Here is a 56,606-nt window from a genome sequence, read left to right as displayed (position 1 = left end):
AAACTATCAACCCCGCCGATCTCAACGGCGACGGCACGGTGAATATCCTCGACCTTGTGATCGTCGCGAACGCGCTTGGTAAAGATACCCCCGATCTTAACGGCGACGGCACGGTGAATATATTGGATCTCATTATTATAGCAAAGGAGATTTCTCAATGAATTGGGTAAGGCATTTTCTTCTTAGAACTATTTTCTCTGTTGTTTTCATAACAACATTCGTTTTCTATAATAAACTCGTCGTCGCAGCTGCGCTCGAATGCGAAATTTCTACACCACCAATTAAGACACGGATCCAGAATCGGGACTATCCATCCGTTTTTATGGCGTGGTATCACATTCAGAACTTACCACTGACAATTACACCTGATGAACGCATCCCTTACCACGATCTCGTCTGGGATGCGTCCTACGGCACACAGTACTTTTCGCTGTCTAATGAACTCATTGACCCGGAGAACAATTTCCATTTTGAAAAACTGAAAACGCTTCAGATGCTCGCAGCGAATCCGAACTTAATTTTTGTTGTGACACTGCCGCTGCGTTACGTCTCTGAAGACAACTATTTGCTCCAGGAACATCTTCAAGCAGACGATTTCCCCTGGCAACGCGATACCGATGGCAATAGAGTCCTTGATACCGTGCCCGGGGGTGCCGGTGATTGGGTCGATTTCACGCTCCCGAAAGCACAAGAGATGTTTCCACACCTCGCGAAAGGCTTAAAAGATTGTGGGTATGACGGCATTTTTATTGACTTTTGGCAAGAAGATCGCGATCCGATCCTGCGGCAGGGGCAAGTCGATATATTGAAGAAAATCCGGGCAGCTGTTGGCGACGATTTTTTGATCATTGCTAATACCAACGATCAAATTAACCCGAGTTCTGCGCCTTATATCAATGGTCTGATGATGGAAACCTATCGTGCGTTATCCGATAACTATAGCCACGCGGGGATGATCGGACTTGAAGAGACGTTACTCTGGGCAGCGGAAAACCTTCAAGAGCCTGTCGTCAATTGCCTTGAAGGTGAGGGGATTGGGGAGGAATCACCGATGAGTCCAGCGAATTTACAGGGGATGCGACTCATCACGACGCTATCGCTGACACACTCGAACGGTTACGTGCTCTATACAATGGGTGTTCAACATGGTGAGCCCCATACGCATGATGCAGATTATTCGGGGCCGCATTATAACCCTGAAACGGGGGATCCGCGGGCAGAAGCGCACGCTGAAGACCACGATACCTTATTTCATCATCACCATCACGAGCACTATTGGTACGATTTCTGGAACGCTGATCTCGGTAAACCGATAGGTGAAATAGGGGAGTTGTATCAAACGCCAAACGGCGTTGCTATCGATGGGCTGTTTATCCGAGAGTTTACCAATGGATGGGCGGTCTACAACCGTTCCGGTAGAGAACAGATGATCCAACTCCCGGAGAAAGTATCGGGTTTCGCATCAGGCATAGAAAACAGACGCTCGCACACACTTCGAGATCTTGACGGCGAGATTTACCTGAAACCTGTCGAGGTTCAAAACCCCGCCGATCTCAACGGCGATGGGGTCGTGAATATCCTTGACTTAGTCATTGTTGCCAATGGCTTAGGTTCGGATGCCCCGGATCTCAACGGCGACGGCAGCGTGAATATCTTGGATCTCGTCATCGTTGCGAATGCTTTTGAATAATAATCAGGATTGCTATTTCGCCACCCGAATAATAAGAAGGTCATCGTGAAAAAAACTCAGTATTAGTCGTCTGCATTCTGTTCTATGCCAGTGTCGCCCCCATTGTAGCAGAGATGCCTGAAATCGCAGCGGCGCGGATCGTAGGGGAAAACGACGCTAACGGTTTTAAGTGGAAGTGGTTTGCGACGAGCTATTGTACTGTTGCCGCCACACCGGGATTAATTGTGTTGTCAGGCTGGTTCAGCGATACCTATTTAGATTAGCCACTTGATATTACCCATCCGGCGTGTTGCATTGCGATCTACGGGGCATACACATTTACACCCACAGCGGTTGCCCTGATCGACGCACCGACACCGCCAGTTGACCGCCTCTTAGGAAAATCGCCAGACTGGGTAAATGCTTATACAAAAGCCTATAAGAAGACCATGAGAGTATATAGAGCCGATTCGAGTATAAGGGGTTGTGTGTGGGTAGCGTGGTCTTGGCAGCTACGGTTTATTCGCTTGCTCCCTATATTTGGAATGCTACACTCGGCGGTGTTGATTAGCAGATACCCTTTATGTTGCTAACGAGGCTAAAGCGTAGGGCTGGATTTCGTTTTTATTGCCAATGCTTTTCAAGCCTTGTTCTTGGAAATAGCGATGCGAGGGTACGACCTCGCAGTGCTACGCAATCCACAACAACCGGCGAGGCTTCCTTACGTACTCTGCTTGACACAAACGCATCACAACGCGTTTAATCCCACAAGAGCATCCCCTCAAGTCCAACCGCAACTGCGTCCGCTGCGTGCCGTTCGTGGTTGCCCCTAAAAATCATTTATAAATACAGAGCCATTCAATTGTCACACAACTCCGATTTTTCGTCCACCTCTCTTCCCAGTAGGAGCGAGCTGTGCTCGCGATCCCTCCGCGAAAATGCCTGAAAAAACCGAAAACTGAATGGCTCTGTTTATAAATATAAGTTGACTAAAAATATATAAATAAACTACAATAAAACAAGAAAAAACCGCTTCATAGCGGAAGCGGTTTAAAGTCAAACATTCTACTCTCGGAAAATGACCTATATCCCCTTAATAGGGTTATTGTCCCAATTCACTCTGTAGCATCTACCAAAACGCTACAGACACCCTAAATGGTGTTTAGTCGATAATCACACGACAAAGGTGACAAGGGGTATAATTATATGATACGACATTCTCAAAAAAATGACAACAAAAAAAATGTTGCCACTCTCCGTGAGAAAATCATCTCGCTTATCGCTAAACATGCGCGATACCCCCGCGACCTTTATGATGCCTGTGCGTGCGATAGCACGCTCACGCCTACCAAATTCCGTGACCTGCTCAATGAAATGCACCGCGACGGCGACATTCATATCAACACTGACAACCGCGTGATATTGCCCAAACCATCCCCTGAAACAAAGTCACCGCCCGCAGAACCGCCTGCCTCCCCAGTCAAAATTGAAAACAGCCCCGATGACACCCGAATTCACTTCCTCGTCAACCGATCACGCGTCCTGAAGGACCCGAAACAGAAAAAATATCTTGATAATCGCTACTACGCACATAAGAACTACAAACCTGAACAGATACCGCTCAATAGCGTCTGCGAGGAAACACTCCTAAAAGGCTACCAATTCGTTCCGGGTGAATTTATTGATAAAGACAACACCGGCATCCGCACGGCTGCAAACTGGAAATCTCAACAACTCTTTCTCGTCGAATTCGACGACACCGCCGAGAAAAGTCTTGACGAATTCATAGAGGCACACCCGTTTGTGAAAGAAAATGCATGGCTTGTTACCGAAAGCCTCCGGTCCCGATACGATGACCCTAATGACCCAAAATGCAACGGACAACTCCGCGTCCGAGCCGTGTTCTGCCTACCCGTGGCCGTCACGACCACTGATGAACGCCAATGGATTTATGACGCTTTGGAAAAAGAGATGCCCGACTGCGATGACGGCTCCGCCAACTCTATCACCAACGGCGGACTCGGCAAAGCTAACACCGAACACATCAAAATCGGAAAAATCGTTGATATAGACTGGTTAAACACCGTCATCGCGACTGGACGGCAGAAAAAAGCGGAAGCCGATAAAACCAAAGCACGCGCCGCAGAAGAACGAGAACGCAAAAAAGCCGAACGCGCCGCAAAGGGACATACCGAGCGCGCGGGCGAAATCCCACTTGACGCGTTGGCGAAATCTGATCCAAGTCTTTTTTTAGAGTCCCTGGGCTTATCTCTGAAATCTAAAAGCGAAAAATATCAACACTGGGGCAGAACCGAAAAACAAGGGGATACGGCTTTATCGGTCTGGCTATCGGATCACGGCAACTATCAAATCCGTGTTTTTGCCAACTCAATACCCGTACCACTGGCTGTCAATGGGGCAATGCCGTTCACCCGGTTTTACTGCTACCACGAACTCCAGACCGACACAGAAGGAATGCAACCCGACAGTCAACAATGGAAAGATCTCAACGCAGAACTCGCACGCCTTGGATATGGTACATGGCTATCCGATGAAGATTTTAAAGCCAAACATACCACACCCACGCAGACATCTATAAAGTCAAGCAACCATAACGAGAAACCTCAACCCGTCAGAACGCTACCGCCTGACCATCCGCTCCTGATCTCTGCCCCCGCCGTTGAAGTCCGTGAATCCCCGTCATTTCCTTATTTCTCGAAAGAGGGAAGGGATGTTGTCAGCAATGTGCTATTACTGGATCCTAACGCGGGATGGCACGGGCAAACACCTGTGTTCACGAACAAATATGAGTATCTGTACCCGCTTACAAACAAATTCGCACGCAACGGGCAACCGAGTGAAGTCGAAAAGCGGCGCGTCTGGTCTACGCTCTTTGGAAGTTGTGGCATTTGTGGTGCAGCCACGGCGCAATGGATTGACAGGTATCTGCTCACCGCGGGGCTGTATTGTGATGGCTGTCATAAAGATTATCATCTCGGCTCATATCTCGAAATCGAACTGAATCGCAAACTTCCGAACTCAATTGTAAGTGATTATCAAGGCTTTCTTGGCGACGATCCTGAATTTGCGGATTTTCGGCTCTGGCAACCCCGGACCCTGACGCATCTCGGTGCTGCGATGTCCACAGGTAAAACAACAGAAATAGATACACTCATGACCACTTTAGCAATTCAAGGACTTGGAAAAGGCATCATCGCTGTCCCGCAGGTCGCACTCGCTCGCTTCCTTGCGCACTATCTGCGTCGGAAACATGGGTACCGATCTTGGGGCTTATGGCACGAAGGGTGCCACAAATCGGAGAAGTTTATAGGGAACATAGGGGCAATTGTCTGTCTGCCGTCGCTACCACAAGCGGTTAGATATGCAAACGACGCGGGTGTGCAACACCTCTATATCGCGATTGACGAAGTAGATTTTGGCTACAATCTGCTATCGCTTTCCATAGAGCAAGCAACTGCCGTGAAAAAGTGCCTACGTGATGCTCTAAACACAACAGGATTGGTCGTCAGCGGTCAAACTGAGTCAACGTTGTCACTTGAAGCCCTTGCCGAAGAATTGGAATGCGAAGAAAGGCAAGGCTTTTACAATACTGCCCCCCCTGCCGACGGGCATGTTCTGATGCATAAGTACCCGAACATAGAAGGCAAAGCCAACGCCATTTTATGCGGTGTGATAGATGAAATTTCCGATGTCCTCTTCGCAGGATGTAACGCTTACGTCTTTTGTAGTTCCCGCCGCGATGGGGACATTATTGCCGATGTGTTTCAGTGTGAGAATCCTGTCATCTATAACGCCTACACGAAAGGCGACCCGCGCGCCGATGCCTTCTTAAGAAATCAGCGACTGACGGATTCACGGCTTTTTATAGGCACGTCCGCAGCCGGTATCGGTATCTCAATATTAGATCCCAACGCACGTACCATTATTGCCACTGGACTGAATTACGGTTCACTGGATGCGAGTATGCTCGCACAGGAAGATGTTAGAGACCGCGGACGCTGCGGTGTGTCGTACCACTATACCGAGTATAACCTGCCCCTCCCAATTCGACCGACCGAGAATGAAGAAGTCAGCATCTATCATGAGGCACTCAAGGCGGCTGCGTCGCCCGATGCCCATCTCCCTGATAACAGTATCCGAAAAATCGCACGCTCGCAGGCGTTGGCATCGTTAGCAGACACACAAATTGAGACGTTCATTTCGCATCATCTCGGCAGCGTCGGCAATATGCCCGTCTACAACACCTCTGCGCTGGTATGCGAACCTGAACGCATCGCTGTTATCGCTTCACGCCGGAGCGAAACTAGACGCGTAGAACGTGAAAAACGGATAACAACCGCAGTGGAACTCTTGAATCAACGCGATATTCTGACGACTTCAGGCATACGGAAGTTGAGCAATAAAGGTGCACTCTCACCAGAGATGCGACTCGCACATGAGACAGTGAATGCAGTGGTACAGGCGGTCGGATGGGACGATAAAACGGACTCCGTCAAAGATGTTCTCAACACGGAGACCCTCAATGTTGCTATCCGTCTCGCTGAAGAAAATATCAATGTCGATCAATTGACAAAACAGCGGCGCGGATACTTGGCTGCGAGTTTCCCGAAATGGACGGCTAACCAATTTAAATCGGAATTGGAAAAATCCGACGCACAATCGGTGATTGACGGCTTGGGCATAGAAATCACGGCGATACACGACGACAGGGTACTCGGGGAAATTCTGTCGGTTTTACTCAAATGTTTCATCGGCAAAGCGTTTGATACCGAATCACTCGCTGAAGCCGTCCGTGAGGTGTTGAAAATGACTTGCTCAACAGGGGATACTTTCTTAAACGAGATCACATCAGGAGCGTTAGGAGCAAGTGCTTACCGCAAAGCGCGTTTCCTACATATTGCTGGCGACGACAGGATTATGGACTGGATACGTGCGTTTCTTTCTCAATGGTATCCGGCACGCATCGCCAAAAATAAGGATACCTACGTACTCACGCATGCCGAGAATGTGGATTTACGGCTCGCAGCATTCTCACGATGGTTGATGCACCAGCCGAGCGTCCCCGACGGCACACAGATAGATTTAGACATCTTTGAACCGACAGAGCTGCCTGATCCGGACGCTGAACTGAAAAATGTGGCGCGCTCACGCCGAGAGGCAGGTGAAACTATCAAAGCCATCTCGGAAAGTCTGAGTCGCAATCGCAAGACAATCGCAAAATGGTGTGAAGGTATCAACCCTCTCACCCCCGTACAAAGAGACGTGCTGGAGCTGCTTAGCGACGGAAAAGTATGGAAAACATCAGATATTGTGGTGCATTCGCAATTTGTCCGCAGAAATGTTATGACGGCTCTCAAAAAACTATCAGATGCCGATAAAATACGCAAGATTAAAAGAGGGCTTTATCAGACACAAAAATGAGATTTAAAAAATAGTTTGTGATGCAAATGGGTAGTCAATTTTTAATTAAGTAACTCTTTAATTAAAAATTGGGTGGACATTTGCATCACAAACTCAAAAATCAAAATGTCAATTAAAAAGGATTAAAAAAGGAAAATAAACCCATGGGCAACTTCAAAAAAGATGTATTTGGCAGAGGGGGCATGCTTCACAGAGCGTTTGGCAATGCCTATGAAATCAGAGACGCACAGGTGAACATGTCTGTTGATGCTGCCAAAGCTGTGTTGAACCGTGATGTTTTACTCGCTGAAGGTGCGACCGGTGTCGGCAAATCATTTGCCTATCTCATCACTTCTGTTTCGCCAGCGATCCGTCAAGCACTTACCGAGCAAGAATGGGATGCCCCTATCGTCATCTCAACCAGCACAAAGATTTTACAAGACCAGATTTGGGAGAAAGACGTACCGGCGATCCTTGAAGCCACAGGACAGGATTTGAAGGTTGTCCTGGCGAAAGGACGCAACAACTATATCTCTACCCGCCGACTTCATGAGTTTGCGAAAGACGTTGAAAACCTAACAATCCAGTTTGCCACAGCTGATAGTGCTGCCCTCGCCAGCCGTATCGCCCCTAAATTGGTAGAGTGGATAACTCCCGATGCCGGTGAGTTTGCTGATTTTTCTCAACCGATACCCCATGAAATCCGTCTTGAAATCGAGTCAACCGACACGGATTGTCATGGCGAAGCGTGCCGGTTTTATGCCCAATGCCCCTATCAGAACGCCAAAGCCAAGCGGAAAACGGCTGATATTATCATTGTCAATCACGCCTTACTCGCACTGCACATCGCGTACCAGACGGTCTTACCGAGTGAATGTAATACGTTTATTATTGACGAGGCACACAAGTTTTATGATGTTGTCAGTTCTGTGTATGAAACAGAAATCACGCTCCGGCAGTTAGAGTGGTTTTTTAAAAACTTTCGGACGCGACTGCGGAAACTGCGCGACCTCGTGATGAATGATACCGGGAAGTTATCACACCTGATTCGCTTGTTGAACACTTTTGAGAAGCGGCGCGCAAAAGACGAGGATACCGCAAAGATTTTCTTTCAAAACGCATTCGCCGCGGTCCAAACTGCCACTGGGAAAACGGCTACATCAAAAGCGTCATCGCGTTTTGGGGCTGCTGTTTTGACCCCGAAACTTGACGCGACCGAGGTATCCAGCGTGCTTTCAGAATACGTCGCGGCGTGTAAATCGCTTTCAAAAGCGTTGGGTATCAAGTACGCCGACCTTGCTGATACCCCTGAAATCATTCCGATCTATTTGGCATTGGAGAGCCTCACACAGGCAAGCAAAGATATCGCCACGCGCGTGGAAGCCGTTGTCTCCGAGGATGACCCGCATTTGTGGTGCTATTGGTCTGAAATAGCGATAGCAAGCGGGAACGATAAAGAAATCCCCTACCGCTTGACGCTGAAACGCACGCCTATTGACATCACTGAGCAGATCGCACCGCTTTTCGACGCAGAAAACGCTGTCATCTTCACGAGCGCGACACTACAGGCGGCAGGGAGTTTCGCGCGGCTCCGAAATCAACTCGGATTAGACGCGACCGGAAAAGCAATCGTTGAACGGATTTATCCGTCGCCATTTCCGTTCCAAGAAAACGTTGAAATCCATCTTTTTGATGATGTGCTTTTAGATCGTCCGTCTCTGTCTGCTGGTCCCGATGCAAAAGAACGGTATTGGCAGGAGCAGTCGCGACTTGTTGAGTATTATGTGAGACTTCGCGACGGTCGCGCGTTGGTACTCTGTGCGAGCCATCAGCAGTTATATGAAATCTCTGAACGCCTTGAACCAGTTTTTCAGGACATGGACATCACAGTACTTCGCCAAATCGGTACGGATCACCTCCGCCAGACTTTCAGCACTTTCAAAGCCGATGAGAAGTCTGTTTTGTTTGGGGTTGCCTCCTGTTGGGAAGGACTTGACGCGCCGGGCAGCACCCTTGAAACTGTGATTATTCCGCAACTGCCATTCGTGCCCCCGCACCCTGTGTTAGACGCGCGCCGGGCGTTGCTACCGAACCCGGAAAAAGACTGGTTTCGTGAGATCAGTCTGCCGGATATGCTGTTCCAGTTGAAACAGGGCACAGGACGGCTTGTCCGTTCAATGACCGATCGCGGTGTGATCGCGATATTATCGCCTCGACCGCTCACAAAAGCCTATGGGCGTGAGATTCGCAAAGCGTTGCCACCCGGACGGCTTAAGAAAAACCCGGCGGACGCTTTAGGATTTTTAGACACCAAAACTTGACAAAAAAAGGGATCCGTGTAAAATTGTTAAGTATAATACTGTTGTGTGTTTAGAACGTGCCTCTGTGTGTTTAAAACGTGCCTCACGATATTGCGCAACCCCTCAACTCGGCTAAGCATAAAAAAAACTGGATATTTTCCGCTTGTGATCGCGGTGTTGTCCCGTATGACGCGCTGTCGTATCGTCGCGTATTTTGCTGTCTCCTTGTGCTTTCGCTTAGCGATGTCTTATTTTATAATAGTTTTGACAAGTGGTAAATCAGAATCAATAACCAATAGGTAGGTGGAAAAAATAATGAGAGTTGAAACAAAAACTCTGTATTTTCCAGAGATGCTTTCAGAAAAACAGTTTGAGTTACTTGCTGAACTTGTTGACGACCTCAACCCGTTTAAAGGCATAGACGAAGAATTGCTTCTCTCTCGTTTTTCTCAAGAAGATATTGAGAAAAATAAACGAAACTCATATCTTTTGGCGTTCTATCTTTTTGTCGGTTCATCGCACTTCGTACATCATTCCCCTGTCGCTGTAGACATCGCTAAAGCTCTAAACACGACTGTCGAAAATGTCAGAATTTTAGCGGAAACACCGGAGTGGGAGAAGGCTGTCCGATATTGGGGCTGGAAAGGTAGTATTCAACTTCAAAACAAACGAGAAAAAGGTCGCGTCCCTTTTCCGTTACAAGAAGTCTACTTACTCACACAAGCGTTTCAAAAGGAATGTGATGTCCGTCTGGTCACCTATGCAGGTATCATAGACGCACGTGTTAAGGACGTTTTCAAATATGACATCGTGCTGGAAGATAACACGAAAATTAAGAAGCACGATCTGATTTTAGCATTTCCAAAAGACCGTATGCCTTACCTTAAAGAAGGTATTAAACGCCGAAAAAGCATTGCAGATTTGGATTTGAAAGCGATTACTCACCCAAGTGAGAAACCTAAGCTTGATGCTGTTGCTCAACTGGGTTCGCTCGTTGAGTGTATCATGCGAAACGGATTGGTCGTCGTTGGGGAAAACGTTTGGATTTCTAAATACAACATCGTTCTGCGCGTCGGAGGTCGCAAAGGACACAGAGGCAAGATCATTCTCATTTACAAGCACGCTTTACACGAATTCCGAGTTCTAAAACAGGGGCAAAAGCGTGATAGTGATTATAGCGACGACTGGGACGATGAAGATGAGAACTAAACTTCATGAATCGTGCTGCTAATATTAGTAGGTTATCAAGTGTCTTTCAACATTACCGCTCTGTTCGGCTTCCCATATCTCTCCACCCGTAAGAAATCACGATGATTAACGCAAGAAAGCGATAAAATTCATTTTTTAGAATTTTTTAGCGTGAGCGTGAGAATACTTACGAATTCAAGTAAATTCATACAAAATCTAAGAACCGCAGTACTCGAGAGAGTCATCCCCAAAGTGAGGATATACGACCCCCTCCAAATACATTTGTGTTATGTGAATACATAAAAAAATGATATACTTATTTGCTAAATTGACGTAATTTTTCTTTTTAAATCGGTAAGAATGGGTGTCATATTGGCATTTTGATGAAAAACAGGTCATTTTTATGTGAAACCGCCCGCCTTCCTCATCGTTTTTTCTTTCAAGACTTCAGAAATTCAAACTTCATGCTGTCAAGTTTCAGAAGTTCAAATTTTAAGTAAGAAGTTTCATTTATGCAGTGCTATAGACACCTGTCAGCGTCGTCGCGATCCATCATTCTGGGCTGAAACAAACCCTCGCGGCCGCCGAAGCAGACGGCTCTGAACTTATTGTCTTTAATACACCGCCAAACGTCGAGGCGGAGGTCGTCAAGGCTGTGGAACTCTCGGATATCGTCGTGATCCCGACGCTACCGGTGCTGATCGAGATTCAGGCGTTACTGGTGACAGTGAACATTATTCGCGCAACGCATACATCGGCGAAAATCCTATTTAACCGTGTTGATCCCCGGACATCGCTACTCATCGAGGGCAAAAAAGCCATCCGGCATTACGAGTTGGAAGCTGTCTCGCGCTATATTGATCACCGCGTCGCCTTCCAACACGCCTACAACGGTGGATATAGCATTCAAGAATACGAACCGAAAGGCGTTGCCGCGCGCCATACGCGCGCCGTCTATCGCCATATCACACATCAATTGGGGGGAAAAAGTGAAACAGAAACCGAGTTTTGCCGATACCGAGTTAGAACCGGCTCCTATGGAAAAACAGACATCCGACGATCCGAGAGAGAAACATATCGGTGGTTATTTCGGGCGGGACATCTATATGCAACTGAAGATGCTCTCGCTTGAATATGATGTAAATGTCCGGGATCTGCTCGCCGAGGCTTTGAATTTACTGTTCCGTAAATACAAGAAGCCACCGATTGCGGAATAACGATGAACGCATTCTATCGCAGCGGCGCGGGCATCAAAATGCGCGCCGCAGACACGCCACGAACATAGTCAAATCAACGACGGATGTCAAATCCACTCGCTCGGCAAAATGCCACATTTTCGGACAAAATCGCTCTGATGCCTGCGACGATGAGGATGAAAGCCTAATTTTATGAATCATTGTAGCACCGCGGGCCTCAAAATCACCTATATTTCGCGCCGCAGACACGCAGAGGTCAACCCCACTTACATGGCACATCTGATCGCCAAAGCCTTGAATAAGCGACTAAGGTCTCAAAAATGCCTATTTTTCTCGTCATAGACACGCCAGAAACATAGTCAAATTAACAATAGCGGTCAAATCCACTTCCCCAGCAAACCTGATCGCCAAGCAGCGATGAACGCATTCTATCGCAGTGGTGTGGGTCTTAAATTCGCCTATATTGCTCGCCATAGACACGCCACGAACCCCCTAAAATCAACGATAGAGGTCAAATCCACTCACTCGGCAAAGTTGAAACATTTTTTCATAATTTTTTAATTTTTTGTTTTATTTTTTTTAGCAGACAAGTGTTAGTCCCCCCGCGCACGCCCGTTTTCCGCCGTCCGATGCTGCACGCCCATACCCCTCGCGATTTTCAGGAGTCCCTTTTCGTGCGCGTCGCGTTTTGTGCTGGTCGGAGCGTCCATTTTGGCAATTTTTCTGCCAAATGCTACAGAACCATGCTTTTGTAGCATTCCATCGCAGCCAAAAACGTCCCAAAATCGCACAATTGGACGCGTCCAGACACGCCATAAACCCAGTAAAATCAACGATGCACGCCTTACACGCCTACGCACGCACAAACACAGAAAACCCTTGACAAAAACCTGAAAATGTGGTATGATGTGGTAGAACCATGACAGGCGCGCGCTGTTAACGTGATGTGCGCGCAGAAACAAAAAACTAAATAGTGAACGATGGCACGTAACGCCAACGCTGGACGCTCCCGCGCGGAGCGTCTTTTTTTATGCCAACACAAAGAGAAAGGAAAAAACGCAGATGACTTATAAACGCATGTTATTTGGCGTTATTCTCGCTTCTGCGTGTCTTGCTTCGGCATTGACGGGCTACGGCTATGAGGTGTTGCCAAATGTGCGATTTCTCAGCGGTGAGAGTGCTTTATTGCTCGGTGGTGCTTCACTGGGGTGCATCGTGCTGTTTATTGTGGCTTACCACGTGGACAAGCGGAAATAATCAACGAGTTCGGGCGCGTCCTTCGGGGCGCGTCCTTTTCTATCAGATGGGAGGTGACAACACGTGCCTTTTATTCTCGATGGTGACAAGGTGTTCCAGTATGAAATTTATCGCGTCAAGGAGACAGGCGAATTCATAGTGGAACAGAAAACGCAAGCAAGAGCGATTTTTGAGCGACCGAAGCAAATCGGGACATTCAAGACCAGCGAGGCAGCACTTCAAGCGATGCGTGAGGCTTCCAAATTAGAATAATCAACGAGTTCGGGCGCGTCCTTCGGGGCGCGTCTCTTACTTTACGGAGGCATTGACGATGCCAGATTACACAATCAAAGACGACAGGACGGACGCAGACAAAGCCGTTACAATCGGGTTCGTAGTCGCCACTGATACCGCGTTATCCAGATGGGGCGGTGCGAAAGGTGGACGCTCAATTGTTGCGCGTCCCGTTCGCGACCGCGAGGAATATGATCGCGTCGTGGCGTTGTTTGAAGATAGAGACGACTTTAAACGGGTTCGCTATGCTTCAGGTTCGGCGTATAAGCCGAGACTTCACAGCGGCGACCACTTGCACATCTATGGGTTTGACACATTCAACTATCAATAAGGAGCGACAGCGTGAAATACAAACGGAATTGGGCGTGGGAATGCACTGCCGATGTGTTTTTCACAGACGGAACGGAGTGCAGAGCCGACGCGCAGACGAACAACAAGGGACGCTTGAATTGGATAAAGATTGACGGCAAACACCACAGCGTCACGGAGTCAACCCTTGACGCGTTAGGAATTCAGTCAATCCATTTCACGACACCTGCACAGGTTATCCGATAAACAACGAGGACGGGGCGCGGCGACGCGTCCCGCGACACTATGAAGGTAGAACGGGGCTTTATCCTACATGGCGAGCGATACGCCTTTGATACGGGTAAATGCAGCTATCAGAACGGATACGCACAAATCGACACGTCCCAAGATGCACCCTATTACGGCATCTGGACGAATCCAACGGACTTAATAATTGTCTCCTACTGCGAAGGCGATGTGACCACCGAGACCGCCGAGAACGTGGAGGAATACGTTAACGCCATTCACAAACTCAAGGCGTGGCACGAGGAAAACGGGCATCGGTTCATCGGGATTGACGCACTCGCAGATAAGGACTTGAAAGCACGCTTTACGGACATCGGACTTGCAGACTTACTGCACTAACGGAGATTTTCAGATGTCAGGTTTCACCTTTGAAAACACAATCCCCAAGCACTCACCGAACAGACAGGAAGCCGAAAGGCTATGGCGTGAGATATGCGAGGGCAAGAAGGACGGAACGCCATCAGTTGCATACATTGTCGCCAGATTGTTAGGCAGACGCAACACCGAATCAACCTTTATGAAGGCGTTACGAGAATGGCACGATTACGCAGTGAACTAACCCAACGGGGCGCGTCCTTCGGGGCGCGTCTCTCACTTTCAGGAGGCTTTGATTATGGGCAGCAGGAATTATATCGGACGGCTCCGCGAAGACAATCAAGTTGAATTCGTGTATTGCCACAAAGGGGCATACATGGAGGAAAACGGGAAGGCTTTACTGGAGCATTACACGGACACGGAAGCAGTCAAATCGCTAATAGCAGGCGGTGCAATGGCGAGTCTTGGGGCTGATGGTGTGCCTTTCTATGACGGGGACAAGGGCGAAAACGCCTTGACAATGCCGTTAGCAGCGTTTCAGGCATACGAGGATATAAGCATTGAAAGTCTGTTTTTGTTCAGTGGCGGCGCATGGCAGGTTAAAAGCGGTTGGCACATAGAATTCTGCAGCGGTAGACGCTGGCACAAACTCTCAGAGGTTGTCAAGCATCATAACAGCATCGCAGCACTCAAAGCAAAAAAGGCGAAACTACAGGACAAAGGGCGTGAGGTGCTACGGCTGATTGCCGACATTAGATTGGAAGTGGAATTCTTACAGGGCAACCTATTAACCGAAGCCGAAGATTATGAGGTTCAGGAATTGTTAAGGCGGTCGGATAAGTTGTTAAACGAGATAGGATAAACAACGGGCGCGTCCTACAAGGGCGCGCAAATCCCACAATGGCAAGCGATGGATACTGGAGGCGTGGGTTAAGTGCCAGCGGTTCTGGTGCAGGTATCTGTCGCGCAACTCACGGAGATTTTAGCATGCAAGAGGCAACCAGGCACGACTTCGCCAACGGCGACGCGGTCATCGCGATTGAAGGCGATATGGAAGTCACGGGCGTTGTCAGCGAGGTTTATGATGATGTGGTAGCAGTCGATTTTTTCAACGAGGAAGAAGGCATGATGGACAGCATGGAATTTCATGTGGATTTTGTCAAGCCGTATCTCTAAACGGAAAGGCGCGGGGCTGCAACCCGCGCCAATCCTTAAATGTCTAAACGACAAGGATATTCTAACATGAAGATTGAATTGGACGCAACGCGATTTGATGAAGGCGTAGGCGATTTTGACATCGGGCATGTGCTACGCGACAGCGAAGGCACAGAGATTAAGATTGTCAACTTCACGGGCTACGCTGAAATTGATGAGGACACAGGCGCGGAACACGAGACAATCAACGTGCATTTTGATGACGGCTCACAGATGGATTATGAGGACTTACAGCGTGCCGTTTTCAGTAAAGGCGAGTATGAACCGATTTCGCCAGACTGGTTCGTTGAGGCAGTCAAGGGAAACCTTCGTGGCGAGTTGCCAGAACAGGCGGAACAGCAACGACAGGTTTCCAAGCAGAAACGCGAAGCAAGGGGTATGCTTGCCGAGATGAAGGAACGCATACTCCCAAGCCGACCTGTTGAGGCTTACACGGATTCAGAGTTGATGGCGAAAATCACAGGTGCGCCGTTGGCAATCGCTGAAGATGTGATGGACTGCTACGAGGGGAATTTGATGCGAATGGCGAATTCGACAGCCAAGCAGTTTCAGAAAGTAACGGGCATCGGTGCGGTTAGGTCAGAGAAGATTATCGCGGCGTTTGAGTTAGGGAAACGCTTGGCATGTTTCCACGCCAAGAAGGATAAAATCACGGGTCCAAGTGATGTTGCCGAACTGCTGATGTCTAAACTTCGCTATCTCACGAAGGAAGTCGTTGTTGTGCTTGCTCTGGATACCAAAGGCGGTGTTACCAGCACAGGCAAGACGGGCGAAATCGCAACTGAATTGAAGTGGGGTAAGATGCTAAACGAGTCCCAAGTCTTTGAAGGCACGCTGAATGCCAGCGTTTTTCACCCACGCGAAATCTTTAGATTTGCGATTGAGGAATCCGCGAATTCCATTGTGCTTGTCCACAACCACCCATCGGGCGACCCTGAACCGAGCCAAGAGGACATCAGGGCGACCAAGCAGTTGATTGAGGCAGGTAACCAGATAGGCATCAAGGTTTTAGACCACATCGTTATCGGGGACGGGGTATTTAAGAGTCTCAAGGAAGAAGGTTTTATCTAACGACAACGGGCGCGTCCTACGGGGCGCGTCCTTCACTTTACGGAGATTTTATCATGGAAAAACGGACTTTTGAATGGGACGGGGATTTTGAAGCCTGCCGCGCCGAAGCGGACGCAGGCAAGTTTGACACGGAACTCGCAGAATTCGTTGGCAAAAGAATGTATCAGGCTTACCGACTTGAAAGACTGGTAGATAAACCGTTTAAAGTCGGCTGGTCAATCTGCACATCAGAAACCTTTGATATGTTATGGACGCAGAACAACAAGGTTAAACACCTCTCGGAACACGAAGCAAAGGTTTTATTTCTCGCTGCGTCCGATGTGTTTCATAAGTTGGAATTCGGGGGACGCACGGCACTTGAGAAACGCGAAGATTTGAAGGCGCGCATGTCTCGCTTGTGTGAGATGGTGGTTGAGATAACAAACGTTTCAGAGAAAGTCGTTGATTACGACTCTGACAAATATGAGAGTCGATGGGACAAGGTTAAGGAATTAGAAGAAGTCTATCAAACGCTCTTTTCCGAGACCCTACGGATATACGGCAGTTAGCGGGGGATTTTCAGATGGATTATGACCAGTTGCTTCAACTCCACGAAACCCTGTATCAGACGCTGGATTTTCTGAAGTATCATAGCGATTCGCCAGAAGAATTAGATGACAGGGTGCGGAAACAGATTGAAGTTGTGGAAGCCGAATTGCAGTCCCACAATCCAGAATTTGAAAGTGTTTTGCTTTACGTATAAGCAAGGAGTTATTTCAATGAAAATAGAACTTGAAATCACAGGGCTAAATCCTCACATGGAATCGCTCTTGATAGACAAAATCCTCACGTGCATTCTTGACGACTTTGGCGTGGATAAGGAGAACGTGCGGATAGATGGCAACGAAGTCCGACCTGATGATGATAACGATGAATAACCGAACAAGGCGCGTCAAGGAGGGGCGCGTCGGGGCAGGAGTAAAGGCTTTGAGAACCGAGTCGGAAAAGCAAGTCGGTTCTCTAAACAAACCGAGTCGGCACTTGTCCAACGAAGCCACCGACTCACAACCGATAAAGGAGAAAGCATGCAGAAGGTATCCATCAAACCCCAAGCCATGTCGCTTGAGCAAGCCACAACGCTGTTTGAATCGCTTGACTACACAGGCAGGCAGGAATTCTATCAATCGCTGTCCGATGACGAGCGGGACGCACTTTATACAAAGGCAACAGACAACTTGATTGCCCGTGTCCACTTGACAACGAAAAATCGGGTTGATGCCAAGCAGAACAGAGAACGCAACAGACGGCGCGGGTATATCGTCCCTGATGAATGCCACAGAGCCGAAAACGATTGTCTCTGGCGGTCGGCAGCGTGGTATGTGATTTTGGGGGATGTCTCGGCATCACTGCTGAACAATCTCTCGCACATGCGCGGGCATTTTGACGCACTACAGGAGGCAGAGCAGCATGAAACAAAGCAGGAAAATGCAGCGGGATTTTAGTTATGGCGGATACGCTATTCTCGCTGATGGTCGCAGGATACATGCTTGTGTTCAGGTTCAAGACTCAAAGATTTTCAAGGTCTCTATCCCGAAAAAAGAGAACGATGAGGGGGTCTATTTACATTCTCAAAGTCTCCAGTATGACCTGCGGAAAAAGCGGGACATCACCCGACTCAAAAAGAAGGGCATCATCGGTTTCAGTTATGAGACACCAACGGAAACATCGCTGACTTATCAGGAGGATGCGGAGGCATGAACGAGCAACTGCATCTATTTCCGTTGAATCGCGCCGAACTGGAGAAGGAACTCAAGGACCGCGAGGGGCTTTTTTGGCTCTTTATGGTGTATTTCCCGAAAGATGGGTTTTATCCACCAGACGCGACGCAGGAACAGCGCGAGAAGGCGGAAGCGAAAGGCAAAACGCCTATCCCACAACACCACTGGGACAAGGCTCTGAAGAACGCCAAACGGATTAACGAAATCCGCGAGACACTCAACACCATTGGCAAATAAACGGAGGTTCTCATGGAATTGTATGAGTTTAAGCATCTCAAGACAGGCAAAAAATATACCGTTTTCATGGATAAGGAGAAGGCGGCGAAACAAATTGCCGAGTTGAACAAAGATGGTAAGGTTTGGGAAATGCGACTCTTTTTTGAAGCGATATTTGATGAAGATTGGTAGACACAAACAGGGCGCGCCTTTCAAGGCGCGTCCACAACCAAGGGGAAAGTTAACATGAGTAAGGAATTGGAAGGTTTTGATGACCTTATCGCGAATTTTGAAGCATTCAAGGCGGAACATGCAGATGTGAAGTGTCCCAAGACATTCCACGTCTACATGGTCAAAGATGAAAATGTGTGGGGCGACTGGAAACGGCAGTTCGTGTTAGACCTTCAAAAACTCGGTTTCGCGTATAGTCGGGAACATCAACGCTTTTACTGGCACAATCATTTGAACCTCAACGCCGTCCTCGATTTACGGGATAACAAACTCATTGACGCGGTTTTGTATCCAGCGAAGGGGCGCGTTGTGGATTTAGGATAAGGAGGCACAGCAAAGCAATGGCAAGGCGAACACCACCACTAAAGCGATTTCGCAGACGCGTGGAGCAGTATATACCGGAAATTGAGGAATCCGTTGGCTTTCCGACCGATCAGGAATGGCTGGCACACGTCCTCGCAAAAATTCAAGAACTCTCTGACCCTGTTGACACCGACCAACTTGCACGACTCAGTGCATTGATTGAAGTCTGGGGAATAGACAGAGAGACGGACGGAGAATAAAGGGGGAAGCGAAAATGTTATTAGCGAAAGCCACGAACTTGGAGACCGGTGTGCAGAGCAGTGAGTTTATCGTCTGCGCTGACTGCTACAGCAAACTTGATGATGCCTTCGGCTACGCCAACGCGGAAGTCAACACAGACATCGCGATCTGTGAGGTTGAAGCGGATGTTGAGGGTGTCTGTGAGCAGTGTGGCACAGAAAAAGACTAACGCAACGCTGGTGCGTATAGTGGGGTTCGATTCCCTGCTTGCGTATTGTATCCGCAACGGGCGGGTACGCGTTAGGGCAGGCTGACCGCCAAACCGACCTACCCTAACATCGCAGAAAGGGGTTACCCCTTTTCAGTTATTTTACAACCGGACGGCTTCATCCGTCAAGGAGTCAATTGTGATTTACATCTTTTTCGGTGCTTTCATGATTCTGTTAGGGATCGTGTTGGTGAAGTATGACATCCACAAACAGCGTCGTGACCGGTCAGAACGTTTACGCCAGCGGGCGCGCTACGTTGTCCGTCGCGACCGATAGAAATGCGGGGGCAGTCACCTGCCCCGCATCACTTGAAAATGTGAAAATGTGGTATAATAGGAGGCAACAAATGCCGAACTACGATTTCCAGAAAGACCAATTCCATCTCTTTTTTTCTAACGGCGATGCACTTGCCTATCTCGACCGAGAATCGCTGCGCGCGCTGTCCACTGTGTTGTCTGCTGCCTTGAACGCCGACCAAGTGGAAATGCCTGTTGCCGTGATTGAAGATATGCTGGAGCAAATCCACGAGATGGACATCAAATTCGCCAAAGCCGAGTTAGCGAAAGCGGAACTCTGATAGGTGGGGGGGCGGGTGACCGTCCCCTAACACGACACATGAAACACATCAGACTCAAGGTCGCACAGCGCTACCTTCAACGCTACGCTGACGTGTGTTACGCCCGTGAGGAAGTCCATATTGAGTGTATAGACACAACCGGTAAAACCCCGAAATGCACCAACGCCCTAATGTTATTAAAGGGACGGACGGCTCGGATCGCGCGGTACACGCCGACCACGAAAGTCTATCTGAAAAGGAGAGGCAGCCCCATCGCTGAGATTACAGTCGGGTTGCCAGAGGTCACAGGCTTCTTTGAGGCGACCACCGGTGAATTTACACAGGAGATCCCATACTGATGTTCCTTTAGAACAACACGCGAAAAAACCGACGAAATAGGAGATTGACGATGGTAACCAAATTCCAACTCATAAACAAGGAAGGGAAAGTCCTCGCGGACGGAGAGATTGAAAACGATGTGTATCGTGTGTTTTCTGCTCAATTCCCTAACGGCTACAAAGAATTCAAGCATCTTGAAGATATATATGCCGAATGTGGGGGCAACGCCATTCAGCCTGAAATGTTCTGTAGCCCCGCATCCACACGACAGTTAGGTTTGTTTGACGAGTAAAATCGTATGAGGCAGGGGCGTGGCGATGCGCACCTGTTTTAAAATGAAAAAAAGGAACACCCGAAAACGGAAAAGGAAAATCACGCCAAAGCAGCATCCTTTGCAAAAGGTCGTTGTCTCCATAAACCCGCGGTATTACAAGGGGTTACCGCATTCCCTTAATGAAGTCTTTATGGCAATAAACGCACACAATAAAGCCTCCTACGGTATTCAAGAGCAATCGGATTCTGGCGATTTTCTTGTGTTTTTTCAGACGCGCTGGAGACCGCATCGACAGGCTTTGATCGTTTTGAGTGAAACGTCTGATAACAATCCTATTATCGTCTACGGCGTGCTGCCTGAATGCGACTTTGGGAGTGGCGAAGGTGTGTTTATGCAAACGCTCGGCTACGACATTCGCTGGCAGGACATTGTAGAAATTGATTGGGGGATTTTCACGCGTTTCGTCAATACAACGTGTGATATTTCTGTCCACAATGCGACGCTGAATCCGACGGGGGATGAAGGAAACAATATCGCTTTCTCAGGTGATAAAAACTGGCTAAGTCCTGCGCTCAGAGCGGGTATGATCCGGACAGGGAGACCCTCGACGATGGAGGAAAGTTTTGCGTTCGCAAATCACCCAACATGGCAAAAACGTGCCAGAGAATTCAACAAAAAACGCTAAGAGGCAGGGGAGCGGCAACGCGTCCTTGAACACCACTACATGAAAGGAACAAGACCCCTCACCAACGCAGAGATCCGAAAAGTCCGCGACGCTTTCAGTGGCACTTATGCCCAACGCAATCGCGGCTTGTTTATGCTCGGCGTGTCCATCGGCGGACGTGTCAGTGAATTACTTGCACTCACTGTCGGCGATGTTTGGCAAAATGAGCAGCCGGTCACCGACTTCCAGTTTGACAAGAATATCGTCAAAGGTGGCGAGACCGCACGGACGATCCCTGTCAACTCTGATGGACGCACAGCGATTGAAGAAATCATCGCGTGGCACCGCGCCTACTTTGGTGTCGTGCATCCCGATGTACCGTTATTCCCTTCACAGAAAGGCAATACGGCGATTAAACGCCAAGCGGTTCATAAGATTCTCAATGACGTGTTTGCCAAAGCTGGACTGACCGGCAAATTGGCGACACATACCCTGCGGAAAACTTTCGCGCAACGGCTCTATCAGCAATGTAACGACATTTATGTTGTCCGTGAGTTACTCGGGCACAAAAATGTGATTACGACGCAGGCTTATATCGGCATCAACTATGTTTCCGCACAGGACGCGGTCGAAGCGATGTCATTGACTGCCGAAGAGAACCCGACCGATCCGTTGGACGACTTTGAACCGGAGACCCTTGTCGCCAAAGTTATTGAATTCGGCTACGAGGTGCGCTTACGCATGGAGAAATGATTTTATGGACACCAAACGACTTTTCAAAGCGATCGGTATCTCAATCGCGGGTGTCGGTGGCACTTACGGCTTAGTTTATGGCGCGATATGGCTCTTTACGCAGCTCCCCTTATGGGTGACGATCGCCAGTATGATAACCTTCGGCATCGTGGTCTGCACCTTCTGTGTCTACAAAGCATTGAAATAACGAACACAAGGCAGGGGCGCGGCGACGCGTCCCTGAAAATCAAAATGGCAAGCACCCGCTACGGTCGCATCTATCACGGCGACCATCACCACAATAACATCAAATTCGCGTCGTCCGCGGCACGCGAAAAGTTTATAGAGGCATTCAAGAAATATCACGACTCACACGACCATGACGGCGAAGTGCCACGCTTTGAAATCGTCAAAGCTGCGGATATAAAAAGTTATGAACGCGGACCGAAAGAAGCAGGGCGGACGACGATAGATGGCTATTCACAGGCGGAGATCAAGGAATACCACAACAGAGATTACCCAGATACCTATACGCATTACCGTCCCCCGACGTGTTGCGTCTCACCGATGATCGTCTTTGATAGGGAGTTTATCGACTCCGGTACGTTGGAACGCCACGAACTCTCCAGTGTCTTTGGCGATATACCGGATTCGGAATTTGAGAGCCTCATGGCATCTGTCAAGGAAGATGGTTTCATGGACCCGATTATCCGCATCCATGAAGGTCAGATCCTCGATGGCTGGCATCGGTATCGCGCTGCCCTACAATTGAACCTCGTCCGAAAACTGATGTTCTCCAACTGGAACACAGAAAAGGAAGGAGAAGCCATTGCCTTTGTCTACGCGCGTAACCTTGAACGACGGCACTACACGCCGTCGCAACGGGCGCAGATCGCTGTCTCGATCAACGAGCGTTTTGGGTGGGGTGGTGATCGGAGCAAGGGTTCAAATGAACCCTTGAAAACCCAAGAAGAATTGGCGAAAGGTGCGAAGGTCTCAAAATCGAGCATCAAGCGTGCCGTTCAGGTCGAGAAGGCAGGCGAAAGCAAAGCCGTTATCGACGGTGAGAAAACATCGTCTGAAGTCTTGGGGATCAGGGAAAAGGAAAAACTTCGCAAGCAAAAGAAGCAACTCTGCAAGTCGATGTGGGATACCCGTCAGGAAGCTGTAAAGATTTATATGGGCGACGGGGACAGTGATCTCAACGAATTATCGCTGCCGCAACTTGAAAAAGGGTTTGAGAAAAACAACCCCGCCTACGCAGAGGCGTTTGTCGTTGCCATGAAACGCACAGGCTTCTTTAGTCTCGAAAACTGTATCGAGAAGCTACTCCAAACGGATGTCGAGATAGAGGTGTTGCAAACCGAACACAGGGCATTGCAAACATACATCGGCGATCTGCGGAATTGGGAGCGTCCGGACTGGTCACCGGATACCAACTGGATACTGCCGTTGATCGAGCAGAAAAAGAAAGCCGCGTCTGTGGAGAAGGCGAAGCCTGAACCTGAAGATGACGTGAAAACGCTGTGGGAGAAGGTCACCGCCGCGATGCCGAAATGGAAACAGAAATACAAAGAGACGGGTTACAAGGAAAGCGAACTTGTCAGTCGTGCGAGTAAATCGCAGTTGATAAATGCATTGCGCGCCTATCGTGAATCTGATGAAAACGGCGCAGCAACGGTCGAAGAACTCAAAGACCTCTTGGATCTGATGAAAAGGACTTCCTACCCGTTCTACCGCCGCGTGCGGAAACAACTCGGCGGTTTACAACCCTCTGAACCTGAAGAAACCCCTGAACCGTCGGAATCCGGTGACCAAACGCCCGCAGAAACACCACAAACCTGTCCGGACGATGAGATGGATGCCGAAGATCCCGATGAAGATACATCGCTTGCGGAGCTGAACCTACCGAGCCTCAAAGGGCTACTCGATACGCTTTTGGACGCTGTGGGACCGGTTTCACATTCCATCGGGAAAGAAGATTTTTCGTGTGCGGTTTTTGACCTACTCGCGGAATACGAAAGCCGGGAATTCACCGAGCGTGAGCAGCTCTCTATGTTGATTGATTGCGCGCTCATGCTAATTGTTGAATCCGAATCTTACCCTCACGCTTAATCCTGATTGGCGGGGTTTTTGACCCCGCCTCACACAAACGGAGACACAAACGCATGTGCCGTCCAACCCCACCGGCAGGAGTTTGAGTCAAATTGAGAAGTATAAACCGAAAAAACCGGGCCACAAGGAGGACACATAGTGATGAAGTGCCAACAGTTATTTAGACCACAAATCAGTAGGCTAAGACAAGTATTGTTGCTCAAATTCGACCCGTGTCAAATATCCTCAACACCGATTTCTGTCTCTCGTCGCATATGAAAACACAGATACATAATAATGGTGCAATCAACAGTTCATAACAGATATTATAGGCACGTAATAATTACAAGTTATCGAAATCGTAGACCTGCTTTCTTTTTCATACTAACTCTCGGTAAAGATTGGTGTTTGGAGTCAATTAACTCTATTTCCAAAACTTCAATACGAACACAGGAGACGATATACGCAGGGGTATCCTCACTATGACTTTCTATCGTTTCACGTTCAAAACTGAAAATTTCCCCTTTAATTTTGAGTCTGTGTTCGTAACCGGGTAGATCGGACATTTTAAGTATTTTAGGCGGGTAGAGATCGTCTATCTTTCGCAACGCATTGTAGGCAGACGGGTTGTAAATCGTAGAGATGACGAGGCCAATAGGTCTATTCGGGTCCTTATAGAGTTTTATGGGTCCTGGCTTATCAAGTATCGCATTGATTTCCATTTCCCATTTTTTTGCCTTAGACTCAATTATACCGCCATCGGGATTGAAAACAAGATCGTAGTTTCTACCATAGCGTCTGTGAAGTCGATCTGTCGTAACACCTTCAACAAAGATTGTATCCCCGATTTTCAATCTTTGTTCGCTGGCGGTTTTTTCCCAATCCAACTGTTTTATAGTGTCAGTTTTTTCCGTCTCCGACTTTTTCACGCTGTCGAGATTGCAACCCGGTAATACAAACACTATTAGCAGTAAGATAAACGTAACACCCCGCATCGTCCGTCTCCTTTTGTGTTTTAATCAGTGGGGTCACTGTCTACAACGTATAGTCTATATGATCTATTTCTTACTTATCGCTTTCCGTCCTTAAATCTTGCAATTGCGCCACGCTCGACAAACTGGGCGCGGGTATAGTGTGCTGGCATCCCCGGATCTTTCCACCGCCCCGCAGTCTGAATGTCCACAAGAGACGCTCCCGACTCTGCCAGAGACACAGTTGTTCCAATCCGCAGTGAGTGTCCTGATACCTTCTCTGTCAGTCCCACCTTGGCTGCACTTTGCTTGATAATCTTTCGCACACCGTCTGCGGTGAGCGCGAATGGCTCACCGGTGTTCTTGTTGACGTAGAGGTTATCACCGCGCGCGGTCATACGCCGAAATAGATAGCCTTCCATCAGCCCCGACCGTTCCAACCATTTACCGACCATCTGGCGGGTGTCGGTACACAGATAGAGATACTCACCCTGTCCTTCCTGATCTGTCTTGGAATGGCGAACCCGGAGCGTGTTGTCCTCAAGGTCGTCTATACGAAGTTCCACCACTTCGGAAATACGGAGCAGCCCGTCGGACATGACCCGCAGGATAGCGGAGTTGCGAGTACCGCGGAGCGTGCCGTCTGCCTCTTGAACTGCACAGATTTTTTCGACTTCACGCCATGTTAAGCCGTTTCGCTGTCCCCGTCCTCGGTCGCGACCCTCTCGACGGATACCCGCCAGTGTCGCAGCGGTGATAGGAAGTTCGACCGGCTTTCCGTTATTCCGATACTTCAATAGCCACTTTACTGCGGAAACAGCGATTGAGATTGTCCCTGGTGCTTTGCCTTCGTCAAACAGGTCTGTGATATACTGGGCGAGCAGCCCGTCTGCGATCGGGCGACCGCGGAGCCACTCGTCAAATTGTTTCAGAGCCTGCCGGCGGTTGCGTAGCGTGTTTTCGGCAAAGGACTTCTCCACAAGCCCTGCTGTCGGCTCCGGTATGAGTTCCTGTGTTATTTCGGTTGAGGGGACAATCGAAGTTTCCGGCGGGTTTCCGCCCAGTCTTTTGTTTTCCATGCCAACCTCTGTGAAATAGAGTCCATTAATTTCTTGTAGTCACTACGTCGCGCTAAATACAATTGAACGTAGCATTTTAATGCTGATTCTAATAATACGTTAAAAAAACCTATAGATAATGTTAAATCTGCGCGCAGTTTAAAGAGGTTTTCTTCCGGGGTTCGTTTCAACATAGAAGTGGTATTGAAATTTCCATGTGCGTAAGAGCTTAAGAGTGAATGAAAGTCATGGCGATAGTCAGCAAATTCAGGGGGTTCTATTTCGTAAAATTCCAACCCCTGTTTAAATTTGGCTTTCGGGTCGGTATGCGACCATTGACTTGGAGATTTTGGCTTTAAATTTGAGTCGAACATTTTATTGTATATATCTTCAGGAAGATTTTTTTTATTCAATTCCATGTCCTCTTTATCAACCACAAACTTTAGGTAGCGGAGATATTCATGACCTTTTTTATTTTTTCTGTCCCGCATGATATAAGCAAGATCAATTAGAAATTCCTGTGCGGTTCGTTGTGCGTGTGCTAATGCCGTAGACATATAAGCGGTATTGTCTATTAACCCTTGAGATATGAATATACCGTCCTGATAGCTATTCCTGATATTCACAAACAAATGTTGCATAACCATATCAGCATAGTTATCATAGTAATTCAACTTAATATGAGCGTCTAATTGCCTGATTTGAATATAGTCGTCAATAATGCCAACTACTTCTTGTTGATCGTTTAGAATTTTTGCTATATTTTCAAGAGAGAGAGTTTTTGCCATGTTAGCCTCCTTGTGTTACTCTAATATAGATTCTCGTTGCAACACTCTGCGGATTTCCTCGAAAGCTGCCCCTATTTTCCCTTTTGGAAATGGGATATGTATAAGTCCATGAATGTTACTAAAATCCTGACAACCTTCTTCCAGTAAAATGATTGCCCTTTCAAAACCGAGCCTACCTTGAAACAAGCCTGCTTCGTGAATTACATTCTCACGAGCATGTAGTGAGCCGTCGGCTTGTTCGTCTTCGCCTGTCATGATCAAGAATGCCATACGGGATTCGTCTAACATTTCTTTAAGGCGGTTGCCGGTAAACTGACCAGCTGTTGAAACACGATTGAATTCTTCATAAGGAAGCCCTAATGTACCCTCTATAAAATCCTTAAGTTCTCGCCATACAAGTGAATGACCATGCCCGATAAAGATTTTCTTATTTTCGTTATTCACGGTGTCATTATTTGTAGTCTGTTGAGTGTTGTTTAGCAATTCCTCGTATAATTCCAACTGTCCACAAATGCTTTCCAAATCATTAATCCAACGAGATATACCATTCTCATGATCGGTTATTTGTTGATCCAAACTTGGACTACCTACTATGTAGAAAACTGGTTCCCCATGCGAATCTGGTAGCGGAGATTCGTCAAATAAAGTGCCAAACAGTGTTTTGTTGTAATCGGTCCATTTCCATGTTTCTCTTTTTAAGTTATCAAAATCTTCTTCTGAAGATATTTCAGTCTTAAGCAGTTTCTTGCCTTCCTCAATCCGTCTGCGTATCTTTCCAGAGGCTTCTGCTTTTCTTACACGTAACTTGGGATTTTTGCTATCTGTCATAATATCTCCTTAAGGACTTTTCAACCAGCCAAACGGTCGGCTTTGGTGTTAGTTCCGCAGTCGTTTCGGTCGAGGGGACTATAGCCATTTCGTTTTTCATGCGAACCTCTTTACCTAAAATCGGTTATTATATACCCCTTAAATAAAATTCCAGTATGGCATTGTAATAGGATTGATTAAAGGATAATTGCGATGTTTTACTTAGTAAAATACACAAAGTTCTACCCCTGTTTGTGAGAGGAAACCCGCTGAACTCAAAACGACGAGAAGAATCTTTATTATCCATAATGTACCGCTTCTGGTAACGAGCAATTTGCGTCTCGTATACTGGATCAACCATAGATAGATTTATTAATCTTTCTTCCTCAAGTAGCATTAATTCTCTCTGGCTAATTCCATATTTCTGTAATCCAGAAAACTTAGAACCACTTATCAAGACAGAACTCTTACCAATAAAATCACAAATTCGTATCTCTGGTGCCTCTTCTATAGTAAATTTGCCCCGACCAAGAATAAAAACCGCTAATGATGCCAATTTTTGAAAGGATTTTGCACTTTCTGCTGATATTTCTGTAATGATGCTATTCGCGTGATCAAGTGAAAAATTATGTGCTGGTATAGTTTTTGCACTACTAATTTTGTTCTTAAATCGCATTCCAGTATATTCTTCTACGCTGTCATGTTCTATAATTGAACTTATCAGCTTATCAAAACCGTCATTATAGTTTTCGGCAAAAGAAATATAAGTTAATTCACTTAATGGTATTTGGTTGCCCACCTTGTAATTCTCTATTTCGCAATCATTTATTTTCAAACATATCAACCAGTTATTATCTGGTTGTAGTGTCTTATGTTTTTCACATGCCAGAGTTAGTTCCCTTCTCATATCGCTCTGTTCTTTTTTTCTTGAGGCTTCCGAAAAACACGCTAAAAAATGATCACAGTTGTCTATTTCTTTTTCGGTATGATTTTTAAAACTTACTCCAGCAGGCGAATCTTCCGCATACCAGAAAGTCTCAAATCCATAGTTTTCTAAATCACGATGCAATACTTCAATAAACGGTCGGTCTTCCTCTACGCACGAAATAAAAACTTTTTTCTTCTCTTTCATTGATATAAACCTCACTTTTAAATTCAATCAAAAATAAGTCCAAAAATTCTGTATATTCTATCCTACCACATTCGTACCTGTAATTCCACACTTTTCGCAAAGTATAGAGTGAAAAAAAAAACCGCTCAGAATCCTCTACAACGCCTTTCAGAGAATGCCCCTGTGGTAGACCCACCCTATACCCAAAACATGCCACAGCCGTTGACACACACCCGAAGATTGACACATCTCACTACGCACACCCGCCAGAAAAGCAACTTTGTTGTTAAAATAGATTTGACCTTCACCTAAAAAGGTGTTTTTGTTATAATGCACTGTGGTGCATCTTCAAGTATATCTGGATGGATAGAAAGCCCATCAGTAGGAAGGCTCCGATGAATCAGAAGCAGAACTTACCCGTCGAAATATATGAGGCACTTGGCGAAACCTCGCTTTTATTACAAGGTTTTAAACCCACCGCGGTCCTCTTTACCTATATGAATACCCGTGGAGTGGTCGTGCTGGTGTACCGGCACGGACTCTTGGAGTATTCCGTCAGACCGGCACAAAATTGAGGGTGTGGATGGGTGACCGTCCGCGGATAGAGCATGGGATATATCCATCTTGGCATACGGATCGTTTTCTATTTCGTTTTTTCGTTTGTTTTGGCATTCCCCGCATTCGCAGAAGACACCTGGATGCCGGATCCGAATCTACGACGCGCTGTCAGGGCAGCACTCGGCTTAGGGGCCAATGATCCCTTTACCCGTGATGACCTGCTCAAACTCCATAGACTCGATCCCTATAGATATGGGGTGAAAAGTCTCATCGGTCTCGAACACGCGAAGAATCTTACCTGGTTCTCATTTGCTGAAAATGACGTGACAGATCTCTCACCACTCGCAGGACTGACGCAGCTTGAACTCTTATATGGCTGGTCAAATAAACGACTCTCCGACATTTCCGCGCTCGCGGAACTGACGCAACTCCACACTTTGAATCTCGGTGTCTGTCATATACAAGACATCACAGTGCTGGCGAATTTGACGCAATTAGAGGAACTCACGCTCTACTATAACGAAATTTCCGACATCCGTCCGCTCGAAAACCTCACCGAACTCACCCTTTTGCGTATCAACTCGAATTATATTACAGATACAACGCCGCTGGAAAATCTCGATAAGTTAGAAACGCTCTGGATACACCATAATTCCATCGCGGATGTCAGTTTTTTGCAGTCGGCGACCTTTGATGTCCGTTATGATGAAATTTGCGAGATTCCCAGAATCCCGATCCGAGAACGCATCGCGTCGCAAAGCAAGCCGAGTTTCTTCCTTTGGGGCAAAATGCTTAACCGTCAAGACCTCTCAGAAACCGAACAGTTTTCACTTGCAGATCTGTATATGCGACGCTATGGTTTAGGGCTACGTTGGCAGTTCGTCAATGGGCGTTGGCAGTTCGTCGGACTCCTCGACGAAGCGAGAGCACAACGCGACGCACTCCTTGCAGAAAACCCAAATCTGATTTTCATTCACGGTGTCCCGTTCAGGACATTTTTCCCGGGGGAACAGTCAGAGGATTGGGAACACTGGATCCGCGATGAAAACGGCGATCGGGTTCGCGTCAACTCAGACTATTACACAGCGTATCTGATAGATTTTACGCATCAAGACGTTCAAGATATGATCATTCAACAGGCGACCGCTGCCCGCAACTGCGGACTTTATGACGGCATTTTTTTCGATTGGTGGAATGAAAATGCGTCGATACTTAACGGTTACCGGACTTATGAATCGGTGTTACGCGCACGTGAAATTGTGCTCCAACGCGTACGCGAAGCCGTCGGTGAGGATTTTCTCATCCTCGTGAACCCGAACCGCAGCAAGCCGTTTGTCTCTGCGCCCTATATCAATGGGATTTACATGGAGAACGGTCGCGATACGGCGCACGGCTATACGCTCGAAGGACTCATGGAAATTGAGGATACACTCCTCTGGGCAGAGGAAAACTTGAGGCAACCGCAGATGAACATCGTTGAAGGGTGGGGCGTTATTGTACCATCGGATGAGACATTCACAACCCGGCCCGCGGACAATAAACCCGTTGAGTGGTCGCGTGTCACTTATACCCGACCCGATCACCCGGAAAATATCCGGTGGGCGCGTCTGTTTACAGCGATGAGCCTGACGCATTCTGACGGCTATGTGTCATTTTACAACGGCTACTTTGACAAAGAACGCGTTGACGGCGCGAATTACTGGTATGACATCTATAACGCTGAACTCGGTCGTCCCATCGGGGCGCGTGCCGAAATCTATCGCAATATTGACGGCTTGTTTATCCGGGAATTTGATCACGGTTGGGCGGTCTATAATCGCTCCGGTAATGAACAACGCATCGAGTTCGGAGAAGAGGTCTCAGGCTTCGCATCTAACGTTGAAAACAACCGCTCACACACCATAGAGAATTTCGATGGCGAGATTTACCTGAAACCTCTCAAGGTTGTCAACCCCGCGGATGTTAACGGCGATGGGATCGTGAATGTGCTTGACTTGGTGATTGTTGCCAATGGCTTTGGTCAAGACGCGCCGGATGTCAACGGCGATGGGATCGTGAATGTCTTGGATCTTGTTATCGTCGCCAACGCTTTTGAATAAAATGAGAACAAAATAACGTGTTTCAATATCAGGTGTTGCCGGAGTCGGAAACATAAACTCGATTTTTCGGTGGTAACGGATGCGAGTTATCAAACCGGTGCGCGTCTGGAGCAAGCGACGCAGGCTTTTATCAACTGACTCACCTCCTGTCATCCCAACGTCTAAGATGTGCATGGTTTTTCTCCTCGCTGGACATCACGGCTTTTGTAAATTATTTATCAGTTTTCGCTCGCCATCTAAAAAGTTATCAATGTTACCGATAAAGTACGTGCAGCCTTCCTCTAAACTCTCTCGAGGTCCTGTATACAAATTGTGGTATTCAAATGAATTAAAAGCACCTCTCACCACAACACAAGAAAGGGCTATCAACCCTGTTTTCTTACCACTATTGGCTGTGCTTTCCCATCCGATAATACGCATCGTGTAATCAAATGGATGCGAATGATCGCTTAGTGGAACGACGCTAACATCTGGCAACTGCCTTAATTCGCGCTTGATATAAGTCTCAACAAGCTTAGCAAAAATCGGATCAGGATGTGTCTCGCTTTCCGGGACATATACCCTAAATGTGAAAAGTTTTTCGGGAGCCGGTTGTACTTGTGAGTTGGCTTTGAAAAGTATGCCAGAGCCGAGTAAAATGAGCAGTATAACTGCCGAAGTGAAAAATCTACCTTTCATCGTTTCCCTCCTCTTTTTTTTTCATGATTTTACGCAAGAATTTCGACGGTGCTGATACCTGCCGCGGTCAGAATTTTCTCCTGCCACTTCGTAAAGGATTGCCCCCGCTTTTTTTCAAAATTATCTCGGTTCAAGAAATTTTTACGAAGTTCCTCAAGCGTCTGATAAGTCTCTACTTTGCCACCGTCTACCCCAATAGCAAAAGCGTATGTTGTGTCAAGAATGTATAGAATATAGTTACATGATGTTACACTATCGGCTGTCTTATAGAGCGTATAGTTGTAAGTCAACGGATATGGCTCCCAACCCGGATCGCCGGGTTCAAGCACGCTTTCATCATCAAAATCCGCATCCTCATCAAAATCCGGTACATCTACACTTACAATTTTCTCGCCCTCAAACTGGAGATCCATTTGATCAGGACGTTTCAATGTTATCATTTTCATGTTTTATGCACCATTTCGCTCTCGCATAGCGCGCAGCTGCTTTGTTAGAGCATTCTGCGCATCGCTTTCCGACACGGACGGTTTCAAAAAACGGGGGGAGCTGCTTGTAGCTCTTACCACAATCAACGCACATAGCTTCGGCTTTACTTGCTGCGTTTGTGTTTTCTCGATCGACGTTTCCTTTCATGTCTCCCCGTTTCAAGGACCCTGTAATCGCCTTCTCTGACGAACCCTCTCGCTTTCCACTCGGCAGCCGAGGTTCAAACTCTATGGTAACAAGATCGCTGTCTGCCTGGTGCGCAGCCCTGTAAGCCCGCAAAACTTTATCGCGCCCGAAAGCGAGGTTCGTTTTACCGAACCTTTTCAAATGGATCGGGATCAGGACGAAACTGCGATCTTTTTCGGGGGCCCCCGTAACAACAGGAAGCGTTTCGAGAGCCGCCTGAATCTGTTCCTTTGAGAACGTCAAGTCAACTTTTTCCATAGAGATACCTCGCTACATAAACATGCGCAGGCTATAAGATTCCATGACGAACGCATGCTGGATCACGAAATGCCCCATCGCCTCAATGTATTCACGAATCTCAGAAGCCGGGGCATCGAACTTCTTGTCCATGTATGCGACAACCGAGTGCTTTTTGTGCGTCCGTCAGCCGGTGCTATTAGTATCTTCCCCAAAATGACGTTTCGTGAAACCATTCTTGCAGCAATGCCACAAGCAAAGGGTCCCGCTCCGCAAATGCCGCGTACGTTTCAAACGCTTGATCTTTTCTGATAGGATGCGGTGAATCTGTCACCAGGTAATACCAAGCTTGAACACCTTCTGCCCAGTATTCCTGATAGTTCGTCTCTGTATACTCACCCGACCAGATCCCTAATGCCACAGCATTTTCATAAGCCTGCAGCAACCGATCGTCGAACCCTGGATCCAAAGGTTTTTTACCTAACCCTCTATGTACCCCTATTGCAACATGTATCGCATGTGCGAACTCATGCACAAAAACTTCGAGGATGCCTGTGAATCTTGTCTCCCGACTGTTCCCTGGCGAATAGGGGTGGTCCCAGTACATTGAATAGCAATACAAAGGCAACACACAGCGACCCGGTGTAGGCTCTTTTCCCTCTATATCCGCATACTCCGGTATATTCTGAAGCTCCTCGAAACGACCATTGATAAGAATCTGATAATGCCCCATTTGCGGCGACAACGCTTCCCGTAACTCCGGGCGTTTTGATGTCATCTCTAAAACAATATCGCGCGCCATTCGGAAGATCTCGTCGTCCACAAAACGGCTCCCGATAATCGCTATACCACCGGCATCAATATACCGCGTGTAATGTGCTTCCTGCGCCGCTCTCAATAATTCATCAGAGCCACTCCACAATATTTCTTGTATCTCAGGCGGAACAGCACCGACAACACCCCATTGTTCTGCTTCGGGTGCATATAATAGGTCGATAAAATGCGCCTCGCTACACCCAAATAGACACACGAGCATTAAAAGAAAAAGTAAATGTGATCTGAATATATTGGGCATAAGAGGCTCTTTTCGAGATGACCTCATCGGTGTTCTCGGCTTCTGTCATCAAAATCTTCAGTGGTGTGTGGCACCGCCTGTCGTTTGAAAGCATCGAAGAGGTCTGTCTACGGTGCATAAAAGAGTAGCCAAAACTGACGGCTGGCAGTTCCACTAACTTTGCAATCTTCATTAGTAAAGCCCTCGAAACGAGACACGATGAAACCACTCATCAAGCAGCCCTACAAGCAACGGATCGTGTTCGGCAAACGCTGCATACGTCTCAAAGAGGGGGCCCCAACTCTCAGAATGATGCGGGATTGGCAGATCTGTTACGTGGTAATACCACATCTTGACTCCTTCCGCTCAGTACTCACGATAATTTGTTTCGGCATACAGATCCTTCCATGTCCCGGATGCGACAGCTGTCTCATACGCCTGCTTTAAGCGCGCGTTGAACCCGGGGTCCAATTCGCTGATGGCAAAAAGATGGATCGCATGCGCAAACTCGTGCACAAACGTCTGCATCACCGGGCTCTGAATTCTATCGCGTTTCTGTTCGGGGAGATGCCAGATCTGCGAAACGCAATATGCGTTCCCAAAAGCAGCACCACAGTGTGGTATCGGAAATTCTCGAATGTGATGGTCTGTGAACTCTGGAATCCCGCGAATGTTTTCATAATAGCCATTGATGATAATCTGGTAATGTTTGTGTTCGAGGGTGAGGTATTCCCGGATTTCTGGGTGCTTCGCCGTCATTTGAAAAACGATGTTCCGCGCCATCTGTAAAGTTTCATCTGCAACGCTGATACTCGCAAGGATCGCGACACCCCCGGCATCAATATATTTCTGATAGAATGCCCGTTGGTGATCGAGTTGACAAATCCTTTCCAAGTAGTCTTCGGCGACAGGTCTGAAATCTTCGCCGTGTTGTAACGCCCATGTAAGTTTTTCAATATATGCTTCACGGTTGCCCCATAACTGTTCTTGGAGCTCTGATGGCACGCCTGTCACAGCAACCGGCGGCGCAGCTTGAACGGCGGGATCATACAGGCTTTCAAGACCTTCATCGCCACAGCCATAAAGACAGAGACACAGAACACAGAGTAAAACCCAACATCTATATGTCATGCGCGGTGCCTCCTTTTTTCCGCTGTTATAGACGAAATGGAATTCGCACAATAACTCCAATTTTCACAAATCTCTTTCATTGAGTTGTGCTGTAGAAACGACAAGCCAACGCCGCTTTATGAAATACCCTGTTTTCTGATCACCAGTCACCTTTTTCCGTTAGCGTTTTTTGTGTTCTCGGATGGGCGGCGTTCTGCGGATCTTTAGGCATCCTGAATCGACAAATTTTAGCGAACCCGGACCAACTCATACTCGATCGCACTGATTCGGAAACTGTTAGTGAAAAAAACGCACAGAATCGTCTATAACGCATTCTAAAACTTCTTTCGCTGTGGTAACCCTCTAAACATCAAGAAAAACAACCTCGCTTGACGCAACGGCTAAATCTGCCTTCTTCCGCACCATCTCCGAATGAAAATCGCGCGCAAATATAAATATGAACAAAATCCGCTTTGTGACGGAAGCAAATCCATATCCAAAAAGTTATTTTTCACAAGCAAGATAACATCTCTGATTTCAAAATGTTGCTGCCAGTCAGGATACCTTCCCACTCTTGATAATACCTTTCTCTTCCAAAACAGTGAGCGCGTTTTCTACAAAGCGAGGCGGAATACGCAGCTTCCGGCTGATATGCTTTGGTTTCTCCGAACCGCCGTAGGAGAGGTGCAGCCATACCAGAATCTCGCTTCGAGTTAAATCGTTCTCTTTAGCGATTGGAAAAAACTGCTTCATCTTATGCGTTGATTCGGGGGTTTCCGTGAGTAGGTACAGGTAGATTAAAATTTGATTCTTGTTCACTTTATGCCGGACAGCAGCGCGAACGAAAGCAGGGATGTCCAAAGAGATCATGCCTTCCAATACATCGCCTTCGTGGTGTAGGTTAGCTTGTGACATGATAAAACCTTTCATGGGCAGATGTTAAGTGCTTCGCGGACAAAACCAGCACACATAGTTCGAGTGCAAGGTGTGAAGCACGTCAATCAATGTATTGAATGTTAGTGGGGTTTGGACGTTTTGCCGCGTTGCGATTGAAATAGAACGCGGCTGGACGTATAACCCTATTGCCAGCGGGCGGAGACGGGAGATAGAAGGTCTATCTCAGAAATCCGTCTCCAACGTCCAATAGTAATGACACGAGATTTCAAAAAGAAAAATCGCGTAAAATCACTACGCTGTCTAAATTATCACACACATCAATTAAGATATATGATATATTTAAACCGCACTGGCAACCTACACTTGGCAGTGCCGCGGTTCGGGAGTCTCTCACACTCGCCGAACCATCCATCTTGGATTTTACGGATGCCAAGATACAGTATAACATATGTATAAAAAAAATACAATATTTTTTTTATTGACTTTTTGTGGTCTTCTCATTGACAGCGTGTCGATTGATGAATCTGAGAGCGAAGGTTCTACGATGATAGACTCGCCTGCTTCTGATAACGCCGACACACAGGCAAATCGCACGGCGAGGAGGGACAGTAATCTAATCCGTTTCCGCAGTCTACCCAACATAGCGACGGACACCTGCAATATCACACGAAAAGAAAACACCCTACACCATCTCACCGGTACTTAAAAACAAAAAAGGCGTGACCGTTATTACGGGACACGCCTGAATAGCACAAGAATTTTAACGTATATTTCTGGTGAGCTCAGTGAGTTCCTTCACTGCCGCTACCGAGTTTCGGAGTTCGCTGACAATTTCGTTGTGCCGTCTTAGCATCTCCTGATCCTGAGTTCGTTGGGCTTCTTCGATTTCCTCTTGTGTTTTTCTTATTGTTTCCATTACATTTATCGCAGCAATAGATAACAATCGGCGGGAAATGTTTGACGGAAAAGCAAATGTAAAACATTATTCTTTCCTGTTTATTTTCTCAAGCCTTAGCGAGCAATACCAAACGCGTCTTTCAGTTCTCCAGGATTCGCAACAAGCGTTGCGCCCTCAATTGTCGTATTGACATGTGGGGTAATAATAACCTCGCGTCCTTGCTTTAACGCTCGATTTGCGGTCGCTGATGACCCTGATCGTTCCTCAGCCGCGACGATGATAGTTTTTCGGAAAGTCCAGTGATAATTTCATTGCGCTGGAGATAGTGCCGTCTAAATACTGTTGAGAGATTATCCGCATATTCAGAAATGACAGCACCGCCGGTAGCGAAGATTTGATGAGCCAGTCTTTTTCGGGGCTGGGATCGGAGGGCTTTGAGTCCACACGGGACGACACCCACAACGTTTCCACCTGCGGAAAGCGCGCCTTTAACAGCAGCTTCGTCGCACCCTTCGGCGAGCCCCGGGACAATGGTGTATCCGTGTTCTGCAAGTACCTTGCCAATTCTGTCTGCGGTCGTAAGTGCTCGCTGTGCGGGTTCACGACTCCCGGAAATCGCAATAATTTTCCAATTGGGTGGTAGGTCTCAGCGGAAACGGAGGGCTTTCGGAGGGTTTCTTATTGCTCGCAAGAGTTTAGGGTAGTCTGGATCGCCGAGTCCAATTTCTCGCACTTCGGATTCGTCAAAATTTGTCACTGTGTTGTTTCCTATCCGATAATTTCACGATTGAGAACAATCTATTGCCTCAATCTGAAGTATTCGCAAAAACTCCGCTCTTTTCTTCGTTGACTGTTCGTCCGTTCTACTATCATAGTCGCGGCGGTGGATAGCAAGCAGATAGAGATTTATTTATCCGATGACTTCTCCTTGATTATGCAAAGCGGCGTGGCATTCGGGACAAAGTGCTATCAAATCGTTTTCTTCTGATGCCTCAGACTTCATTCCTATCCGCTCTTTTCCGACACGTTCATAGTTCCAGTGATGCACCTGTTCGGCAACATTTGAACACCTGCATTCACAATTCAAGTGGCTGAATTTTTCATCTCTGGCACACTTGCGTTCACAAATGGAGTGCCTATGTTCACAAATCGGTTTCCATTCGGTTTCAATATATTCAATCAAACGCCCATATTGATCGCGCGTCCTCTGGACGATGATAGGAGGCTTAGGTGGACCGGGTTTCATCGCACGATTCAGAACCGCTTGACGCTTTCGCTGCCATTCAGGAGATCGTAGATATTCCTGATAAACGCGCCTTTGTTGAGGTGTCCTATAGGCTTCTTGTATCGCATCATGCCAACTGATGCGGTGTTCGAGGTTGTATCTGGCGTGGTCAAAAAGAAAATCTCTTAACTCTTCGGGTGTTGCGAATAAGTAGGCTGTCGTTGCTTGGTTGTATTCTGTTGAATTGAAGTCTGAGCAGTTCGTGCCAGCGAATCCTGCGATTTCGTATAGCCGTTTTTGGACGTTTAACGGCAATTGTTTGAGTCGGTTTTGCATCTATGCATCCTTTCAGGAGAAGTCCTGTCCTTTCTAAACAGTCGGGAGTCCGCGTTTTTTATCTCGAGAGTCTTTTATATCCATCTGCAAACTACCTATTCTGTTCACCAGTTTCTCTATACCGCCTCTGTTTTTGAGTAAGTAGTCTTTGCACTCCTCAAATACTTGTTTTATCGCTTGCTGACTCGCATATTCTATATTTCTGTGGGCAATTATCTTATGCCGGTATTCAACCAGTTTACCATATATCCTGTTGCCTCGCATTTTGCAAAGTTCTTCTCTTAGGGGCTTTTTATCTTCATCATGGCATACGCTATCAATAAGTGATTCAAGGTTAAATGTTTGAATTTTTTCCTCGTGAATAGTTGGTTTTTCTATTGTTTTGGTAAGATTCAGAGTTATGGTATGGACGCAATTTCTCATTAACGTTTCCTGCTCTTTTTCGCTAAAAATGCAAGTTTGAGGATGCTTCTCCTGCTCTGCTAATTTTTCAATTAGGTTGAGGTTCATTTTAGCGTCCATTACGTCTTGGTCAATTGCGTTATGTATGCGTAGATTTGGCGGTATTCGTTGTTCACTCATTTACTAATCCTTCCTTTCATTAGTCCAGTAGGTGCGGTTAGGGAACCGAACTGAAAATTCACCAGAAATTTCTAAAACCACGTTTTACGACGAGATTCTTCTACTCGAATCCCAAGTGGCGATTTTCCCTCAAGTCTTCTCAGCGAATTCACGGATTTAATTAATTCTTGGACAATTTCGCGAATCCCAGGGCGTGCCGCCGGGGAAATGACTATTTCAGTTATAAGTTCATTCATATAACGTATATCAGCACGTTCAATAATTTCTTTCGGTATAACATCGGTATCCATCATTTCCTTAAACTGGTGTAGATTAAATCCGGTTAATCTACTTACCATTCCTGAAAAATTTACGAGAGCCCTACAGTTAAGGATTCTTACTTCTCTCTCATCCGAAAAGTCAGACATTTTATAAAAAAATAAGTCTCGTCTAACTTTCTCAAATTCTTCAAAATCTATTTCAGTAAGTTCAGATAAAATATCATCAGGATTTTCATTGATATACTTAACATATTTTATCTTATATCCACGTCGGGGAGTTAACCAATCCAAAAGACGTTTAGCATTCGTTTTAATGGCGACACCATCTCTTGGTGAAAATCTATCCCACATAGGGGCGAGTTCTTCCTGATTTCCGCACCAACACGAAGCAAAAGCAGTATTTTTGTATACATCAAATACATAGTCTTTTCCAATATTTGTTGCTTTAGGAAGTTTAGATAAAGCAGATTTCAGAATTGCCCCTTCTGTTATATCACTAAAAAGGGAGACCCTAACAAGAGGTATATATTCAAAAGTCAAAATTTCAACTAAAGATGGAATGTCCGTATATCGCCATAGTATACAATCTTCTGAGGGCTCCAAGTCCTCAAGTTTTGGTAAGACATCTCTCAAATTTGTCATGAATTTTTAAATCCTGTTATATCAGATATTGTTGACAACTTGAACTGGGTCTAAAATATTCACCACGCCATCACCGTTAACATCTGCCTCGCTATTTGTTTCACCAAACGCTGACGCAACCAGGTCCAGATCAAGGATGTTAGCCTCACCAACCGCGTTGAGGTCGAGCTTCGATTCATCGAGAATCTCAAAACGGACAATTTCTGTGTAGTCCATAACTCCGCCTTAAGTGAGTCTATTTTTCAACTCTGGAATAGTGATGACAGGCGTTTTCCTAATATTGTCGTATGGTATTGAATTAACTATGTGCGGTGTAGATTTTTCTCCTACGATGAACATATCACAAAAATTTAAGTAGTGTAGGTATCTGAAGTCCTTTAAATATGATTTATCCAAGTGTTCTGCATTGATTTGTCTGGCATAGATCATATAGTTGGATAAGTAATAGATGTAGATAGGATATGCCAGATGTGGATAATTTTCCATTGTAAGTCTTTTCCGGTCTGCAAGTTCGCGACGTAGCCGATTGGCATGTCCCCCAGTAAGATATAATACTGCTTCAAGCATCACGATACTTCTATCTATCGGTTCATTTTCCATTTCTTGTCTTGTCTTTTCAGCGGCGTAGTTGGGTGTTTGTTTCACATAAGTTTTTTTATCTCGCTTAAGTCCCGCTTTTATGTCTTGCGTGGATACAGTCATATCTAACGCTTCAAACATCGGTTGGAGAATTTGTTGGACGTATGAATTTATCTTATTGGGAGTAAGCATTCCTTTTGCTTTATCGCACCTTTCAGTGATGCTTTTTATAAGGCTTTTGAAGCCCTCAATTCGAGGCTCATAATACGATATAAGATTTTCCGGTGCCATACGTTCCATTGTTATAGGTGTAGATGTGATGCAGTTCGCCGCAATTTCTTCTGACGTGAGAATACTTGGACAGTGCGTCCCATTAAGTGCGTCAATCATAAAATATCTGTGCGTCTCTCCGGTGAGAACTATCGGATTTTCTATTAATTCCAATTTTTCACGCAGTGACTTTTTATCTTTCTCAAATGATTCTACATCTTTCTTATCCGTATTGTCTGGAGCAATGCATTCCATTACAAAAACTTGAGGGCAAAGGATGTTATATTTTTTGTTAATCTCGGCAAGCACATCCCTATGCACATTTTGAAAAGCACATCTATCAAATAGGATGAGTTCTCTGTCGTGTGGAAAACCGTTTTTCTTATTATATTCAACGTGTATCATTTTTCTCTCAATAGTTCCGGTGAAAGTTGCGGATACTTGTCTGTTCTCGTCCGTTGTTGAGGGAATTTATGTTTTTCATGGTTTACCGACTTCTTGTCTTTGCCTTGCGTTTTCGATAAAATCTGCGCTGGTTAGGTTTTCGGGTTCCGTACCTTTCACCAGACGTGCTTTTCTTTCGGGGTTTGGGTGTCCGAGTATGGGCTGCCTCATGGCATTTGCTACATAGGGCTGTTAAATCTGACATCCTTTCGTTGTAGATTCGCTTGTAGGTCTCGTGGTGTACTTCTGTTGCGGGTGCGCCACAGCGACGGCATCGGAATCCAGCGGCTTTTAAAACGGCTTTTCGCTTTGTTTTCCACGCATCGGATTGGAGATACCGACGGTAGCGTTCTCTGGCTTCTTTTCCCCAATACTTTTGCGCCCAACGCATTTGATACCATTTCATAAACAAATCCTTGCGATGATGCCTCTAAAATGAAAGAATATCTGAACGTCCAACAAAAAGACTTTCAGGTGGGTACGCCTCAACAGTGAAAATTTTGCGTCCGTCCGACCACGTGAGCGTCACCTCAACAGATTGCTTTTGATCTTCACGTGGAAGGATTAATATTCTATCAGGGGGTTCTGTAGGACCAACTCTCTGTTCAATTGACACGAGTTTAAACTCAAAGTGAAGGGTTACAATATTTCCTGTTTGTTCCCAATCCGCGTCCCAACTCTCTTTGAGTATCGTTTTTATCTCAAATTCCGCGCTCAGATCAACAGGCGATCCATTAAAGACCACATCAAACTCTGCGTCCCACCTATCCGAATTCGGTTCGGCACGGACGCGCGGCGGTTTCACCTCTACAAACATAGCGGGTCCTGTGTCTGCGGTGTCTGTGTCTCCGCCACACCCGTTAATAAACAACCCAACAATAACAAGTAGAAACCAAAGCCCGCGATTACGCACTTCAAATGTGCCGGTGAAACACTTGGACACTCGGTGGATTTCGGCGTTGTCAAAGGAGTGTGTGCTTTTCATTGCATTATCTCGCCTCCTATTTATGATGTCGTCCTCTTTCCTGTCTTACAACTCCTTTACACTGTCGCAATAGACTTTCTGAAGTTTTTAAGCTATACCTGCCTCGAAAGAGGGCGGATATCCATGACGTTGGCAGTGATTTAGGAATTTGGGCAAGTTGATCTTGGTGCTTTTCAGCAATTCCTTAGAGTGTGAATAAACAACTTTGTTGCATTGACTGAACGTTATAAGGTTCATAAATGCTAAAATATCGTTGTTGTCGCGTGGCGTGCGATTCATGTATCTCAGATGCCTTGTATTGTTTGAGAAACCGAGTAAACATACACTTGGAGTGACAGGGAAAATCATTATAACATCCCGTCCAAAATCAACACTTTTAAGTGTCATTTGTACTTCCATTTTCCTGGACATCCAGCCATCTGAAACCGGTATATCTTCATTACCAAAATTCACAACTTTTGGATCTCTCCATAGAACGTCAGCCATTATGGGAATCCTTACATCTTGGGGATTTATTATGCTCACTGGATTATCGCTAGTAATAAAAACTTTATAGCCGTTTGTCTCAAGGCGAACAAATCTCCAATTAAGAAATTCCTCAAAAACAGCATCAGCAAAGGCGAGACTCCAATCAAACTTGCCTTTATGTCCTCTAGGCATTGAGATATAGTGATCACCGGGAGCGTCCTTTATCTGCAGGTCCATATTACCGAACCCCTCATCAAGTTTACCTCTGATGTAAGGATTATTACCCACAAGGAAACAAACAAATTCTATAAAGTCACGAGAAAGTTCTAAGTCGTTTGGGTTGGGTGCTTTGATAAATTCTCTTAATATTTCTGCATATTCTCTTTCAAGTTGACTTTGCTCTTGCTCTTGCTCAGGTGTATTGTAGTCCTGCTCAAAACTGATTTTCCTTATTGATTTCGGTCTATTACTGATTTTGCTCTCATTGTCCATTGAATAGACTAACGATCGTTCTGGGTTAAAAGTGAATTCCTTATAGTAAAATTTTGAAACATAATGGTGCTTTGCCACTTATACCTCCATTACCACTTCATCCTTCCTAAATAAAGGTGGGATTTTATAGGGTGTTGGTTCATTATATGCTCCCTTGGGGCGGAAAGAGGATTAAGAATTGCGGACGAAGGTAAACAGAATAACCGCTTCGTCCGCAATATCCGTACAAATGTGAAGTCCAGTTAGACCTAACTTGACTTTTTGGCAGGTCTAACTGGCGTAGGAAGAATACCCTTTGTATATCTATCATCTTCCGAACATAACCAAGCATATACAAATAATGCCCATGATGGATAGGTTTCAGGTGTCCGATGATTACCGTTTGGACACGTTTCTGCAAGTTTATCAAGTTTTTTCCAAGTTTCAATTGGTAGTTTGACTTCCCTTGTTTCAAGTTGATCGTCTCCAGATACAGAATATCCAATAATCTGCGCTTCATTTGTTGCCAAAAAAATACCCTCCTAAAATAGGAAGGACAGTGGAAAATAATCACCCTGTCCTCTATAAATCGTGGCTATGGCAACCTTTCATTATACCCAAACGGATATAGTGTGCCATAGTGGTTAATGTAATTCCGTTCAACCGTGTTTAAATCAGAGACTGGAACCCCAGTTTTCAATACCTGTCTTGTGAACGCTTGCGCGCCGTATGTCCGAATCGCATTTGCAATCTGCGTCGTTTCACCCGCGTTAGCCTCTGCAACATGTCCGTTCCACCGAGTGGTAAGACCAAGAATCGTTTGACCGATATACCGCATATTGGTTCTTGTATTCGTGAGCAGATAAATTATCCCGTACATATCATACTCCTTTCTTTGAAATTAGAGGTTGACACATACCGGAGAGCCTTGTTAAAATAGAAATGCCAAACACCGATACGCATCACACACCTTGATTGGTTTTGGTAATTTGGGGCGGCGGCAACCGCCCCTTCTTTCTTCTAACAATTGTACAATTTTTTTACCTACTTCGTGAAATAAAAACGCATTTTTTATCTCTCCAAATTGGTTACATGTTAGCCTGATAGCATGTTAGCACGTTAGCATGTGAGACCTATAGAGGTGGTCAAGTGCTAACTGCCTGATGGAACACCTTCTGTCAAGGCATGCTGTGATTTGTCTTTACTTGGTAGGCTCCTACGCACAGGAGGATCAATTGGAACGGATTCAGTGGGCAATGCTTATTTTTTAAATGGTCGATCACTTCCGAAAATTAACGAATGAGTCGAAGATATATCTTACGGATCTGGGCGAGTTCAACTTCCATATCGTGAATTTTACCCTTGAGTTCAAGCGCGTTTTTCACGACATCCCAATGCGGGAATTCCCAAATAGGTTTGAGTTCAGTTTCACTGTACTTGTTTATCGCTTCGTCTGTCAAGGCACTGGCTATAAATCCGCTCTATGAATTACAAATCCGACAAGGAGTGTAATCCTTTATGGTCTGAAAGCTTCCAAAACCTTATCCCATTTGTCATAAGCAGTGACAGGCACTGCAAGCTCTGCAATGTCAGGGCCATTCAATCTTACCTATTCCCTTTATGTATGTGAATATTTTTCGCCTGTAGGCGCGAGTTGTGCTCGCGATTTTTCCTAAGAACGTTCACTTATGTAAAGCAAAACCAAGATCCAAATCGAGAATTGAATGACCCTGCTGCAATGTACCGTAGGTTCAACTGAACAGTATCATTATCAGTGGGTTACTCATACACCTATTTATCCGCGCCTCAATATTAAAATCTTATTTCTGGTAATAGCATTGCGGAAATGGGCAACACTCTCTCTTGAAACTGTAATCGGTATTTCTTCCACTGTCTGGAAACCAATACTTTCTGCGATAAGTCCCAAGAATCGTGCAGTAGGAATCGGTATTTGACATTTTGCATCCCCTGCTGTGGTCACATTGTCGCCGATGATAATCATACAGGCACCATCCTTTTTCAGTAACCGGTGCATTTGCAACATCGCCGTCCGCATATCCATGAAATAGCGATAAAGTAAACTCGGCTTGTTCTTTCTCCGAAAACCGACTTGAGCATTATGATTCAAGTCATAAATGTGTTTAATCGTTTCCTTAATATCTTGGGGTAACGGACAGCAATTGTAATTGTCAAAGAATTCCTGTTCCAGTTGGTTTTTAAGGCTTGTCTGAATTTCGCGTGAACCAATCAAAGCACGCTCAACCGCTGGCTTTTGGCGTTTATTGAGGAGGTTCAGAAAGGCAAGAGAAAGTCTATCAGTGTCAATATACGGGAGTGCAGTAGCATACGGCGGGGAAGTAATAATTATATCCACCCGATTGTCCTGTTTGAGATAAGGGCTTTGAATTTGTTCCACGTGGCGAATATCTCCTAAGAAACATGAAAAATCGTGAGTCAACCGTTCACTTGTAAGTCCATTTAAAAAAGCACGCAACCGGAAGGTGTTTCTATGTACTAATTCAGAAAACTTTTTGTACACGGGGGCATCCGTTATTGGTTCAGCTCTTCGCCCGATACGCAATTGCGTTGGTTTTTGCTGTGATACATCGTTCATCATGTCGCTTAAGGTGACAAAGAAGAAATCACGCATTGCGGGGATAGAGATACACTCTATCGCTTGTACAATCCGAAAAAGTTTATAAAGCACTGGCAAGGGGAACCAAGAAATAAGGTATTCAATATCCTCGATTTCATATTTGAGTGAAAGACGCATCCCTAAGTCTGTCACTGTGGCAACATCCAATGCTGAGGTGGTATCTCCATCAGGAAGGTGTTTCTCAAGGTTTGCCAATAAAGTATTAAATTCCCGTTCAACATCTTCAGCGGAGAGATTTAAGCAAGAAAGTCTTGTCTTTGAGATAAAGTGTGCAAGCGGATTCATGTCAATGCCAATCGCAACCATACCAGTTAAAAAACCTTCAATTACTGCTGTTCCACACCCCATAAACGGGTCCAAGAATACAGAACCGGACGCAACACCAGAATAGTTAATCAGGGATTTAACCAACTGTGGATAAAACTTCCCTTTGTATGTGTGTAAACCGTGGACACCGTATGTGGATACCTTTCTTCTGTTAGGAACCAGCGTTTCAATTTTCTGCTGGAGTTCTGCAAAGTTCATTGCTCTGTCTGCAATCTTAGCAGATGATTCTGAAATCGCTTGCTGCGTATTGATTACCTCACTTTGATTCTCACTGTCAACGACCACACAATGAAAGAAACAGAGATTTTTTAGTTTATTTATATTAATCGGATGCACTTGCTCAATTTGGAATCCATCTTGTGTCAATACTAATTGGCCATCAGGGGAGATAAGTGACCGTATTTCTCGTTTTGCCAGTTCAAACTCATATTCCCACAGTTTGTAAGATGGTAATCGGAACGTGTATTTATACATCTTCCACCTTTCGCAAAATGACGATATGTTCAGATTTAGCCCTTCGTGCAGCTGAAGTAAAAGAACGCCTATAGGCGTGTATATCTCGCTCCAAGTTGACTTCTAACTTAAAACCGCAGTCCCTCGCGATTTCAATAATGAGTTGGTCATTTTCCACAAGTTGTTGTTTGAAAACAGAATCGCCAATCACAAGACAACAGAAGCGGTATGTCTCTAAAACGCTGTTTATCCTTTGAAAACAGAGACGCATTGACTCCTTGAACGCTGCTATGTTTTGTTCTGTCGTTCCCTTTCGCTGATAGTTAAGGTGTGATCCAATTTCCTTCTTAGACATCGCTATTGGGTCATACCCAAGCCAAAACATACGGTGTCTATGGTAAAGGAAATAATCAAACGCATTTGGATAAGGGGGGGACGTAATAACAAGTTGTACCCTTAGGTCCGGTGGAAAGTCCTCAAGAGTTCTCAAATCATTGTTGATGACTTGAGATGTGACAGGCTGTCGATCCTCTCGATACCCTTCCATTCTCGTCCACATTTCACGAAGTTTTGAAACGAATCGCTTGTAAACAGTCCCTGGCGGTATCGTTTTCTCTTTTCTCCCGTAGTATGTTTCGCCCCCCTGATTACTGACACCCACCAGAATTGCAGAAAAAGCCACTCGGCAAAAGTCTGCTAAAAATTGTGAAACTACCATATTGATTCGAGCCAATAGGATGCCGAGTTCCTCCTGCACGGTCGGCGTAAACCAATGATCTCGATTCGGAATATCAGGCAGGTTATATTCTGGAATTACAGATAAATTCGGGATAAGAGAGAGTGTGTCAGTCGCCTGCTCAAAATAACCTTCAATATCCGCCATCAAATTCTCTAATTCAGGTTTATCCTCAACACTTACAAGATTCGATTTCACTTTGGATACCAACGCTCCAATTGGGTTAAGGTCATTGCCGATACAGTTTCTGCCTAAAAGTGTTGATTCGACGAGGGTTGTTCCTGCTCCACAAAATGGGTCAAAAACCCATTCACCGGCTTCTGATAAGCATTGAATAAGTTTAGATGGAATTTGCGGAATAAATCTTGCCGGATAAGGGTGATAGTTGTGGGTTAAGTATTGTGTATCACTCTCCGCAAACGCCCAATCGACTTTCTGTAAACGAAGTAATTCTTCTTTGAAATTCACATCGCCCTCTCTGTTAAAATTAACATCCGTGTGATTGATTCCATATTTCATCTAAATATTCTATCATTGTAGATGAGGCAAGTATCATCAATGTTTCAAGTGGCGTGCTAGCAGGCCCAAAGGGTTCGGAGTATTCAGCAATTTTCACGGCTATACCAAATCCGTCATCAGAAGCTGGCACCTGATTCGCGAAGAACTCGTAGATATTCGATCGATTTGTCTGCCAAAAATCGCGTAAGGTGGAGCTGTAAGGAAGAAGCAAACTCAGTATTTGAAGAGCATTATAACTTGAACAAACATGGGTGGTACATTGGTCGTATTGGTATCGGGCTGTATATGTCCCTCCAGCCCCCGCAAGCTGCTTCGCTCGCTCCCGCAAATACTCATAGAAGCCGCCCGTCTCTGCGTCGTAGTGATCGGATATAAATTCTTCAACTGTATTTATCATTCGTTCCGTTGGAGATTTACCGCTTGTAAGAATATCCCACGTCTGCAAACACTGTTGCATAGGACCCATATAGAGGAGTTTCTCCAAGCCTCCTTCAATTGCGGATAAAATAGGAGTCCAGTCTCTTTCTACATTCAGAAAATCGTATAGCGAAGCAGCACACAATGTTTGCAAGGTTACCTCATTTTGAAGTTTGCGATGCTCCTCTGTATCAGCCCAGTCCAAATTATAATACCAACCACTTGGTGCCTGAAATTCAGAAAGCCAATCAATTATTTTCTTTAATTGGTTCTCAGCTAACTCAACACTAAGCATGTTCAAGGTGCCAAGGGCATAAAAAGTTGCGTAAATATCGGTTGGGAGTGTTCGATTTTTGAGAATTTTAGCAATCTCAGTTTGCGGGTTCGTTGGATAAAAACCAAAACTTCCATTGCGGGCTTGTAAATTCAAAACGTACTCGGTAATATCGAAAACAGTGGATTCTTCAATATCTGAGCGAGGAACCACTAACAATGTTCCTAACACTTGATGAAATAAATCCGCAGCAAAAACCGGATCCCCTCTCTTAATGCATTGCGCTTGATTAGGACTGCTTCTTTTGAAATATGCAATGATGTTAGCACGCCAAGGGTGCGCAGATAAAGTTTTGGTAATTTTCGACGGTTGGACTCCTAAGCACCAGAACCCATTTCTTTCAACCGAATTACTTGATTTATGATCTTTACCGGTCACGAATGAACTCCTCAATACTCTCTGATTGGAACAGGGAATCACATATCACTGCTGCCAGAAATTCAGCAGGGAAACTCGCACATCTAATGTCAACCCTTGGAACTCCTGCCCCAGTAAACTCAATATGCAAGAATTTATCAGCCCACGCCTTCATCAGCGGAAATTGATCTAATGCCCAATCTCGGACTGCTTTTGTAAATTCAACACTTCCGGCTACTCCCTGTCCCTTTGGACCGCGTCGTGTCAAGGGAATAGCAAGTTTTTCTGCAACTGTGATGGACTCAGGAAAATATTTACCCCCGATTTTTACGAGCCATCCCGTTACGATATCCGCCCGACTGTTTGGAAACAAAACATCCAGTCCATCAAAAAAAACACGAAGTGTGTCTTCTTCAGAGGAGTTGAAGCCGAGTGAGATACTTTGCTCATATTGATTTCTAAAGGTAAAATACGCAGATTTACTGGACGATCCCTCAGCCAAATAATATCCTAACATTAAGCAGAGAATTGGTGATAAAGGTAACTCAACAGGTACTGCAAATCGCCTACCGTTTGGCTTTTGAATCCATAATAAATCACCACGGTCAATATCGGGTTTAAAGAGTTCTCCTTGTTCTGCACAAATGTCATATTGTCTTTTCTGTCCGCCTTTTGTCACATAACAGCACATTCCACTTTCGACATAAGGCTTCAGATTAAAGTATTGTTGATGATGCGTGAGCGGCGGTCCCAACCATTTAATTTCATCTGACTCGATAGAATCCTTCAGAATAGAGTCAACACACGCCTTTATAATCGCAAGCAGGAACGGGAGAAAGTGTTCAGATTTCAGTTGGGTACGGATAATTTCATAAGCACTCCCGCCAGGAGCAAGTGCTCCCTTCTTTTCACTGATTACGAACTTCATCGGTTCATCAGGCGGGCTTCCAGCATATTGAGAGTTGTATTTTAGCCCTAAGATTTCTTCTTGCAGCTCCCTTTCTTTAATTTCGTCTTCCGGCCTCCCTTGATCCATCCATTCCTGCTTGATAAGGTTCATCTCATCAATAATATTATCGCCCTGGAAATACTTTTCATCTTCCAATATAGTCACTTGGGAGTCGAAAGAGTCACCAAATAAGACTTGAAGCCCTCTACTTACAAAGTCCTGCAGCTGTGGATTATTTTGGGCAAAACCGATTTTATTGGTTTTGTTCCCGTCCCCATCGTATGCCCCCATAAAAGCGATAGTCTCAGGCGTTAAATCAATGAACAGTGGAATAAGCACATCTCCAACCTTTGCCCGACTCCGCTTGCTCAGAACAGGACGCAACAACACGTGTCCAGCTGATGTATCCGTTTCCCACTCATACTGCTGAGAAATAGGGCGTATTCTACCTGCATCAATGAGGTTCAAATCAATCGCTCCATTTCTGTTTCGTAGGAAAGCATCTACGTCAATGTGTCCCAACGTTTTATAATGCGAACTCACCCACCTTCTCCTTATAGAAGTAATAGAGGTTATCTCCAGTATACATTAAATTTACCAAGCCATTTCTTCGGTAATTACCTCCAGTTTCAGTTCTTGATCAATCACCTTCAGGAGAATCACATTTGTTCTTCAGTTTGCGAACGTCGTTGAACATATCCTCACTGAATAGGCACGTTGATAGTGAAGTATGCGAAACAAGCGTTTTTCAAGAAGGAAGACAAACTCCAAGAACTTCGGTTGAACATAAAATAATTTTAAATCTCTCCTTCCCTGTCGGTTAATTTCTATTACTGCCACGTTGACAAGCGAGAACTCTTAAATCCTCTACATTTTAATACCAATGGATTTCAAGCCCTTTTTGTATTCCTCTTCACTTTTGTTTTTGTGAGTAATGAATACGAAATTTTTACGGACATTTTTAAGGAGCGGGATCTCTTCTATACATTTCTTGTGCCATTTCTCGGCAGATACAAAAATAACATAATCATCCAGAGCATAAAACAAGTAATCGAAATCCCTGAGCACCTCTCGAGGCGAGGAATTTTCTCGATTTTCAGTAAGGTACAAGAACATTGTATGATACAACTTCATGGTAATTAGTGCGTATGGAGCAAAACTACTGATCGGTGGTTCACCTTCACTTCTAAATCTGTTGAAAATTTCAGATTGTTCATCTGCTGAAACTGGTATGATACCTCCATTGCATAAAAAGTCTAACACGGACTCAGAATCTTCATAGAATATTTGTGCAATCCATTTGTAAGCTTTGCCCAGAGTATCAACCTTGCAAATCGCCTTGCACTCATCTAGGAATTTCCTGATTTCAGGAATTTTTGTATTACCTATTCCGATTGGAACAGGAGAGCATGGACTTTGTGGGTGATTATGACTGTACTCTCTCAAGGCTTGATTAAACAGCCGTAAAAGATCTTTGTCAGAGATACTTTTGTGGTTTTCAGTCAATGCCGTGAGTTTTACGTCTCTGCCCGGTAATATGGGCACGTGTTTTTTGAGCCTGTCAGCTTCCGCTTCCATTTGGTTCACAATACCAACAGCACCTTTTTCTATCTTTTCGCGCGCTTCACCTGATGCGTTATAGATTGACTTGATCGGCACTTTTGCTCCGACTTTGTAGTAACGAGGCGGTGGCCCTATTAGCAACTCCATTTTTGCCCGTTCTACCCAATGAGGCACCCTTATAGTGTTCTTAAAGTTAAGTAAGGCACTCGGTTTGCCCAACCCATGTTGAGCGTTCTCGACTAATAAGATCGGTGGATAGACACTCTTATGTTTGGAATCTAACTGTTCCCGTTGTTCCGGACTCAACATGCGCAGAAATGATTTGTCCGAAAGCAAAAATTTTCGTTCGCTCTTTCTTTTTCTCTTTCTCATTTTTAAATCATTTCCCTATTAGTTTTGCCAGTCTGTATGGAGGAGGGTTATACGAAGATATATCTGTGATAAGGTTTAATTGCACCTATAGTATATACTTCATTGATTACACGAATCAACGATACGAAGGAGATGGCTCGCGAAGATTATCAGCTCAGCCGCTTCCTCTGCGGTAATCTCAACATCCCGATGACTTCCGGGGTTTTTGTAGGATCCAATTGCACCAGCAAATATATCCGATCTCGCTTGTTTTTCTGTATCCTGTGGATCGGTTAAAGCACCATCTTCAGGGTTGAATGCCATGCGCATCAATTTAGTTCCGTAATCGGTCTCCGCATAACCCCCTGCTTCTCGGACAGCCACTTCAACCTGTTTAAATGCTTCAAACACAGCAGGACCATAAGAGCCTTGCATAAAAATCGGTAATACCTTTTGGAAAACTACATGATGAAGTAGACGTTTAGGAAGAAGGTCATCCGTCAGTGTATCTTCCACATCCATCTGAGAAGACTGTGGCACTCGATCATATTCTTTTAGATCTAAGTATATTTTCTCACGGCTACGTGATAATTTACCGGGTTCAACCCTTAACACCTGCATTTCTAATCCATTGTCACGTCTGAGAATGTCTCCTTTACGGATGCCTTTATTTCCCACTTCACAGGCTGCCTGCCAGTGTTCATATTGACCCTCTACGGGACTTATTAGACACAAAACATCACTGGCAACAATTGTTTCTTCACCTTTGTCATCCGATAGACGGACAATTGTGACAGTTTCACCCCTATCACTTATAAGCCGAGATCTCATTTTAATTATGCTCCTCCATGGATTATCTTTGTGGAATTAAGTTAGCCAAAGTTTCTCAGAGTCTATCTGTAATTTAGATTCCCAAACTTTAGCATTCTCAAAACCAGAAGGGTCCTCCGCCCATGAGGATGTCAACAACCACCTAACAATCCAAGCGATATCCATGCGTTTTTTACCGTTCTGTAGATACCAAGTTTCCAAATTTTGATGGAGATCAGGGGCAAATTCCCTATTACTGCGGTATGCCCGCAGTTCGCGAATGAGCTTTCTACGTCCTTCTCGTTGCGTTCTCATAAAACGCCAGATAGCGGCGGCATTACCTAAAAGACGCCGCTGGATCCACCGACGTTCTAAATTATGACGATGATTCCAGGTAAATCGCAAATCCAGAACAAGCGTGTCTTCAAGGGTTTTCTTTTCAGGTATCCACTCGCCATTTTCAACACAGTTCGGTTCATAGAAGAATTCCTGTCTCATTATCCGCTCTCCTTTAAAAAAATGATAGCCTATGAATACTTCGGCTTGCACGAGCGAACCCTCCAAGAAGGCGTTAGCGTCGCTCCCACGCGAAAGTGTCCAGTCATCTGATAAAAATTAATGTTTAACAAGGTTTCCCTTGGCAACCGGCATTCAACCCATATCACCGGGTTGGATAGGACTCGACGCTGAGGTGCGCCGAGGTGATACTCCTATCCGCCAAGTTATTAAGAGTATATCACAAAAACAAACGAATTACAAATTTCGCTCCATCCCTTGTATACTCACTCAAAACGCCGTGCTATTGTTTCATAACTTTCTTCTCAGATGCCAGAATCCTTCGTTTTGTAGCCGGTAAAATGGAGTATAAATCGTGGGATTCCACCCCGGTGTTAGCGCAACATATTTTTTAAATATAGCAATCAAATCGTCAGAGAACTGAATTTTGTTCTCATTAATTCCTCCTTCTTGAATGAGCGCAATAACCGCCAAAAGAAGAAAAGGTTTGTGAGGCGCACATCCTATGTTAGCGCGAGGACTTCTGTTCAAACACCTAATCCTTTGGATGTAGTCCTGTAACGTGCTAATAGTCATTTCTCCATGAGACTCCATGAGGGCATTTTCGCATAAGTTTCAATTGTATGTAGCAAAACGCGACACATCCTGAAAATCCTAATTCAGACAACTTCAAACTCTCAACTTCTCAACTTCAAATTTCTAACAACTCCCCAGCATACGCCTAATGATCTGTCCCTCGCTTCATGATCACATTCAATCTTTGCCTCCGGCTTCCGCTCGTATTCCCAGATCTCGCTGATAAACCACCACGCCAGTCGAATCACCCAGTCGTGTCTCGCCTCAACCGGCGCCGCGGGGGGCGGAACGCAAGGGGAACTGGGAACTTCATTAATAAATTCGACTTTCAAGAGATCCACTGCTGGAGCCTCTCATTCCATTGCTGATAGATCAACTTGGTGAAGACCTGAAGTAATTGTTCTTGTCGCAGGACTATGATTGGATTTCACTGATGACCATGTGCCTCCTTTTCCTCTATTAGGATAAAACAACCGTTCAAAATAAGCCGATCGATGTCTAAGTCAAACCCAACTATCACTCCGTATACAACCACTTCATCTTCTATCCGTATTTCTATCAATTGTTCTTTTTCGTCTTCTGACATACAACACAATACACTACCTCCATCAACAAAAAGTATTACAATAAGGCTCGGATACACATCATATTTCGACAATCTACTCTTAGCAACCCTTAGTACTGTGCCTTTAACACGAATAATTGTCCCGATATATTTCGCTTCCGCTGCAATTTCGTTCTCCCTGTGTGCCTCTAAGAGGGGACCAATGCTGCCTTCATACGAGCATTGCTTTATCATCCGATGATGTTTCTTTCTTCTCTTATTGCTTTTACGCTTTTTTCTGGTACTGAAAGCATAGGCAAAAATTAGAAATGGCATTGAGATCAAAAAAAGTGGAATTAAGAGATCAAACATTATAATACGCCTTCTCCTCCTGATGAGCAAACTTCACAGATGACCATCCTGTTCCCTACTACGGTGGGCTACACCGGCTACACGGACCATAATTTCGCTGCTTCGCTGCTGAACGGGTTAAAGGCGCGGTTAAAACCTTGAAAAACAGTGATTTTGTCAGTCAGGCGTTTATCCAATTAAGGGAGTAAATTGGGGTGATCTAACAGACCCTTGCCAAAATTTGCTCCTTTTCATCTTCATACGCCGTATGAACCGGAGCAAGCAGATCCTGACAGAATTCCTCAGCAAGAATGCTGTCTATCTCCGCTTTGATCATTCCACCTTTTTGGTATGCTTCCATAGCGGATCCGTGCTCAAGGAGCCGATTACGGATGAAATTAGACTGGATACATTCCGCAGCGGATTCAATAAGTTCCGGTTGGGCGTGAACGACTTGACGGATCATGTTATCACGTTTGACCCTAAATTCTGCAGCTAAGTCCTCCAGTTCTTTTTCTCTTGCTTTCTTGGCGCGTTCTTCACGATCCTTTTGTACCTGTGAGTTCTGATAGTTCTCGCGGATGGCTTCAAGGATAAAACCGCCACGATTTTTGACCCCCACGGCGTGGATGGATATTTCAATCTTCTCGGCGATATATGCCAGAAAATCAGGATACGTGCCATCGGACGGCAATTTTTCGGGATTCACGAAACTCCATTCTTGTTCGGCGATTTTAAGGGCAGCTTTCCGATCAATCTCTGCCTGGACGAGTTCAATAGCAACTGGAGGAAGGTTCTCTATATCAGGAAAGAGTGACTCCTGAATCGGCGGGATCTGCTTGACCCTGGTGATATGGAACTTCAGTTCACCGATCCGTCGTCCGATGCGTTTCTGTTCAACCTCAACGTGGTAATTTGTTAGAGTGTTGATCTCCTTGACAGCAGGTTTAATGACCGATCGGTTAAATTCACTGAATATAGGGTAATCATCTTTTCCAAGACCCAGCAGCTCTTTGAAGGTTTCAATCGAGATAACAGGTGTTTCACCCTGGTCCCGATCAGCATCAAAGTAATCAAAGCAAACTTCCCATAAAACCAACGCGTATTGGCTCTTGAACCGATTTTGGAGGCGGAGGTTCAACTTAGCATAAATGCGCGGATTGTGAAGTTTCAAACGGAAATGTGGAGCAAACCCATAGGTACAGATACCGTCCTTTATTTCTGCTGATGCAAGTAGGACCGCAACGCCCCATTCTTCTTCCTTGTCCTTGTCGAGCAAGTTCCATCTTACCTTGCAATCAACAAGTGTCTCTAATATTTCCTTCAAATAATTCTCGTTCTTGCTGTTAAAACCAAGTTTCGCTGATAACTCAGCAATGCTGACGCGATAGATGTCTGTATCCGGTAAGTCATCATAGGCATTTGCGAGTAACACGTTCCATGCCCGACGTTGCAAAAGCGTCATCTTGCTCTGCACCTGAATCGCCGGACTCGCCTTGATGAGCTCGTTTCTGTTCGCCAAGTTCATAAGATACCCTCCTGACAGCAAATCAATGTCTCTATCTCTTTTTATGACGATAAAATAATAGAAATAGTATAATAAAATGTGTATGTTGTCAACATTATACACATTTTATTCCCCATAAACACACATTTTAAAATCTAATATGTTAATTTCCAAACCGGATAAACCCTTGTGATAAGCGAGTTTCTTATACTTCCCCATAAACACACATTTTATTCCCCATAAACACACATTTTATTCCCCATAAA

71 protein-coding genes and 1 pseudogene (1 of these 72 running past the window's edge) are annotated in these 56,606 nt (G+C 45.6%); 38 read left to right on the top strand and 34 right to left on the bottom strand.

Going from position 1 to position 56,606, the window contains the following annotated elements; genetic code table 11:
- The 9 genes from OXH00_21705 to OXH00_21665 form a co-directional block, all read left to right on the top strand.
- Positions 1-161 carry the end of a dockerin type I domain-containing protein gene (locus tag OXH00_21705; protein MCY3743638.1) on the top strand. The gene continues 1,294 nt to the left of window position 1, outside the view, so only the last 161 of its 1,455 coding nucleotides appear in the window; the start codon falls outside the window, past its left edge; its stop codon occupies positions 159-161.
- Positions 158-1,690, top strand: a complete 1,533-nt coding sequence (locus OXH00_21700; protein ID MCY3743637.1) for a dockerin type I domain-containing protein — start codon at positions 158-160, stop codon at positions 1,688-1,690. The genes OXH00_21705 and OXH00_21700 overlap by 4 nt, the downstream gene beginning before the upstream one ends.
- Positions 1,691-1,803: 113 nt before the next feature.
- Positions 1,804-1,953 (top strand): hypothetical protein, encoded by a 150-nt coding sequence (locus OXH00_21695; protein MCY3743636.1) that lies wholly within the window; start codon positions 1,804-1,806, stop codon positions 1,951-1,953.
- 381 nt (positions 1,954-2,334) lie between these two features.
- Positions 2,335-2,502, top strand: coding sequence for a hypothetical protein (locus tag OXH00_21690; protein MCY3743635.1), 168 nt, complete (start codon positions 2,335-2,337; stop codon positions 2,500-2,502).
- A 373-nt stretch (positions 2,503-2,875) separates the two neighbouring features.
- On the top strand, positions 2,876-7,111 hold the full coding sequence (locus tag OXH00_21685; GenBank protein ID MCY3743634.1) for a hypothetical protein: 4,236 nt from the start codon (positions 2,876-2,878) through the stop codon (positions 7,109-7,111).
- Between the two features lie 143 nt (positions 7,112-7,254).
- The gene (locus OXH00_21680; GenBank protein ID MCY3743633.1) at positions 7,255-9,411 is read left to right on the top strand and encodes an ATP-dependent DNA helicase; all 2,157 of its coding nucleotides are present in this window, start codon (positions 7,255-7,257) and stop codon (positions 9,409-9,411) included.
- A 294-nt stretch (positions 9,412-9,705) separates the two neighbouring features.
- A complete protein-coding gene (locus OXH00_21675; GenBank protein ID MCY3743632.1) occupies positions 9,706-10,599 on the top strand; it encodes a hypothetical protein in 894 nt (297 codons plus the stop codon).
- A gap of 634 nt (positions 10,600-11,233) precedes the next feature.
- Positions 11,234-11,710, top strand: a complete 477-nt coding sequence (locus OXH00_21670; GenBank protein MCY3743631.1) for a hypothetical protein — start codon at positions 11,234-11,236, stop codon at positions 11,708-11,710.
- Positions 11,711-11,784: 74 nt separating this feature from the next.
- Positions 11,785-11,970: a hypothetical protein gene (locus OXH00_21665; GenBank protein MCY3743630.1), complete on the top strand. Its 186-nt coding sequence runs from the start codon at positions 11,785-11,787 to the stop codon at positions 11,968-11,970.
- A 397-nt stretch (positions 11,971-12,367) separates the two neighbouring features.
- Here OXH00_21665 and OXH00_21660 read toward each other — a convergent pair whose 3' ends face one another.
- Positions 12,368-12,607 (bottom strand): hypothetical protein, encoded by a 240-nt coding sequence (locus OXH00_21660; protein ID MCY3743629.1) that lies wholly within the window; start codon positions 12,605-12,607, stop codon positions 12,368-12,370.
- 229 nt (positions 12,608-12,836) lie between these two features.
- On the opposite strand from OXH00_21660, the gene OXH00_21655 reads away from it, so the two are divergent.
- The 27 genes from OXH00_21655 (at position 12,837) to OXH00_21525 (ending at position 24,195) form a co-directional block, all read left to right on the top strand.
- Positions 12,837-13,031, top strand: a complete 195-nt coding sequence (locus tag OXH00_21655) for a hypothetical protein (GenBank protein MCY3743628.1) — start codon at positions 12,837-12,839, stop codon at positions 13,029-13,031.
- A gap of 63 nt (positions 13,032-13,094) precedes the next feature.
- Positions 13,095-13,283, top strand: a complete 189-nt coding sequence (locus OXH00_21650; protein ID MCY3743627.1) for a hypothetical protein — start codon at positions 13,095-13,097, stop codon at positions 13,281-13,283.
- A gap of 58 nt (positions 13,284-13,341) precedes the next feature.
- The gene (locus OXH00_21645) at positions 13,342-13,635 is read left to right on the top strand and encodes a hypothetical protein (protein ID MCY3743626.1); all 294 of its coding nucleotides are present in this window, start codon (positions 13,342-13,344) and stop codon (positions 13,633-13,635) included.
- Positions 13,636-13,646: 11 nt separating this feature from the next.
- A complete protein-coding gene (locus OXH00_21640; GenBank protein ID MCY3743625.1) occupies positions 13,647-13,859 on the top strand; it encodes a hypothetical protein in 213 nt (70 codons plus the stop codon).
- A 39-nt stretch (positions 13,860-13,898) separates the two neighbouring features.
- Positions 13,899-14,237 carry a hypothetical protein gene (locus OXH00_21635; GenBank protein ID MCY3743624.1) on the top strand — a complete coding sequence of 113 codons (339 nt, stop codon included), beginning with the start codon at positions 13,899-13,901 and terminating at the stop codon, positions 14,235-14,237.
- A 13-nt stretch (positions 14,238-14,250) separates the two neighbouring features.
- Positions 14,251-14,457 (top strand): hypothetical protein, encoded by a 207-nt coding sequence (locus OXH00_21630; protein ID MCY3743623.1) that lies wholly within the window; start codon positions 14,251-14,253, stop codon positions 14,455-14,457.
- Between the two features lie 54 nt (positions 14,458-14,511).
- Positions 14,512-15,075, top strand: coding sequence for a hypothetical protein (locus OXH00_21625; protein MCY3743622.1), 564 nt, complete (start codon positions 14,512-14,514; stop codon positions 15,073-15,075).
- 38 nt (positions 15,076-15,113) lie between these two features.
- On the top strand, positions 15,114-15,389 hold the full coding sequence (locus tag OXH00_21620) for a hypothetical protein (protein MCY3743621.1): 276 nt from the start codon (positions 15,114-15,116) through the stop codon (positions 15,387-15,389).
- Between the two features lie 66 nt (positions 15,390-15,455).
- On the top strand, positions 15,456-16,499 hold the full coding sequence (locus OXH00_21615; protein ID MCY3743620.1) for a hypothetical protein: 1,044 nt from the start codon (positions 15,456-15,458) through the stop codon (positions 16,497-16,499).
- 53 nt (positions 16,500-16,552) lie between these two features.
- Positions 16,553-17,047: a hypothetical protein gene (locus OXH00_21610; GenBank protein ID MCY3743619.1), complete on the top strand. Its 495-nt coding sequence runs from the start codon at positions 16,553-16,555 to the stop codon at positions 17,045-17,047.
- A gap of 14 nt (positions 17,048-17,061) precedes the next feature.
- The gene (locus tag OXH00_21605; protein MCY3743618.1) at positions 17,062-17,241 is read left to right on the top strand and encodes a hypothetical protein; all 180 of its coding nucleotides are present in this window, start codon (positions 17,062-17,064) and stop codon (positions 17,239-17,241) included.
- A gap of 16 nt (positions 17,242-17,257) precedes the next feature.
- Positions 17,258-17,416 (top strand): hypothetical protein, encoded by a 159-nt coding sequence (locus OXH00_21600; protein MCY3743617.1) that lies wholly within the window; start codon positions 17,258-17,260, stop codon positions 17,414-17,416.
- 147 nt (positions 17,417-17,563) lie between these two features.
- Positions 17,564-17,980, top strand: a complete 417-nt coding sequence (locus OXH00_21595) for a hypothetical protein (protein MCY3743616.1) — start codon at positions 17,564-17,566, stop codon at positions 17,978-17,980.
- Complete coding sequence (locus OXH00_21590) at positions 17,946-18,236, top strand: hypothetical protein (protein MCY3743615.1); 291 nt, start codon at positions 17,946-17,948, stop codon at positions 18,234-18,236. Before OXH00_21595 ends, OXH00_21590 begins: the two co-directional genes overlap by 35 nt.
- Entirely contained in the window at positions 18,233-18,493 is a 261-nt protein-coding gene (locus OXH00_21585; GenBank protein ID MCY3743614.1) for a hypothetical protein, read from the top strand. The genes OXH00_21590 and OXH00_21585 overlap by 4 nt, the downstream gene beginning before the upstream one ends.
- 12 nt (positions 18,494-18,505) lie before the next feature.
- Entirely contained in the window at positions 18,506-18,664 is a 159-nt protein-coding gene (locus tag OXH00_21580; protein ID MCY3743613.1) for a hypothetical protein, read from the top strand.
- Positions 18,665-18,718: 54 nt separating this feature from the next.
- On the top strand, positions 18,719-19,027 hold the full coding sequence (locus tag OXH00_21575; GenBank protein ID MCY3743612.1) for a hypothetical protein: 309 nt from the start codon (positions 18,719-18,721) through the stop codon (positions 19,025-19,027).
- Positions 19,028-19,044: 17 nt separating this feature from the next.
- Positions 19,045-19,266: a hypothetical protein gene (locus tag OXH00_21570; GenBank protein MCY3743611.1), complete on the top strand. Its 222-nt coding sequence runs from the start codon at positions 19,045-19,047 to the stop codon at positions 19,264-19,266.
- Positions 19,267-19,280: 14 nt separating this feature from the next.
- A complete protein-coding gene (locus tag OXH00_21565) occupies positions 19,281-19,475 on the top strand; it encodes a hypothetical protein (protein ID MCY3743610.1) in 195 nt (64 codons plus the stop codon).
- A 178-nt stretch (positions 19,476-19,653) separates the two neighbouring features.
- Positions 19,654-19,791, top strand: a complete 138-nt coding sequence (locus OXH00_21560; protein ID MCY3743609.1) for a hypothetical protein — start codon at positions 19,654-19,656, stop codon at positions 19,789-19,791.
- Between the two features lie 70 nt (positions 19,792-19,861).
- Entirely contained in the window at positions 19,862-20,092 is a 231-nt protein-coding gene (locus OXH00_21555; protein MCY3743608.1) for a hypothetical protein, read from the top strand.
- Between the two features lie 38 nt (positions 20,093-20,130).
- Positions 20,131-20,430: a hypothetical protein gene (locus tag OXH00_21550; protein MCY3743607.1), complete on the top strand. Its 300-nt coding sequence runs from the start codon at positions 20,131-20,133 to the stop codon at positions 20,428-20,430.
- A 50-nt stretch (positions 20,431-20,480) separates the two neighbouring features.
- Positions 20,481-20,702, top strand: coding sequence for a hypothetical protein (locus OXH00_21545; protein ID MCY3743606.1), 222 nt, complete (start codon positions 20,481-20,483; stop codon positions 20,700-20,702).
- A 172-nt stretch (positions 20,703-20,874) separates the two neighbouring features.
- The gene (locus tag OXH00_21540; GenBank protein MCY3743605.1) at positions 20,875-21,369 is read left to right on the top strand and encodes a hypothetical protein; all 495 of its coding nucleotides are present in this window, start codon (positions 20,875-20,877) and stop codon (positions 21,367-21,369) included.
- Positions 21,370-21,408: 39 nt separating this feature from the next.
- Positions 21,409-22,101, top strand: coding sequence for a tyrosine-type recombinase/integrase (locus OXH00_21535; GenBank protein MCY3743604.1), 693 nt, complete (start codon positions 21,409-21,411; stop codon positions 22,099-22,101).
- A 4-nt stretch (positions 22,102-22,105) separates the two neighbouring features.
- Positions 22,106-22,288 (top strand): hypothetical protein, encoded by a 183-nt coding sequence (locus OXH00_21530; protein ID MCY3743603.1) that lies wholly within the window; start codon positions 22,106-22,108, stop codon positions 22,286-22,288.
- Positions 22,289-22,332: 44 nt separating this feature from the next.
- Entirely contained in the window at positions 22,333-24,195 is a 1,863-nt protein-coding gene (locus OXH00_21525) for a ParB/RepB/Spo0J family partition protein (GenBank protein ID MCY3743602.1), read from the top strand.
- Positions 24,196-24,524: 329 nt separating this feature from the next.
- Here the strand turns inward: OXH00_21525 and OXH00_21520 are convergent, their stop codons facing one another.
- From OXH00_21520 to OXH00_21500, 5 genes and pseudogenes are all read right to left on the bottom strand, one after another.
- Positions 24,525-25,169 (bottom strand): hypothetical protein, encoded by a 645-nt coding sequence (locus OXH00_21520; protein MCY3743601.1) that lies wholly within the window; start codon positions 25,167-25,169, stop codon positions 24,525-24,527.
- A gap of 74 nt (positions 25,170-25,243) precedes the next feature.
- The gene (locus tag OXH00_21515; protein MCY3743600.1) at positions 25,244-26,224 is read right to left on the bottom strand and encodes a tyrosine-type recombinase/integrase; all 981 of its coding nucleotides are present in this window, start codon (positions 26,222-26,224) and stop codon (positions 25,244-25,246) included.
- Positions 26,161-26,991, bottom strand: a complete 831-nt coding sequence (locus tag OXH00_21510) for a hypothetical protein (protein ID MCY3743599.1) — start codon at positions 26,989-26,991, stop codon at positions 26,161-26,163. Before OXH00_21510 ends, OXH00_21515 begins: the two co-directional genes overlap by 64 nt.
- Before the next feature lie 15 nt (positions 26,992-27,006).
- A pseudogene (locus OXH00_21505) lies at positions 27,007-27,414 on the bottom strand (nucleotide-binding protein).
- A 532-nt stretch (positions 27,415-27,946) separates the two neighbouring features.
- Positions 27,947-28,930, bottom strand: coding sequence for a toll/interleukin-1 receptor domain-containing protein (locus OXH00_21500; GenBank protein MCY3743598.1), 984 nt, complete (start codon positions 28,928-28,930; stop codon positions 27,947-27,949).
- A 374-nt stretch (positions 28,931-29,304) separates the two neighbouring features.
- On the opposite strand from OXH00_21500, the gene OXH00_21495 reads away from it, so the two are divergent.
- Positions 29,305-29,484 (top strand): hypothetical protein, encoded by a 180-nt coding sequence (locus OXH00_21495; GenBank protein MCY3743597.1) that lies wholly within the window; start codon positions 29,305-29,307, stop codon positions 29,482-29,484.
- 33 nt (positions 29,485-29,517) lie between these two features.
- Positions 29,518-31,566 carry a putative glycoside hydrolase gene (locus OXH00_21490; protein MCY3743596.1) on the top strand — a complete coding sequence of 683 codons (2,049 nt, stop codon included), beginning with the start codon at positions 29,518-29,520 and terminating at the stop codon, positions 31,564-31,566.
- 195 nt (positions 31,567-31,761) lie between these two features.
- Here OXH00_21490 and OXH00_21485 read toward each other — a convergent pair whose 3' ends face one another.
- From OXH00_21485 to OXH00_21350, 28 genes are all read right to left on the bottom strand, one after another.
- On the bottom strand, positions 31,762-32,244 hold the full coding sequence (locus tag OXH00_21485; GenBank protein MCY3743595.1) for a hypothetical protein: 483 nt from the start codon (positions 32,242-32,244) through the stop codon (positions 31,762-31,764).
- Between the two features lie 29 nt (positions 32,245-32,273).
- Positions 32,274-32,690, bottom strand: a complete 417-nt coding sequence (locus OXH00_21480) for a hypothetical protein (GenBank protein ID MCY3743594.1) — start codon at positions 32,688-32,690, stop codon at positions 32,274-32,276.
- Positions 32,662-33,174 (bottom strand): hypothetical protein, encoded by a 513-nt coding sequence (locus tag OXH00_21475; GenBank protein MCY3743593.1) that lies wholly within the window; start codon positions 33,172-33,174, stop codon positions 32,662-32,664. The genes OXH00_21480 and OXH00_21475 overlap by 29 nt, the downstream gene beginning before the upstream one ends.
- Positions 33,175-33,352: 178 nt before the next feature.
- Entirely contained in the window at positions 33,353-34,228 is an 876-nt protein-coding gene (locus OXH00_21470) for a hypothetical protein (protein MCY3743592.1), read from the bottom strand.
- A gap of 171 nt (positions 34,229-34,399) precedes the next feature.
- Positions 34,400-34,558 carry a hypothetical protein gene (locus OXH00_21465; GenBank protein ID MCY3743591.1) on the bottom strand — a complete coding sequence of 53 codons (159 nt, stop codon included), beginning with the start codon at positions 34,556-34,558 and terminating at the stop codon, positions 34,400-34,402.
- A gap of 15 nt (positions 34,559-34,573) precedes the next feature.
- On the bottom strand, positions 34,574-35,338 hold the full coding sequence (locus OXH00_21460; protein MCY3743590.1) for a hypothetical protein: 765 nt from the start codon (positions 35,336-35,338) through the stop codon (positions 34,574-34,576).
- A 534-nt stretch (positions 35,339-35,872) separates the two neighbouring features.
- Positions 35,873-36,232, bottom strand: a complete 360-nt coding sequence (locus tag OXH00_21455) for a hypothetical protein (protein ID MCY3743589.1) — start codon at positions 36,230-36,232, stop codon at positions 35,873-35,875.
- Positions 36,233-36,974: 742 nt separating this feature from the next.
- On the bottom strand, positions 36,975-37,130 hold the full coding sequence (locus OXH00_21450; GenBank protein ID MCY3743588.1) for a hypothetical protein: 156 nt from the start codon (positions 37,128-37,130) through the stop codon (positions 36,975-36,977).
- Between the two features lie 892 nt (positions 37,131-38,022).
- On the bottom strand, positions 38,023-38,673 hold the full coding sequence (locus OXH00_21445; protein MCY3743587.1) for a hypothetical protein: 651 nt from the start codon (positions 38,671-38,673) through the stop codon (positions 38,023-38,025).
- Positions 38,674-38,706: 33 nt separating this feature from the next.
- Positions 38,707-39,255: a hypothetical protein gene (locus OXH00_21440; GenBank protein ID MCY3743586.1), complete on the bottom strand. Its 549-nt coding sequence runs from the start codon at positions 39,253-39,255 to the stop codon at positions 38,707-38,709.
- A gap of 71 nt (positions 39,256-39,326) precedes the next feature.
- A complete protein-coding gene (locus OXH00_21435; protein ID MCY3743585.1) occupies positions 39,327-40,157 on the bottom strand; it encodes a DUF2971 domain-containing protein in 831 nt (276 codons plus the stop codon).
- A gap of 21 nt (positions 40,158-40,178) precedes the next feature.
- A complete protein-coding gene (locus tag OXH00_21430) occupies positions 40,179-40,373 on the bottom strand; it encodes a hypothetical protein (GenBank protein MCY3743584.1) in 195 nt (64 codons plus the stop codon).
- Between the two features lie 9 nt (positions 40,374-40,382).
- On the bottom strand, positions 40,383-41,411 hold the full coding sequence (locus tag OXH00_21425) for a hypothetical protein (protein ID MCY3743583.1): 1,029 nt from the start codon (positions 41,409-41,411) through the stop codon (positions 40,383-40,385).
- An 82-nt stretch (positions 41,412-41,493) separates the two neighbouring features.
- The gene (locus OXH00_21420) at positions 41,494-41,856 is read right to left on the bottom strand and encodes an HNH endonuclease (GenBank protein MCY3743582.1); all 363 of its coding nucleotides are present in this window, start codon (positions 41,854-41,856) and stop codon (positions 41,494-41,496) included.
- Between the two features lie 24 nt (positions 41,857-41,880).
- Positions 41,881-42,435 (bottom strand): hypothetical protein, encoded by a 555-nt coding sequence (locus OXH00_21415; protein ID MCY3743581.1) that lies wholly within the window; start codon positions 42,433-42,435, stop codon positions 41,881-41,883.
- Between the two features lie 87 nt (positions 42,436-42,522).
- Positions 42,523-43,473 carry a DUF4238 domain-containing protein gene (locus OXH00_21410; GenBank protein MCY3743580.1) on the bottom strand — a complete coding sequence of 317 codons (951 nt, stop codon included), beginning with the start codon at positions 43,471-43,473 and terminating at the stop codon, positions 42,523-42,525.
- Positions 43,474-43,643: 170 nt separating this feature from the next.
- The gene (locus OXH00_21405; GenBank protein MCY3743579.1) at positions 43,644-43,904 is read right to left on the bottom strand and encodes a hypothetical protein; all 261 of its coding nucleotides are present in this window, start codon (positions 43,902-43,904) and stop codon (positions 43,644-43,646) included.
- A gap of 65 nt (positions 43,905-43,969) precedes the next feature.
- Positions 43,970-44,254 carry a GIY-YIG nuclease family protein gene (locus OXH00_21400; GenBank protein ID MCY3743578.1) on the bottom strand — a complete coding sequence of 95 codons (285 nt, stop codon included), beginning with the start codon at positions 44,252-44,254 and terminating at the stop codon, positions 43,970-43,972.
- 412 nt (positions 44,255-44,666) lie between these two features.
- Positions 44,667-44,834 (bottom strand): hypothetical protein, encoded by a 168-nt coding sequence (locus OXH00_21395; protein ID MCY3743577.1) that lies wholly within the window; start codon positions 44,832-44,834, stop codon positions 44,667-44,669.
- 335 nt (positions 44,835-45,169) lie between these two features.
- Entirely contained in the window at positions 45,170-46,831 is a 1,662-nt protein-coding gene (locus tag OXH00_21390; GenBank protein ID MCY3743576.1) for a hypothetical protein, read from the bottom strand.
- Positions 46,824-48,065: a DNA methyltransferase gene (locus OXH00_21385; protein MCY3743575.1), complete on the bottom strand. Its 1,242-nt coding sequence runs from the start codon at positions 48,063-48,065 to the stop codon at positions 46,824-46,826. Before OXH00_21385 ends, OXH00_21390 begins: the two co-directional genes overlap by 8 nt.
- The gene (locus OXH00_21380; protein MCY3743574.1) at positions 48,034-49,194 is read right to left on the bottom strand and encodes a hypothetical protein; all 1,161 of its coding nucleotides are present in this window, start codon (positions 49,192-49,194) and stop codon (positions 48,034-48,036) included. Before OXH00_21380 ends, OXH00_21385 begins: the two co-directional genes overlap by 32 nt.
- Positions 49,184-50,665 (bottom strand): hypothetical protein, encoded by a 1,482-nt coding sequence (locus OXH00_21375; GenBank protein MCY3743573.1) that lies wholly within the window; start codon positions 50,663-50,665, stop codon positions 49,184-49,186. The genes OXH00_21380 and OXH00_21375 overlap by 11 nt, the downstream gene beginning before the upstream one ends.
- Positions 50,666-50,989: 324 nt before the next feature.
- A complete protein-coding gene (locus tag OXH00_21370) occupies positions 50,990-52,057 on the bottom strand; it encodes a hypothetical protein (GenBank protein ID MCY3743572.1) in 1,068 nt (355 codons plus the stop codon).
- A gap of 99 nt (positions 52,058-52,156) precedes the next feature.
- The gene (locus tag OXH00_21365; GenBank protein ID MCY3743571.1) at positions 52,157-52,867 is read right to left on the bottom strand and encodes a TIGR02391 family protein; all 711 of its coding nucleotides are present in this window, start codon (positions 52,865-52,867) and stop codon (positions 52,157-52,159) included.
- A 36-nt stretch (positions 52,868-52,903) separates the two neighbouring features.
- Entirely contained in the window at positions 52,904-53,344 is a 441-nt protein-coding gene (locus tag OXH00_21360) for a hypothetical protein (protein ID MCY3743570.1), read from the bottom strand.
- A gap of 1,021 nt (positions 53,345-54,365) precedes the next feature.
- Positions 54,366-54,854, bottom strand: coding sequence for a hypothetical protein (locus OXH00_21355; GenBank protein MCY3743569.1), 489 nt, complete (start codon positions 54,852-54,854; stop codon positions 54,366-54,368).
- A 199-nt stretch (positions 54,855-55,053) separates the two neighbouring features.
- A complete protein-coding gene (locus OXH00_21350) occupies positions 55,054-56,361 on the bottom strand; it encodes a replication initiation protein (GenBank protein MCY3743568.1) in 1,308 nt (435 codons plus the stop codon).
- Positions 56,362-56,606 lie beyond the last annotated feature (245 nt).

The organism is Candidatus Poribacteria bacterium, from assembly GCA_026706025.1.
Classification (GTDB): domain Bacteria; phylum Poribacteria; class WGA-4E; order WGA-4E; family WGA-3G; genus WGA-3G.
The sequence above is the reverse complement of the archived record's forward strand: the minus strand, read 5'-3'. Positions and strand labels throughout refer to the sequence as shown.

What these genes read in the sequence shown, in the direction of transcription:
- OXH00_21600 (MCY3743617.1), top strand. Translation starts at nt 17,258, where the DNA reads ATGAAAATAGAACTTGAAATCACAGGGCTAAATCCTCACATGGAATCG.
- OXH00_21450 (MCY3743588.1), bottom strand. Translation starts at nt 37,130, where the DNA reads ATGGAAACAATAAGAAAAACACAAGAGGAAATCGAAGAAGCCCAACGA.
- OXH00_21540 (MCY3743605.1), top strand. Translation starts at nt 20,875, where the DNA reads ATGGCAATAAACGCACACAATAAAGCCTCCTACGGTATTCAAGAGCAA.
- OXH00_21480 (MCY3743594.1), bottom strand. Translation starts at nt 32,690, where the DNA reads ATGAAAATGATAACATTGAAACGTCCTGATCAAATGGATCTCCAGTTT.
- OXH00_21630 (MCY3743623.1), top strand. Translation starts at nt 14,251, where the DNA reads ATGTCAGGTTTCACCTTTGAAAACACAATCCCCAAGCACTCACCGAAC.
- OXH00_21440 (MCY3743586.1), bottom strand. Translation starts at nt 39,255, where the DNA reads ATGAGTGAACAACGAATACCGCCAAATCTACGCATACATAACGCAATT.
- OXH00_21445 (MCY3743587.1), bottom strand. Translation starts at nt 38,673, where the DNA reads ATGCAAAACCGACTCAAACAATTGCCGTTAAACGTCCAAAAACGGCTA.
- OXH00_21690 (MCY3743635.1), top strand. Translation starts at nt 2,335, where the DNA reads ATGCGAGGGTACGACCTCGCAGTGCTACGCAATCCACAACAACCGGCG.
- OXH00_21685 (MCY3743634.1), top strand. Translation starts at nt 2,876, where the DNA reads ATGATACGACATTCTCAAAAAAATGACAACAAAAAAAATGTTGCCACT.
- OXH00_21520 (MCY3743601.1), bottom strand. Translation starts at nt 25,169, where the DNA reads ATGCGGGGTGTTACGTTTATCTTACTGCTAATAGTGTTTGTATTACCG.
- OXH00_21575 (MCY3743612.1), top strand. Translation starts at nt 18,719, where the DNA reads ATGAGTAAGGAATTGGAAGGTTTTGATGACCTTATCGCGAATTTTGAA.
- OXH00_21385 (MCY3743575.1), bottom strand. Translation starts at nt 48,065, where the DNA reads ATGAAATATGGAATCAATCACACGGATGTTAATTTTAACAGAGAGGGC.
- OXH00_21415 (MCY3743581.1), bottom strand. Translation starts at nt 42,435, where the DNA reads ATGAAAAGCACACACTCCTTTGACAACGCCGAAATCCACCGAGTGTCC.
- OXH00_21585 (MCY3743614.1), top strand. Translation starts at nt 18,233, where the DNA reads ATGAACGAGCAACTGCATCTATTTCCGTTGAATCGCGCCGAACTGGAG.
- OXH00_21620 (MCY3743621.1), top strand. Translation starts at nt 15,114, where the DNA reads ATGGCAAGCGATGGATACTGGAGGCGTGGGTTAAGTGCCAGCGGTTCT.
- OXH00_21610 (MCY3743619.1), top strand. Translation starts at nt 16,553, where the DNA reads ATGGAAAAACGGACTTTTGAATGGGACGGGGATTTTGAAGCCTGCCGC.
- OXH00_21515 (MCY3743600.1), bottom strand. Translation starts at nt 26,224, where the DNA reads ATGGAAAACAAAAGACTGGGCGGAAACCCGCCGGAAACTTCGATTGTC.
- OXH00_21500 (MCY3743598.1), bottom strand. Translation starts at nt 28,930, where the DNA reads ATGAAAGAGAAGAAAAAAGTTTTTATTTCGTGCGTAGAGGAAGACCGA.
- OXH00_21550 (MCY3743607.1), top strand. Translation starts at nt 20,131, where the DNA reads ATGAAACACATCAGACTCAAGGTCGCACAGCGCTACCTTCAACGCTAC.
- OXH00_21355 (MCY3743569.1), bottom strand. Translation starts at nt 54,854, where the DNA reads ATGTTTGATCTCTTAATTCCACTTTTTTTGATCTCAATGCCATTTCTA.
- OXH00_21680 (MCY3743633.1), top strand. Translation starts at nt 7,255, where the DNA reads ATGGGCAACTTCAAAAAAGATGTATTTGGCAGAGGGGGCATGCTTCAC.
- OXH00_21365 (MCY3743571.1), bottom strand. Translation starts at nt 52,867, where the DNA reads ATGAGATCTCGGCTTATAAGTGATAGGGGTGAAACTGTCACAATTGTC.
- OXH00_21475 (MCY3743593.1), bottom strand. Translation starts at nt 33,174, where the DNA reads ATGGAAAAAGTTGACTTGACGTTCTCAAAGGAACAGATTCAGGCGGCT.
- OXH00_21565 (MCY3743610.1), top strand. Translation starts at nt 19,281, where the DNA reads ATGTTATTAGCGAAAGCCACGAACTTGGAGACCGGTGTGCAGAGCAGT.
- OXH00_21465 (MCY3743591.1), bottom strand. Translation starts at nt 34,558, where the DNA reads ATGTGGTATTACCACGTAACAGATCTGCCAATCCCGCATCATTCTGAG.
- OXH00_21485 (MCY3743595.1), bottom strand. Translation starts at nt 32,244, where the DNA reads ATGAAAGGTAGATTTTTCACTTCGGCAGTTATACTGCTCATTTTACTC.
- OXH00_21530 (MCY3743603.1), top strand. Translation starts at nt 22,106, where the DNA reads ATGGACACCAAACGACTTTTCAAAGCGATCGGTATCTCAATCGCGGGT.
- OXH00_21430 (MCY3743584.1), bottom strand. Translation starts at nt 40,373, where the DNA reads ATGGACTACACAGAAATTGTCCGTTTTGAGATTCTCGATGAATCGAAG.
- OXH00_21675 (MCY3743632.1), top strand. Translation starts at nt 9,706, where the DNA reads ATGAGAGTTGAAACAAAAACTCTGTATTTTCCAGAGATGCTTTCAGAA.
- OXH00_21545 (MCY3743606.1), top strand. Translation starts at nt 20,481, where the DNA reads ATGGTAACCAAATTCCAACTCATAAACAAGGAAGGGAAAGTCCTCGCG.
- OXH00_21535 (MCY3743604.1), top strand. Translation starts at nt 21,409, where the DNA reads ATGAAAGGAACAAGACCCCTCACCAACGCAGAGATCCGAAAAGTCCGC.
- OXH00_21625 (MCY3743622.1), top strand. Translation starts at nt 14,512, where the DNA reads ATGGGCAGCAGGAATTATATCGGACGGCTCCGCGAAGACAATCAAGTT.
- OXH00_21615 (MCY3743620.1), top strand. Translation starts at nt 15,456, where the DNA reads ATGAAGATTGAATTGGACGCAACGCGATTTGATGAAGGCGTAGGCGAT.
- OXH00_21525 (MCY3743602.1), top strand. Translation starts at nt 22,333, where the DNA reads ATGGCAAGCACCCGCTACGGTCGCATCTATCACGGCGACCATCACCAC.
- OXH00_21435 (MCY3743585.1), bottom strand. Translation starts at nt 40,157, where the DNA reads ATGACAAATTTGAGAGATGTCTTACCAAAACTTGAGGACTTGGAGCCC.
- OXH00_21350 (MCY3743568.1), bottom strand. Translation starts at nt 56,361, where the DNA reads ATGAACTTGGCGAACAGAAACGAGCTCATCAAGGCGAGTCCGGCGATT.
- OXH00_21370 (MCY3743572.1), bottom strand. Translation starts at nt 52,057, where the DNA reads ATGAGAAAGAGAAAAAGAAAGAGCGAACGAAAATTTTTGCTTTCGGAC.
- OXH00_21570 (MCY3743611.1), top strand. Translation starts at nt 19,045, where the DNA reads ATGGCAAGGCGAACACCACCACTAAAGCGATTTCGCAGACGCGTGGAG.
- OXH00_21580 (MCY3743613.1), top strand. Translation starts at nt 18,506, where the DNA reads ATGGAATTGTATGAGTTTAAGCATCTCAAGACAGGCAAAAAATATACC.
- OXH00_21495 (MCY3743597.1), top strand. Translation starts at nt 29,305, where the DNA reads ATGAATCAGAAGCAGAACTTACCCGTCGAAATATATGAGGCACTTGGC.
- OXH00_21605 (MCY3743618.1), top strand. Translation starts at nt 17,062, where the DNA reads ATGGATTATGACCAGTTGCTTCAACTCCACGAAACCCTGTATCAGACG.
- OXH00_21695 (MCY3743636.1), top strand. Translation starts at nt 1,804, where the DNA reads ATGCCTGAAATCGCAGCGGCGCGGATCGTAGGGGAAAACGACGCTAAC.
- OXH00_21645 (MCY3743626.1), top strand. Translation starts at nt 13,342, where the DNA reads ATGCCAGATTACACAATCAAAGACGACAGGACGGACGCAGACAAAGCC.
- OXH00_21700 (MCY3743637.1), top strand. Translation starts at nt 158, where the DNA reads ATGAATTGGGTAAGGCATTTTCTTCTTAGAACTATTTTCTCTGTTGTT.
- OXH00_21425 (MCY3743583.1), bottom strand. Translation starts at nt 41,411, where the DNA reads ATGATACACGTTGAATATAATAAGAAAAACGGTTTTCCACACGACAGA.
- OXH00_21400 (MCY3743578.1), bottom strand. Translation starts at nt 44,254, where the DNA reads ATGTACGGGATAATTTATCTGCTCACGAATACAAGAACCAATATGCGG.
- OXH00_21470 (MCY3743592.1), bottom strand. Translation starts at nt 34,228, where the DNA reads ATGCCCAATATATTCAGATCACATTTACTTTTTCTTTTAATGCTCGTG.
- OXH00_21595 (MCY3743616.1), top strand. Translation starts at nt 17,564, where the DNA reads ATGCAGAAGGTATCCATCAAACCCCAAGCCATGTCGCTTGAGCAAGCC.
- OXH00_21590 (MCY3743615.1), top strand. Translation starts at nt 17,946, where the DNA reads ATGAAACAAAGCAGGAAAATGCAGCGGGATTTTAGTTATGGCGGATAC.
- OXH00_21360 (MCY3743570.1), bottom strand. Translation starts at nt 53,344, where the DNA reads ATGAGACAGGAATTCTTCTATGAACCGAACTGTGTTGAAAATGGCGAG.
- OXH00_21655 (MCY3743628.1), top strand. Translation starts at nt 12,837, where the DNA reads ATGACTTATAAACGCATGTTATTTGGCGTTATTCTCGCTTCTGCGTGT.
- OXH00_21510 (MCY3743599.1), bottom strand. Translation starts at nt 26,991, where the DNA reads ATGGCAAAAACTCTCTCTCTTGAAAATATAGCAAAAATTCTAAACGAT.
- OXH00_21635 (MCY3743624.1), top strand. Translation starts at nt 13,899, where the DNA reads ATGAAGGTAGAACGGGGCTTTATCCTACATGGCGAGCGATACGCCTTT.
- OXH00_21390 (MCY3743576.1), bottom strand. Translation starts at nt 46,831, where the DNA reads ATGTATAAATACACGTTCCGATTACCATCTTACAAACTGTGGGAATAT.
- OXH00_21555 (MCY3743608.1), top strand. Translation starts at nt 19,862, where the DNA reads ATGCCGAACTACGATTTCCAGAAAGACCAATTCCATCTCTTTTTTTCT.
- OXH00_21490 (MCY3743596.1), top strand. Translation starts at nt 29,518, where the DNA reads ATGGGATATATCCATCTTGGCATACGGATCGTTTTCTATTTCGTTTTT.
- OXH00_21460 (MCY3743590.1), bottom strand. Translation starts at nt 35,338, where the DNA reads ATGACATATAGATGTTGGGTTTTACTCTGTGTTCTGTGTCTCTGTCTT.
- OXH00_21420 (MCY3743582.1), bottom strand. Translation starts at nt 41,856, where the DNA reads ATGAAATGGTATCAAATGCGTTGGGCGCAAAAGTATTGGGGAAAAGAA.
- OXH00_21455 (MCY3743589.1), bottom strand. Translation starts at nt 36,232, where the DNA reads ATGTCACAAGCTAACCTACACCACGAAGGCGATGTATTGGAAGGCATG.